Source organism: Streptomyces pseudogriseolus, from assembly GCA_002154585.1.
Classification (GTDB): Bacteria; Actinomycetota; Actinomycetes; order Streptomycetales; family Streptomycetaceae; genus Streptomyces; species Streptomyces pseudogriseolus.
Genome location: MUNG01000041.1, coordinates 1 through 57,671, shown reverse-complemented (window position 1 = coordinate 57,671; position 57,671 = coordinate 1). Strand labels below are relative to the sequence as shown.

Annotated in this window: 38 protein-coding genes and 1 tRNA gene (1 of these 39 running past the window's edge); 19 read left to right on the top strand and 20 right to left on the bottom strand. The window is 70.2% G+C overall.

The window, feature by feature from the left end:
* From CCN29_RS05700 to CCN29_RS05685, 4 genes are all read left to right on the top strand, one after another.
* Positions 1-502 carry the 3' end of a vWA domain-containing protein gene (locus CCN29_RS05700; RefSeq protein ID WP_086680347.1) on the top strand. 932 nt of this gene lie to the left of the window's left edge, so 502 of the gene's 1,434 nt are visible here — the last part of the coding sequence; its start codon lies beyond the left edge, outside the window; its stop codon occupies positions 500-502.
* Between the two features lie 84 nt (positions 503-586).
* Positions 587-1,711, top strand: coding sequence for an ATP-binding protein (locus CCN29_RS05695; RefSeq protein ID WP_086680345.1), 1,125 nt, complete (start codon positions 587-589; stop codon positions 1,709-1,711).
* A complete protein-coding gene (locus CCN29_RS05690) occupies positions 1,708-4,638 on the top strand; it encodes a DUF5682 family protein (RefSeq protein WP_086680343.1) in 2,931 nt (976 codons plus the stop codon). Before CCN29_RS05695 ends, CCN29_RS05690 begins: the two co-directional genes overlap by 4 nt.
* A gap of 187 nt (positions 4,639-4,825) precedes the next feature.
* Positions 4,826-5,020, top strand: coding sequence for a hypothetical protein (locus tag CCN29_RS05685; RefSeq protein ID WP_143661281.1), 195 nt, complete (start codon positions 4,826-4,828; stop codon positions 5,018-5,020).
* 205 nt (positions 5,021-5,225) lie between these two features.
* Here CCN29_RS05685 and CCN29_RS05680 read toward each other — a convergent pair whose 3' ends face one another.
* A complete protein-coding gene (locus tag CCN29_RS05680; RefSeq protein ID WP_006130661.1) occupies positions 5,226-6,086 on the bottom strand; it encodes a helix-turn-helix transcriptional regulator in 861 nt (286 codons plus the stop codon).
* An 86-nt stretch (positions 6,087-6,172) separates the two neighbouring features.
* Between CCN29_RS05680 and CCN29_RS05675 the strand changes: the two genes are divergently transcribed.
* Both CCN29_RS05675 and CCN29_RS05670 read left to right on the top strand, forming a co-directional pair.
* Positions 6,173-6,934: an SDR family oxidoreductase gene (locus CCN29_RS05675; protein ID WP_006130660.1), complete on the top strand. Its 762-nt coding sequence runs from the start codon at positions 6,173-6,175 to the stop codon at positions 6,932-6,934.
* 188 nt (positions 6,935-7,122) lie between these two features.
* Positions 7,123-7,332: a tautomerase family protein gene (locus tag CCN29_RS05670; RefSeq protein WP_006130659.1), complete on the top strand. Its 210-nt coding sequence runs from the start codon at positions 7,123-7,125 to the stop codon at positions 7,330-7,332.
* Positions 7,333-7,413: 81 nt separating this feature from the next.
* On the opposite strand, the gene CCN29_RS05665 is transcribed toward CCN29_RS05670, so the two are convergent.
* Genes CCN29_RS05665 through CCN29_RS05650 form a run of 4 tightly spaced genes read right to left on the bottom strand, consistent with a single transcriptional unit; the run spans position 7,414 to position 11,976 of the window.
* Entirely contained in the window at positions 7,414-8,772 is a 1,359-nt protein-coding gene (locus tag CCN29_RS05665; protein ID WP_086680340.1) for a GH1 family beta-glucosidase, read from the bottom strand.
* 26 nt (positions 8,773-8,798) lie between these two features.
* Positions 8,799-9,638, bottom strand: coding sequence for a carbohydrate ABC transporter permease (locus CCN29_RS05660; RefSeq protein WP_006130657.1), 840 nt, complete (start codon positions 9,636-9,638; stop codon positions 8,799-8,801).
* Positions 9,639-9,655: 17 nt separating this feature from the next.
* Positions 9,656-10,645: a carbohydrate ABC transporter permease gene (locus CCN29_RS05655; RefSeq protein ID WP_006130656.1), complete on the bottom strand. Its 990-nt coding sequence runs from the start codon at positions 10,643-10,645 to the stop codon at positions 9,656-9,658.
* A 14-nt stretch (positions 10,646-10,659) separates the two neighbouring features.
* Positions 10,660-11,976 carry an ABC transporter substrate-binding protein gene (locus CCN29_RS05650; RefSeq protein ID WP_086680337.1) on the bottom strand — a complete coding sequence of 439 codons (1,317 nt, stop codon included), beginning with the start codon at positions 11,974-11,976 and terminating at the stop codon, positions 10,660-10,662.
* Positions 11,977-12,235: 259 nt separating this feature from the next.
* Here CCN29_RS05650 and CCN29_RS05645 point away from each other — a divergent pair, with 259 nt between their 5' ends.
* Positions 12,236-14,029, top strand: coding sequence for a pectate lyase-like domain-containing protein (locus CCN29_RS05645; protein WP_086680335.1), 1,794 nt, complete (start codon positions 12,236-12,238; stop codon positions 14,027-14,029).
* 208 nt (positions 14,030-14,237) lie between these two features.
* Here CCN29_RS05645 and fusA read toward each other — a convergent pair whose 3' ends face one another.
* A complete protein-coding gene (fusA, locus tag CCN29_RS05640; RefSeq protein WP_086680333.1) occupies positions 14,238-16,346 on the bottom strand; it encodes an elongation factor G in 2,109 nt (702 codons plus the stop codon).
* 431 nt (positions 16,347-16,777) lie between these two features.
* Between fusA and CCN29_RS05635 the strand changes: the two genes are divergently transcribed.
* Entirely contained in the window at positions 16,778-18,187 is a 1,410-nt protein-coding gene (locus tag CCN29_RS05635) for an MFS transporter (RefSeq protein ID WP_086680331.1), read from the top strand.
* Positions 18,188-18,320: 133 nt separating this feature from the next.
* Here the strand turns inward: CCN29_RS05635 and CCN29_RS05630 are convergent, their stop codons facing one another.
* The 9 genes from CCN29_RS05630 to CCN29_RS05590 form a co-directional block, all read right to left on the bottom strand.
* Entirely contained in the window at positions 18,321-20,081 is a 1,761-nt protein-coding gene (locus CCN29_RS05630; RefSeq protein WP_086680329.1) for an Hsp70 family protein, read from the bottom strand.
* A complete protein-coding gene (locus CCN29_RS05625) occupies positions 20,078-20,884 on the bottom strand; it encodes a hypothetical protein (RefSeq protein WP_086680327.1) in 807 nt (268 codons plus the stop codon). The genes CCN29_RS05630 and CCN29_RS05625 overlap by 4 nt, the downstream gene beginning before the upstream one ends.
* Before the next feature lie 86 nt (positions 20,885-20,970).
* Positions 20,971-22,713, bottom strand: a complete 1,743-nt coding sequence (locus tag CCN29_RS05620) for a hypothetical protein (RefSeq protein WP_086680325.1) — start codon at positions 22,711-22,713, stop codon at positions 20,971-20,973.
* A complete protein-coding gene (locus CCN29_RS05615; RefSeq protein ID WP_242784128.1) occupies positions 22,713-28,181 on the bottom strand; it encodes a DEAD/DEAH box helicase in 5,469 nt (1,822 codons plus the stop codon). The genes CCN29_RS05620 and CCN29_RS05615 overlap by 1 nt, the downstream gene beginning before the upstream one ends.
* Positions 28,178-29,173, bottom strand: a complete 996-nt coding sequence (locus CCN29_RS05610; RefSeq protein WP_086680323.1) for a hypothetical protein — start codon at positions 29,171-29,173, stop codon at positions 28,178-28,180. The genes CCN29_RS05615 and CCN29_RS05610 overlap by 4 nt, the downstream gene beginning before the upstream one ends.
* Positions 29,170-31,230 (bottom strand): hypothetical protein, encoded by a 2,061-nt coding sequence (locus tag CCN29_RS05605; RefSeq protein ID WP_143661280.1) that lies wholly within the window; start codon positions 31,228-31,230, stop codon positions 29,170-29,172. The genes CCN29_RS05610 and CCN29_RS05605 overlap by 4 nt, the downstream gene beginning before the upstream one ends.
* Before the next feature lie 472 nt (positions 31,231-31,702).
* On the bottom strand, positions 31,703-32,980 hold the full coding sequence (locus CCN29_RS05600; RefSeq protein ID WP_086680319.1) for a ribonuclease HI: 1,278 nt from the start codon (positions 32,978-32,980) through the stop codon (positions 31,703-31,705).
* Between the two features lie 536 nt (positions 32,981-33,516).
* Positions 33,517-34,200, bottom strand: coding sequence for a DUF4352 domain-containing protein (locus CCN29_RS05595; RefSeq protein ID WP_086680317.1), 684 nt, complete (start codon positions 34,198-34,200; stop codon positions 33,517-33,519).
* 229 nt (positions 34,201-34,429) lie between these two features.
* Entirely contained in the window at positions 34,430-35,662 is a 1,233-nt protein-coding gene (locus tag CCN29_RS05590) for a DNA sulfur modification protein DndB (RefSeq protein ID WP_086680315.1), read from the bottom strand.
* Positions 35,663-35,987: 325 nt separating this feature from the next.
* Here CCN29_RS05590 and CCN29_RS05585 point away from each other — a divergent pair, with 325 nt between their 5' ends.
* The 4 genes from CCN29_RS05585 to CCN29_RS05575 all read left to right on the top strand — a co-directional run bounded on the left by CCN29_RS05585 (position 35,988) and on the right by CCN29_RS05575 (position 44,665).
* The gene (locus tag CCN29_RS05585; RefSeq protein ID WP_086680357.1) at positions 35,988-38,093 is read left to right on the top strand and encodes an N-6 DNA methylase; all 2,106 of its coding nucleotides are present in this window, start codon (positions 35,988-35,990) and stop codon (positions 38,091-38,093) included.
* Between the two features lie 106 nt (positions 38,094-38,199).
* On the top strand, positions 38,200-40,191 hold the full coding sequence (locus tag CCN29_RS05580; RefSeq protein ID WP_086680313.1) for a type I restriction-modification system subunit M: 1,992 nt from the start codon (positions 38,200-38,202) through the stop codon (positions 40,189-40,191).
* The gene (locus CCN29_RS34775) at positions 40,188-41,486 is read left to right on the top strand and encodes a restriction endonuclease subunit S (protein WP_107481674.1); all 1,299 of its coding nucleotides are present in this window, start codon (positions 40,188-40,190) and stop codon (positions 41,484-41,486) included. Before CCN29_RS05580 ends, CCN29_RS34775 begins: the two co-directional genes overlap by 4 nt.
* Positions 41,483-44,665, top strand: coding sequence for a type I restriction endonuclease subunit R (locus CCN29_RS05575; protein WP_086680311.1), 3,183 nt, complete (start codon positions 41,483-41,485; stop codon positions 44,663-44,665). The genes CCN29_RS34775 and CCN29_RS05575 overlap by 4 nt, the downstream gene beginning before the upstream one ends.
* Before the next feature lie 55 nt (positions 44,666-44,720).
* Here the strand turns inward: CCN29_RS05575 and CCN29_RS05570 are convergent, their stop codons facing one another.
* Together CCN29_RS05570 and CCN29_RS05565 are read right to left on the bottom strand one after the other, a co-directional pair.
* The gene (locus tag CCN29_RS05570) at positions 44,721-44,927 is read right to left on the bottom strand and encodes a DUF397 domain-containing protein (RefSeq protein WP_086680310.1); all 207 of its coding nucleotides are present in this window, start codon (positions 44,925-44,927) and stop codon (positions 44,721-44,723) included.
* The gene (locus CCN29_RS05565) at positions 44,924-45,793 is read right to left on the bottom strand and encodes a helix-turn-helix domain-containing protein (protein ID WP_086680308.1); all 870 of its coding nucleotides are present in this window, start codon (positions 45,791-45,793) and stop codon (positions 44,924-44,926) included. The genes CCN29_RS05570 and CCN29_RS05565 overlap by 4 nt, the downstream gene beginning before the upstream one ends.
* A 107-nt stretch (positions 45,794-45,900) precedes the next feature.
* On the opposite strand from CCN29_RS05565, the gene CCN29_RS05560 reads away from it, so the two are divergent.
* The 7 genes from CCN29_RS05560 to CCN29_RS05530 all read left to right on the top strand — a co-directional run bounded on the left by CCN29_RS05560 (position 45,901) and on the right by CCN29_RS05530 (position 54,968).
* Positions 45,901-46,443 carry an ATP-binding protein gene (locus CCN29_RS05560; RefSeq protein WP_086680306.1) on the top strand — a complete coding sequence of 181 codons (543 nt, stop codon included), beginning with the start codon at positions 45,901-45,903 and terminating at the stop codon, positions 46,441-46,443.
* 101 nt (positions 46,444-46,544) lie between these two features.
* Positions 46,545-48,137, top strand: coding sequence for a serine/threonine-protein kinase (locus tag CCN29_RS05555; RefSeq protein ID WP_086680304.1), 1,593 nt, complete (start codon positions 46,545-46,547; stop codon positions 48,135-48,137).
* Positions 48,138-48,221: 84 nt separating this feature from the next.
* The gene (locus tag CCN29_RS05550) at positions 48,222-50,363 is read left to right on the top strand and encodes a UvrD-helicase domain-containing protein (protein WP_086680302.1); all 2,142 of its coding nucleotides are present in this window, start codon (positions 48,222-48,224) and stop codon (positions 50,361-50,363) included.
* A gap of 189 nt (positions 50,364-50,552) precedes the next feature.
* On the top strand, positions 50,553-51,362 hold the full coding sequence (locus CCN29_RS05545) for an EcsC family protein (protein ID WP_086680300.1): 810 nt from the start codon (positions 50,553-50,555) through the stop codon (positions 51,360-51,362).
* 181 nt (positions 51,363-51,543) lie between these two features.
* Positions 51,544-52,650, top strand: a complete 1,107-nt coding sequence (locus CCN29_RS05540; RefSeq protein WP_006130651.1) for a vWA domain-containing protein — start codon at positions 51,544-51,546, stop codon at positions 52,648-52,650.
* A 36-nt stretch (positions 52,651-52,686) separates the two neighbouring features.
* Positions 52,687-54,057: an SMI1/KNR4 family protein gene (locus CCN29_RS05535; protein ID WP_086680298.1), complete on the top strand. Its 1,371-nt coding sequence runs from the start codon at positions 52,687-52,689 to the stop codon at positions 54,055-54,057.
* Between the two features lie 77 nt (positions 54,058-54,134).
* Positions 54,135-54,968, top strand: coding sequence for an SAM-dependent methyltransferase (locus CCN29_RS05530; RefSeq protein ID WP_086680296.1), 834 nt, complete (start codon positions 54,135-54,137; stop codon positions 54,966-54,968).
* Positions 54,969-55,057: 89 nt separating this feature from the next.
* Here the strand turns inward: CCN29_RS05530 and CCN29_RS05525 are convergent.
* The 3 genes from CCN29_RS05525 to sucD all read right to left on the bottom strand — a co-directional run.
* Positions 55,058-55,142: transfer RNA gene (locus CCN29_RS05525), tRNA-Leu, on the bottom strand.
* 128 nt (positions 55,143-55,270) lie between these two features.
* A complete protein-coding gene (locus tag CCN29_RS05520; protein WP_086680294.1) occupies positions 55,271-56,812 on the bottom strand; it encodes an aldehyde dehydrogenase family protein in 1,542 nt (513 codons plus the stop codon).
* A gap of 54 nt (positions 56,813-56,866) precedes the next feature.
* Positions 56,867-57,671: succinate--CoA ligase subunit alpha (sucD, locus tag CCN29_RS05515; RefSeq protein WP_086680292.1), on the bottom strand; the 805-nt coding region annotated here is incomplete at its 5' end.

Genomic DNA, 57,671 nt, shown 5'->3' with positions numbered 1-57,671 from the left:
CAAGACGACCCCGCAGCGGCTGATCGTCGTGGTGGACCAGTCGGGGTCCATGGTCGACTCGATGGTCAACTGCACCATCCTGGCGTCGATCTTCGCCGGCCTGCCGAAGGTCGACGTGCACCTGATCGCGTACGACACGCAGGCGCTGGACCTGACGCCCTGGGCGCACGACCCGTTCGAGACGCTGCTGCGCACCCAGCTCGGCGGCGGTACGGACGGCACGGTCGCCATGGCGCTGGCTCAGCCGAAGATCGCCGAGCCGCGCAACACCGTCGTGGTGTGGATCTCCGACTTCTACGAATGGCGCACGGACGAGCTGTTCGAGAGCATGGCCGCCATTCACCGTTCCGGGGCGAAGTTCATCCCGGTGGGGTCGGTGACCAGCTCAGGGCGTGGCAGCGTCAACCCGTGGTTCCGGGAGAAGTTCAAGGACCTCGGCACGCCGGTGATATCCGGGCACATCAAGAAGCTCGTGCACGAGCTCAAGTCGTTCCTGACGTGACCGTCGGCCCGACGGCTTACCGACCTCTTCTCACCCCGTCACTTTCGCGATCACGCGACCCTTATATCGAAAGGCTCATCCCTCATGTCCGAACTGCTGCGCGCCCCCGCCGAGATCAAGTACGCCGAGGAGCTCGACTGGCTGGAGTCGATCGACGACAACCCCAAGCCGTTCTCGTGGCGCCTGTCGCCCAAGATGGTGCGGTTGTTCATCCTCGGTTCGGAGCGGGCCGACGGACTGGACCGTGAGATCTCTCAGAAGTGGTTCGGCGACCGCAGCTTCGTGGAGCGGTCGATCGTCACCCTCGCCTCCGACCGCGGCCTGCTGCTCATCGGTGATCCCGGCACGGGCAAGAGCTGGCTCGCCGAGCTGCTGTCGGCGGCGATCTGCCGCAACTCCACGCTGGTGGTGCAGGGCACGGCCGGCACCACCGAGGACCACATCAAGTACTCGTGGAACGTGTCGATGGTGATCGCCAAAGGCCAGTCGCGTGAGTCGATGATCCCCTCGCCGATCATGACGGCGATGGAGGCCGGTTCCATCGGCCGCTTCGAGGAGCTGACCCGGTCCACCAGTGACGTGCAGGACGCGCTGATCTCGATCCTCTCCGAGAAGTACATCTCCGTTCCGGAGCTTGAAAGCGGTGGCGGCGACGACAACATCGTGTTCGCCAAGCCCGGTTTCTCCATCATCGCCACCGCCAACAGCCGCGACCGGGGCGTCAACGACCTGTCGTCCGCGCTGAAGCGCCGCTTCAACTTCGTGCGTATCCCGGTGGTGACGAACAAGAAGAGCGAGGCGGAGATCGTCCGCTTCCGCACGGAGGAGCTGCTGCGCCGGCACGCGATCGACCTGGACGTGCCGCCGACGCTGCTCGACGTGCTGCTCCAGAGCTTCGCCGACCTGCGGGCCTCCGCCGCGGCGGCCGGCAGCGACGACGAGAAGCTGGAGTCCGCGCTGTCGACGGCCGAGCAGATCGGTGTGCTGGAGGACGCCGTGCTGCACAGCAACTTCTTCGGTGAGCGCGCCGTGACCGCCCGCACCCTGGCGTCCTCGCTGGTCGGTTCGCTGACCCGGCGCGAGCCGGAGGACCTGGCGATACTCAACAAGTACCTGCACGGGGTCGTCGAGCCGCGCAGCAAGGAGCAGGGCGGGGCCTGGCCCGAGTTCCTCGAGGGCGGCCGCGACGCGATCGCCACCCTGTCGTGAGCGGGCCTCAGGAGAGCGGTGTGTTCACCGCGCTGCGTACGCAACTGCAAGGGGCGGCGTCCGAGTTCGCGGGCGGGCCGGACGCCCTGGAGGGCATCCTCCTGGGCATGGTGGACGACGTCGACCGGGCGGTGCGCGAGCCGCTGGAGATCTTCCCGGTCTGCCACCACTCCCCCGCCTCCGCGCTGGCGATGGCACGCCGGCTGCGGGAGAAGCAGCCCAAGGTGGTGTACCTGGAGCTGTGCGAGGACATGGCGCCGCTGCTGACCGAGCTGCGCAACTGCCGGCTCCCCGTCGCGGTGCAGGCGTTCGCGGGCGAGATCGACGGCTTCCCCCAGGAGTGGGCGCCGCTGTCGGTCGTCGCGCCGATCACGGAGGCGTCCGCCGAGTACCAGGCCATCGCCTACGCCCTGGACACGCCGGGCGTGGAGCTGGTCCTGGTCGACCGCTCCTCCGACCACGTCTTCCAGTGGGACCGGGCCAACACCTCGGAGGCCGCGGAGACCGACGGGTCCCCGGCCGAGGCGGAGGAGGCGCCGAAGTCCGAGGAGGCCGCGCTGCACGGTGAGGCGGTCGGTGTCGAGATCGGCGACCTGCGCCCGCGCTTCGCGGAACTGGAGGAGCATCTGCTGCGCCACGGCAAGGTGCGGCACTGGTCGGAGTGGTGGCACCAGTACGTGGAGGTGCCGCTCGGGGACAGCGACCACGACACCTACCGCCAGGTCATGTTCCTCATCGGCAGCCTGTTCCGGCGGCTCGCGCCGGGCGACGGCTCCCGGGTCCGGGTGGACGAGGACCGCGAGCGGTACATGTGGACCCGGATGCGTGAGCACCTGGAGGCGACAGGCACGGACCCGGAGGACTGCCTGTACGTGTGCGGGGCGTTCCACGCGGCCAGCCGGGTGGAGGAGTTCGGCGTGCACGGCCGCTCGGGCGCGTTCACGATCTCCCCGCGTACGGCGACCACCTGGCAGTACGGGCTGATCCCGTCGAGTCACGCGGCGATCGAGGCGCAGTTCGGGCTGGCGGCGGGGTCGGTGTCGATCGCGGCGACGACGTGGCAGAAGAGCCTGACCCGGACGCGGGTGCGGCCCTACCGGCTGGAGGGCCAGGCGGGCGCGCGGAAGTCCCGCGCGAAGAAGGCGCTGCCCGCCGGATCCGCCGCCCAGGCACCCGCCACGGACCGGCTGACCGGCTTCCTGCATCAGCCGCCCGTGCTGGACTCCGTGGACGAGGCGGAACTGCTGGGCTGGTCCGTGGACATCGTGCGGGCGGCCCGGCGCAACGGCTACCTCGCGTCGACCGCCGACGCCATCGCCGTGTTCGAGACGTCGATCCTGCTCGCGGGGATGCGGGACCGGGCGAAGCCGACCCCGTACGACTTCCAGGACGCGGCGGTCACCTGCATCGAGAAGGACAGCGTGCCGGGGCGCAGGGACGTGCGCCGGCTCGTCGAGATCATGATGGGCGGCGACCGGATCGGGCAGGTGGGCTACGAGGCGCTGCCGCCGCTCGCCCGGGACGTGTACGACCGGCTGGAGCCGCTCGGGATGAAGCTGCAACAGCGCGGTGTGCAGCGGGCGTTGCTGGACATCGCCGGGCGGCCGGAGCTGGAGGCGTGCTCGGACGTGCTGTGGATGCTGCGGCGGCTGATGCCGGCGGCCGCGGCCCGCCCGATCATGGGTGAGCGGCGGCTCGGTGAGCGGTCGATCCAGGAGTCCTGGGACCTGGCGCTCGGCACCCACCAGCGGGCGCTGATCGAGCTCGGCTACGAGGGCGTCAGCCTCGAGCAGGTCCTGGAGCAGCGGCTGCGGCGCGAGGCGTACGGGCCGCGGGCGACCACGGCGGGGGTGCTGGCAGCTATCGATGACACCTTGCTGTACCTGCGCAGCGGGCGCCTGGCGGACGAGCTGGGCACCCACGCGCTGAAGGTGCTGGCCGCGGAGCGCAGCGTCGACGGGGCGCCGGAGGTGCTGCGCCGGGCCCGGGCACTGCTGGCGTACTACCGCACGAGCCGGCCGGAGCTGCCGGCGTGGATCGAGTCCTTCGTGAAGACGGGGTACGCGCACTACTGCACGCTGCTGCCGACGGCGTTCCGGGACGAGGACGCGACGGTGGGGCAGGTCGCGGCGATGCTGGGTTTCCTGTTCAGCATGGAGAGCCTCGCCCTGTCGCTGGGCTGTGACCGTACGCAGCTGGAGCTGGCGGTCGCCCAGTCGCACCCGGACGACCCGTCCAAGACGGCGCTGCTGTGGGCGGCACAGGTCCAGCTCGGCACCCTGTCGCGCGCGGAGCTGCGGTCCCGGTGCGCGGAGTTGCTGGACAACCCCCTGGTAGTGCCCTCCTACCCGCGCTATCTGAACGGCTTCGTGCACGCGCTGGAGCCGGTGCCGGGGCTGGCGGACGTGGTGGTGGAGGCGGTGTCGAACGCGTTCGGGCGTCTGCCGGACGCGGTGCTGCTCCCGTGGCTGCCGCTCCTGATCACCACGCTGCGCAAGGGCGCGGCCGACCTCGCCCCGTTGCTGATCCGCGAGGCGGGCCGTATCTTCCCGGGCCGGCTGCCGGCCCTGGACGCGTGGATACCGCCGTGGCGGATGCCGCAGGAGGACCCCTTCGCGGCCTCGCGGGCACAGCGCACGGCCACGGCCCCGGTGGGCGCCGCACTGCTCGCAGCCCGTCCGGCGACGTGCGACGCGGTGGCGGAGCTGCTGGGCTGCGAGGACGGCTGGCAGCAGCACGACGCACCCGCCCGGCCGGGCGCGCCTCTGCTGTCGGCGCATCCGGCGACGTGCGACGCGGTGGCGGAGCTGCTCGGGTGCGACGGTGGCTGGGCAGCGGCGGGCGACACCGCGGTGGCGGGGGCAGCGCTGACGCTTCGCCATCCGGCCACGGCCGAGGCGCTGGAGCCGTTGCTCGCCGACAGGTGACGGCAGATGCCGGCCCCTCTTGGACCGGGGGGCCGGCATCGACGTCCCCTTCACGGGTAACGGCAGCGACACCGATTTCATCCGCGAACCCGCGGGCACGTGTCACTCCATCAGCGGCGATGTCCTCGTACGGGGAGGCTTGGCAGAAGGAAAGCACGTGGGCACTGGTGACGATCGAGGAAACGTGGTGGACCACGACGACGAGGCCGGACGAGCGGTGGCTGCTACTGGACTGTGGATCGCCCTGGTCGCTGGGATCGCCCTTGTGCTCATCGGTGCCTTCGGCATGGTGGCAGGCCTGAAGCCGGCCGTCTGGGTGACCGTGGTCGGTGTGGTCGTCTCGATCGGAGTGGCAGTGGCCATCCGCTCGCGCGACAAGTGAGACGGAGGGAGCCGACCGGCCGCCATGGCTCGAGGAAGAAGGGACCGCACATGTCCGGCGTGGGATGGCCGACGGAACAACGGGCGGCAGTGAAGCGGTGGATGCAGCCTGGATGACCACACCGGCGGAAGCCCGTCGGGCCGTGGGCCCGACGCAGGTCACGACGGCCGTGCCTGCCGGAGCACCCCCGGTCGCCAAAGGCTGCTCACGCCCCGGACTCGACCACGTCCTGCGTGCCGAGGACCGCGAGCAGGTCGAGGAGGTCCGCGCTGTCGGTGCCCAGGGCCGGGGTGAACCACAGCAGGCGCTGCCGGCCGTCCTCGCTGAACAGGTTCAGGCAGTTGACCTCCACGACCCCGAGGGCGGGGTGCCGGATCCGCTTGCGGTCGTCGCGGCGGAACGCCACGTCGTGCTCGGCCCAGAGGGCGGCGAACTCCGGGGAGGCCTGCAGCAGGGTGCGGATCATCGAGGCGGCCTCGGTGTCCTTGGCGTCCCTGCGGGCAGCGGCCGCGCGGAGGTCGGCGACGAACGCCCGCGACTGGGTCGCATGGTCGGCCTCCGGGTAGAGCAGGCGCGCTTCGGGCTCGGTGAACCACCGGTGGACGAAGCTCGCGCGCGGTCCGCGGAAGCCCGACTGGTCGCCGAGGAGCGCCACCGCGAGCCGGTTCTGCACGAGCGTGACGTGGAGGTCGGTAATGACCTGCGCGGGTGTGGACGGCATCCGCTGGATCAGGTCGAGCATGCCGGGGTGGACGTGCGCGGTCACCCCGCCCGGGGCGGGCACGGGGCGGTCCGCCAGCCGGTAGAGGTAGTCGCGCTCGTCGGCGGTCAGCCGCAGCGCCCGGGCCAGGGCTGCGATCATCTGATCCGACGGCTGGGAGCCGGCTCCGCGTTCGAGTTCGTTGTAGTAGTCCACCGACGCCCCGGCTAGCTGCGCGACCTCCTCCCGGCGCAGACCGGGCACCCGGCGCCGCGGCCCTGCGGGAAGACCCACGTCGGCCGGGCGGATGCGGTCCCGGCGCGACCTGAGGAACGCCCCGAGCTCGGTGTACTTCGCTGAACCCATGTGCTCCATTGTGTGCCCGGCCGGGGCGCCGACCCAGGGGATGGCGTCCCCTGGTTGCGCCGGCCGGGACCGCGCACCGTGGAGGCATGACTACGCATGACAGCCCTCACACCCCGGCTCCCGAACGGGTCGCCCTCGTCACCGGCGGTTCGCGCGGCATCGGCCGCGCGGTGTCGCTCCAGCTCGCCCGCGACGGTCTCGCGGTGGTGGTGAACTACACAAGGGACGCGTCCTCGGCCGAGGAGACCGTGAAGGCGATCACGGCGGACGGCGGGAAGGCGACCGCCGTGCGGGCGGACGTGGCGGACGAGCACGCGGTCGCCGCGCTGTTCGACCGGGCGGAGCAGGAGTTCGGCGGCGTGGACGTCGTGGTGAACGCCGCCGGCCGCATGGTCCTGTCGCCCGTCGCCGACCTCGATCTGGCCGCCCTCGACGCGATGCACCGCACCAACATCCGCGGTGCCTTCGTGGTGGCCCAGCAGGCCGCGCGGCGGCTGCGGTCCGGCGGCTCCTTCCTGGGCGTGTCGACCTCCGTGGTCGGGACGCAGTTCCCCGGTTACGGCGCGTATGTGGCGAGCAAGGCCGCCGTCGAGTCGATCACCCTGATCCTCGCCCGTGAGCTGCGCGGCCGGGACATCACGGTGAACACCGTCGCCCCCGGCCCCACGGCCACCGACCTGTTCCTCGACGGCAAGACGCCGGAGGAGATCGACCGGCTCGCGAAGACCCCGCCGCTGGAGCGGCTGGGCACCCCGGAGGACATCGCCCGGGTCGCCGCCTTCCTCACCAGCCCGGCGGGGCACTGGGTGAACGGCCAGGTCCTGCGGGCCAACGGCGGAATGGTGTGACCACCCGGCCGGCCACCGTGCCGGCCCCCCGGGACCCGCGGTCCGCCCAGGACCCGCGGTCCGCCCAGGACCCACCGGTCGCCCGAGACCCGCCGGTCGCCCGAGACCCGCCGGTCACCCCGGCGCACGTCCGTGCGACGCCCGTACCGCGTCCCCAGCCTCCCTCAGAGACACCAAGGAGTACCCCCATGCCTTTCGCCCACTTCAAGGTCCCCGCCGACACCCTCAGCGCCGACGACAAGAAGAAGATCGTCGAGCGCACCACCGATCTGTACGCCGAGATCTACGGTGAGCGCGCCCGCGCCACCACCGTGGTGCTCGTCGACGAGGTCGCCGACGGCGGCTGGGGCGTGGGCGGTCACGTCCTCACCGCCGCCCTGCTCAACGGCGACGCCTGACCCACGGCCGTCGGCGGGCGCGGGTAGGGCCCCGCGCCCACCGGCGCCGAACGGTACCCGCTCCCACCGGCACCGCCATGCTCACGCCGCCTTCCGCACCTGCTCCCCGTGCCCCCGGACGATGTCCGCGTACCGGTGGCCGGAGCCCTTGATCGTGCGGGTCTGGGTGGCGTAGTCGACGTGGACCAGGCCGAAGCGCTTGTCGTAGCCGTACGCCCACTCGAAGTTGTCCAGCAGGGACCAGGCGAAGTAGCCGGCCAGCGGGGCGCCCTTGCGGGCGGCGGAGGCGCAGGCGGCGATGTGTCGGGTGAGGTAGTCCTGGCGCTCGGGGTCGTCGACGGTGCCGTCGGGGCGGACCACGTCGGGGAACGCGGAGCCGTTCTCGGTGACGTAGATCCTGCGGGCGCCGTACTCGTCCGTGAGGCGCAGCAGGAGGTCCTCGATGCCGCTGGGGTCGATCTCCCAGTCCATGCCGGTGCGCTGCACGCCGTCCCGGCGGACGGTGGCGGCGTAGGGGGCGGGCCCGTCGGGGTCGGCGGTGACCACCTGCGGGAAGTAGTAGTTGAGGCCGATCCAGTCGAGCGGGACGGCGATGGTCTCGAGGTCGCCGGGCCGTTCGGGGAGGTCGACGGCGTAGACCTCGCGCATGTCCTCGGGGAAGCCCCGGCCGTGGACCGGGTCGAGCCACCAGCGGTTGGTGTGGCCGTCCATGCGGAGGGCGGCGGCGCGGTCCTCAGGGCTGTCGCTCGCCGGGTGGATGGTGGAGAGGTTGTTGACGATGCCGACCTGCGCGCCGGAGGCGGCGGCGCGGATGGCGCGGGCGGCAAGGCCGTGGCCGAGGAGCAGGTGGTAGGAGGCGCGGACGGCCGCCGTGAGGTCGGTCCAGCCGGGCGCCATCTTGCCCTCGAGGTGGCCGATCCAGGCCGAGCACAAGGGCTCGTTGAGGGTGGCCCAGTGGTGGACGCGGTCGCCGAGGCGTTCGGCGACCGCGGAGGCGTACGCGGCGAAGTGTTCGGCGGTGTCGCGCTCGGGCCAGCCGCCGCGGTCCTGGAGGGCCTGGGGCAGGTCCCAGTGGTAGAGGGTGACCGACGGGGTGATGCCGACCTCGAGGAGCCCGTCGACCAACTGGTCGTAGAAGGCGAGGCCCTTGGCGTTGACCGGGCCGTCGCCGCCGGGCATCACCCGCGGCCAGGCGACGGACAGGCGGTAGGCGTTGGCGCCGAGGCGGCGCATCAGGCCGATGTCCTCGCGCCAGCGGTGGTAGTGGTCGCAGGCGACGTCGCCGTGGTCGTCGTTGTCGATCCGGCCGGGGGTGTGCGAGAAGGTGTCCCAGATCGACGGAGAACGGCCGTCCTCCGCCACGGCGCCCTCGATCTGGTAGGCCGAGGTGGCCGTGCCCCACAGGAAGTCGTCGGGGAGGGCGGCGTAGTCGATGGTCACGGAGGTCCTTTCGGGGCGGGGGGTGGTCACTTGACGGCGCCTGCCGTCAGGCCGGCGACGAGGTAGCGCTGGAGGAGCAGGAACCCGGCGACCACGGGGACGCTCACCACGAGGGAGGCGGCCATGATCTGGTTCCAGTACACGTCGTTGAGGGTGGAGTAGCCCTGGAGGCCGACCGCCAGGGTGCGGGTGGTGTCGTTGGTCATCACGGACGCGAAGAGGACTTCGCCCCAGGCGGTCATGAAGGCGTAGACCGCGACGGCGACGATGCCGGGCACGGCGGCCGGGACGACGACGCGGAACAGCGCGCCGAGCGGGCCGCAGCCGTCGACGAGTGCCGCCTCGTCCAGGTCGCGCGGCACGGAGTCGAAGTAGCCGATGAGCATCCAGATGGAGAACGGCAGCGAGAAAGTCAGATAGGTGAGGATCAGGCCGCCGCGGGAGCCGAACAGGGCGATGCCGGTGGCGTTGCCGATGTTGACGTAGATGAGGAACAGCGGCAGGAGGAACAGGATGCCGGGGAACATCTGCGTCGACAGGACCGTCACCGTGAAGACACGCTTGCCGCGGAACGAGTAGCGGCTGACCGCGTACGCGGAGAACACGGCGATGACGACCGAGCAGACGGTGGCCGCGCCCGCCACGATCAGCGAGTTCACGAAGTAGCGGCCGAGCGGGACGGTGGACCAGATGTCGATGTACGGGCGGATCGTCAGCTCGGTCGGCAGCCAGCGGAACGTGCCGGTGACGTCGGCGAGCGGCTTCAGCGAGCTGGACAGCATGACGTACACCGGGATCAGCACGAACCCGGTGAGGAGCGTCAGGAAGACGCGCCGCGTCCACAGGAACGAGCGGGGCGGGGCCATCGGGGACCGGGGCGTGCTCATGAGGCGGTCCTCCGTCCGCGTGAGGTGAGGGCGAGGTAGACGCCGGTGACGACGAGCAGGAACAGCAGGAGCAGCACCGACATCGCGGAGCCCGTGCCGAAGTTCCAGGTGACGAAGGACGCCTGGTAGATGTGCACGGAGATCAGGTCGGCGGCCTCGGGCGCGCTCTTGCCGAACAGGACGTACGGGGTGTTGAAGTCGTTGAACGTCCACAGGAACAGGACGAGGATCAGCACCTGGTTGACCGGGCGGAGCGACGGCAGGGTGATGCGGCGGAGCTGCTGGATCATGCCGGCGCCGTCGAGGGCGGCGGCCTCGTACAGCTCGCGGGGGATGTTCTGGAGGCCGGCCATGACGATGAGGAAGGCGAACGGCCAGCCCTTCCACACCGACACGGTGAGCAGGGCGATGAAGCTGTTGTCGCCGATCAGCCAGAACGACGGCTTGTCGGTGAGACCGAGCTGGTCGTGCAGGACGTGGTTCACCAGGCCGTTGTCGTGCTGGAACATGAACACCCAGGTGATGACGGCCGCGTAGACGGGCAGCGCGTACGGCACCAGGAACAGGGCGCGCAGCAGGCCGCGGCCGCGGAAGGTGTCCTGCATGAACACCGCGGCGGCGGTGCCGATCAGCCAGCACAGGCCGACGGACAGCAGGGTGAAGGCGACGGTGACGAGGAAGGAGTGGAACAGAGCCTTGCCGACGGGGGCGTCGAAGTCCACCGACACCGAGTAGTTGTCGAAGCCGGCCCAGGGGGCGGTGCCCCAGTCGCGGATGTAGAACTGGGTGAGTTCCTTGAAGCTCATCACGATACCGATGACCATCGGCACCAGGTGGACGAGGAGTTCGAGAAGCAGCGCGGGCAGAAGCAGCAGGTAGGGCAGTCCGATGCGGCGGATCCGCCCGGTGCGGCGGCGGGGGCCGCGCGCCGCACCGGGGGAGCTCTTCCGCACGGTGGCCTCCGCTGCGGGGGCGGTGGCGGTCATGGCGGTGGGGTGACTCACTTCGTGGGCATCTGCTGCTGCGCCTTGGTGAGCGCGGCCTTGACCGATGCGGTGGTGACCGGGCGTCCGGCGGCGGCGTCGGCGAACAGTTCCTTGACGGCGGTGCCGACGGCGGTCTCGAACTGGGACTCGTCGGGCACCTGCGGCAGGGCGACGGCGCTCTTGGCGAGGGTGTCCTTCAGCACGGCGTTGGCGGGGGTGTTGAAGGCGGCGTCCTGCTGTGCGGCCTTGACCGGCGGGATGGAGCTGTAGGCGGTGTTGAGGATCTTCTGCTCGGCGTCGCTGGTCATGAACTTCACGAACTCGGTTGCGCCGTCGAGGTTGTCGGTGTTCTTGAAGACGGCGAGGTTGATGCCGGCGACCATGGAGTTGACCTGCTTGCCGGCGCCGGGGGTGCCGGACTGCACGGGCACGGGGGCGATGCCGTAGGCGTCCTCGCTCATGCCCTGGGACTTGAGGTTGGCGGAGGCGGACTGCCACAGCAGCATGCCGGTCTTGCCCTTGGCGAAGTCGCTGACCGACTGGTTCTGGGCGTACTCGGCGTTGCCCGGGGCGATGATCTTGTCCTTGGCCATGAGGTCGACGTACTGCTTGACCGCGGTGACGACGCCGTCGTTGGTGAAGTCGGGCTTGCCGTCGGGGGTGAAGAAGTCGGCGCCGTGCTGCTTGGCGAAGACGTAGGCGTGGTGGATGTTCTCGGAGGGGTTGGAGCCCTCCATGGCGATGCCCCAGTTGCCGTCCTTGGACAGCTTCTTGCCGGCGGCCACCAGCTCGTCCCAGGTGGCGGGCGGGGCGTCGATGCCGGCCTCGGCGAACTTCTGCTTGTTGTAGTAGAGGGCGTAGGCCATGGAGTACAGCGGCACGGCGGCCGGGTCCTGGCCCTCGGTGCCGGTGGAGCCGAGCGCGGAGTCGACGAAGCGGTCCTTGCCGCCGATCTTGTCGAACTGCGCCTTGTCCCAGGGCAGGAGACCGCCGGTGGCCTGGAGCGAGGCGGACCAGGTGTTGCCGATGTTCAGCACGTCCGGGCCCTGGCCGGAGGTGGTGGCGGTGAGGATGCGGTTGAGCAGGTCGGACCAGGGCACGACCTCCAGCTTGACCTTGATGCCGGTCTGCTTCTCGAACTTGTCGAGTTCGGGCTGGAGGACCTTCTTGTCGACCTCGATGCTGGCGCCCTGGTTGGAGGCCCAGTAGGTGAGTTCCTTCGGCGAGTCGTTGGACCCGCCCCCGTTGCTCGAACCGCCCCCGCAGGCCGAGGCGGCGAGTGCGAGAGACAGCATGACGGCGCCTGTGGCCGCGGCTCGGATTCTGCGCATGGCTCCTGGTGTCCCTTTCCGGGAAGTGCAGACAGGCAGTGCAAAAGGGGTGCGCACAGGGCGCGCCGGAGCAACGCCTCATGGCTTAATTTAGGACGTGAGTTAAACCCTGCGGCGGCGGTACGTCAAGGGTTTCGACGGAGTCACCCAACTCCCGCCGCACCTCTTGACTCATGTGTTCCAGGGATGAACCATTCAGCGGCGAGAGAGCGCTCCCCGCACCCCACGCCGTTCATTTCCCGAACCAGGAGAGCCGCCCATGACGTCCGACTCCCCGTCGTCCCCCCGACCGTCCGTCCTCGGCCGCCGCGCCGTTCTCGGCGCCGCCGCGGCCGCCCCCGTTCTGGCCGGACTGCCCTCGGTGGCCTCCGCCGCGCCCGCGGCCCGGCGCAAGAAGCCGCGCCGGCTGAAGGCCGGCGGCGATCTCGGCCCCAACGTGATCGTCTTCGACCCGTCCACCCCCGGCATCCAGGCCCGCCTCGACGAGGTCTTCCGGCAGCAGGAGCGCGCCCAGTTCGGCACCGGCCGCTATCAACTCCTCTTCAAGCCGGGCACGTACCACGGGCTCAACGCCCAGATCGGCTTCTACACCTCCATCTCCGGGCTCGGCCTCTCCCCCGACGACACCACCATCAACGGTGACGTGACGGTCGACGCCGGCTGGTTCGACGGCAACGCCACCCAGAACTTCTGGCGTTCGGCGGAGAACCTGGCGCTCGTCCCGGTCAACGGCACCAACCGGTGGGCGGTCGCGCAGGCCGCGCCGTTCCGGCGGATGCACGTACGCGGCGGCCTCAACCTCGCCCCGTCCGGCTACGGCTGGGCGAGCGGCGGCTACATCGCCGACAGCCGCGTCGACGGCACCGTCGGCCCGTACTCGCAGCAGCAGTGGTACACCCGGGACAGCTCGGTCGGCGGCTGGACCAACGCCGTGTGGAACATGGTGTTCTCCGGCGTCGAGGGCGCCCCCGCGCAGAGCTTCCCCGAGCCGCCGTACACCACGCTGGACACCACGCCGGTCTCCCGCGAGAAGCCCTTCCTGTACCTCGACGGCGACCGGTACCGCGTCTTCCTGCCCGCCCTGCGGACCAACGCGCGCGGCGTCACCTGGGGCAACGGCACCCCGCGCGGCACCTCCCTGCCGCTGGAGCGCTTCTACGTCGCCAAGCCCGGCGACTCGGCCGCCACCCTCAACCAGGCGCTCGCCCAGGGCCTCAACCTGCTGCTCACCCCGGGCATCTACCACGTGGACCAGCCCGTCCGGGTCACCCGCGCCGGCACGGTCGTGCTGGGCCTCGGCTACGCCACCCTGATCCCCGACAACGGCGTCACCGCCCTGAAGGTCGACGACGTCGACGGCGTGCGGCTGGCGGGCTTCCTGATCGACGCGGGACCGGTCAACTCGCCCGTCCTGCTCGAGGTCGGCCCGCGGGGCGCCTCCCGGGACCACTCCGCCGACCCCATCACCGTGCAGGACGTCTTCATCCGCATCGGCGGCGCGGGCCCCGGCAAGGCGACCACCAGCATGGTGATCAACGCCCGGCACACCATCGTCGACCACACCTGGGTCTGGCGCGCCGACCACGGCGACGGCGTGGGCTGGGAGACCAACCGCTGCGACTACGGCGTCGTCGTCAACGGCCACGACGTCCTCGCCACCGGTCTGTTCGTCGAACACTTCAACAAGTACGACGTGCAGTGGAACGGCGAACGCGGCCGCACGATCTTCTTCCAGAACGAGAAGGCGTACGACGCCCCCGACCAGGCCGCCATCCAGAACGGCTCGATCAAGGGCTACGCGGCGTACAAGGTCGGCGACCATGTCACCACCCACGAGGGCTGGGGCATGGGCAGTTACTGCTACTACAACGTCAACCCGAGCATCGTCCAGCACCACGGCTTCGCCGCGCCGAACCGTCCGGGCGTGCGCTTCCACGACCTGCTGGTCGTCTCGCTGAGCGGCCACGGCCAGTACGAGTGCGTCATCAACGACACCGGCGCCCCCACCTCGGGCACCGACACGGTGCCGTCCAAGGTGGTGTCGTACCCCTGACCCCGGCGCCGGGGGGCACGCCTTGGCCGACGCCGACGGCCGGGCGCGCCCCCTCGGCACCGGTGGCGGCCCCTCCCGGCTCCGGGAGCGGGAGGGGCCGCCGTTCAGGGCCCGCGGCACGGGGCGCCGTACGGCCGTCGCACGGCCTGCCGTACGAGCCGTCGCACGGCGTGCCGTACGGGCTACCGCGCTGGGTTACGGCACCGGGCTACCGTGCCGGCACGGACGCCGAGGCCGGGGCGTACCCGGTGGGCCGGCTGGTGAACGTGCCGCGGCCCTGGGTGCGGCTGCGCAACCGGGTCGCGTAGCCGAAGAGTTCGGCCAGCGGCACGGTCGCCGTGACGACCGCTGCGCCCGCCCGCGTGGCAGAGCCGCTCACCCGGCCGCGCCGCGCGGCCAGGTCACCGAGCACGGACCCCACCGCGTCCTGCGGCACGGTCACCGTGACCTCGGCGACCGGCTCCAGCAGCACCATCGCGCACGCCCGCAGGGCGTCCCGCAGTCCGAGCCGGCCCGCGGTGCGGAAGGCGGTGTCGGAGGAGTCCTTGACGTGCGTCGAACCGTCGGTGAGCGTCACCCGAAGACCCGTCACCGGGTGCCCGCCGAGGGGACCCTCGGCGAGCGCGTCCCGGCAGCCCGCCTCGACGGCACGGACGTACTCCTGCGGCACCCGGCCGCCGACGACCGTCGACCGGAACGCGAAGCCCTCCTCCGCGGAGCCGCTCTCCGCGGAGCCGCTCTCCGCCGAGCCGCTCTCCGCCGAGCCGCTCTCCGCGTCGCCGAGCGGTTCGACGTCGAGCACCACGTGCGCGAACTGCCCGGCTCCGCCGTCCTGTTTGACGTGCCGGTACACGAACCCGGACACGCCGCGCCCCACGGTCTCCCGGTGGCTGACGCGGGGCCGGCCGACGGCGACGCCCAGCCCGTGCTCGCGCCGGATCCGCTCCACCGCGACCTCCAGGTGCAGTTCGCCCATGCCGGACAGCACCGTCTGCCCCGTCTCCGGGTCGGTGCGCACGACCAGCGAGGGGTCCTCCTCGGCGAGCCGGGCCAGCGCCGACGCCAGCCGCCCGGTGTCCGTGCCGCGCAGCGCCTCGACGGCGACCGAGACGACGGGTTCGGCGGTGCCGGGCGGCTCCAGCATCAGCGGGGCGTCCGGCGCGCACAGCGTGGCGCCCGCGCGGGCGGTCTTCAGCCCGACCACGGCCACGATGTCGCCGGCGACCGCGCGGTCAAGGCGCGTGTGCCGGTCGGCGTGGAGCCGCAGGATGCGCCCGACGCGCTCGGCGCGGCCGGCGGTGGCGTCCCGCACGGTGTCCCCCTGTTCGATCGTTCCGGAATAGACGCGCAGACAGGTGAGGCGTCCGGTGGCGGTGGCGGTCACCTTGAACGCCAGGGCGGCGAGCGGCGCCGCCGGGTCGGCGGGCCGCTCCTGCTCGGCGCCGTCGTGCGTGCCGCGCACCGGCGGCACGTCCAGCGGCGACGGCAGGTAGGCGAGGACGGCGTCCAGCAGCGGCTCGATCCCGCGGTTGCGGTAGGCGGAGCCGCACAGCACGACCACGGCCTCACCGCGCGCGGTCAGCTCCCGCAGGGCGGCCGTGAGCGTCCCCGTGCGGAGCGCGCCCGTGTCGCAGAACTCCTCCAGCGCGGCCGGATGCAGTTCCGCGACGGCCTCCTCCAGCAGCCGACGCCGACGGAGCGCCTCCTCGCGCAGGGCCTCCGGCACGGGTGCCGGCTCGCGGGCCTCGCCGTCGTCGCTCCAGGTCAGGGCGCGCAGGCCGAGCAGGTCGACGACGCCGGTGAAGGCGTCCTCGGCCCCGACCGGCAGCTGCACAGCCAGCGGCGCCGGGTGCAGCCGCTCCCTGATGGAGGCGACGGCGGCGTCGAGGTCGGCGCCGGCCCGGTCCATCTTGTTGACGAACGCGATGCGCGGGACGCCGTGCCGGTCGGCCTGCCGCCACACCGACTCGCTCTGCGGCTCCACCCCGGCGACCGCGTCGAACACGGCGACCGCCCCGTCGAGGACGCGCAGGGAACGCTCGACCTCGTCGGCGAAGTCGACGTGGCCCGGGGTGTCGATCAGGTTGATCCGGTGACCGTTCCAGGAGCAGGACACGGCGGCGGAGAAGATGGTGATGCCCCGGTCGCGCTCCTGCGGGTCGAAGTCGGTGACGGTGGTGCCGTCGTGCACCTCGCCGCGCTTGTGGGTGGTGCCGGTGGCGTAGAGGATCCGCTCGGTGACGGTGGTCTTGCCGGCGTCGACGTGGGCGAGGATGCCGAGGTTGCGGACGACGGCGAGGGGGTCGGTGGTGCGCATGGCCCGTGGCCTTTCGGAGGAAACAGGAAAAGGGCAGCGCGATTTCCCCGGCGCACGGCGCCGGGCACTCCCGGTGGCACGAGAGGGTCGGACGTGCGTCAGGGCATCCGGTGCCGGCCGCGCAGCGGGCACCGGACGGCCGAGGACACCAGGATCACCACGGACCGGCGGGACCGGGAACGGGGAGCGACGGCGACAGCGGTGTGGACACGCACGGCCGGACTCCCTTCCAGGTCGGATCGTGAGCGCGCGCACCGCCGACAGGTGGCGGTGGGCGCCTGCTCGGCGAGTGTAGGGAGACGAGCGATCGCAGTGCCACGCAATTTCCGCCGCAGGTCACACGAAAGTCGTCTCACATGATGGAACAATGTTCCTGAGAAGTGAGACCTTCTGAGAATGTGGAGTGATCGTCCCCGTGGAAAGACCGTGAAATGCCCGCACCAACCACCAGTCCGGCCCCGACCCCCGTCAACTCGCGGTCGCGCGTGCTCATCGCCAGCCTCATCGGCACGACGATCGAGTTCTACGACTTCTACATCTACGCGACCGCCGCCGTACTGGTCTTCCCCACGCTGTTCTTCCCCAGCAGCGACCCCACCACGGCGCTGCTCTCGTCGTTCGCGGTGTTCGGCGCCGCGATGGTCGCCCGGCCGATCGGCGCGGTGGTCTTCGGCCACCTCGGCGACCGCCTCGGCCGCAAGGGAACGCTCGTGGCCTCCCTGCTCACCATGGGCATCGCCACGTTCCTCATCGGCGTACTGCCCACCTACGCGCAGGCCGGCTGGGTGGCGACCGCGCTGCTGGTACTCATGCGGCTGGCGCAGGGCTTCGCGCTCGGCGGTGAGTGGAGCGGCGCGGCCCTGGTCGCGACCGAGAACGCACCCAAGGGCAAGCGCGCCCTGTACGGCACGTTCCCGCAGCTGGGCGCACCGCTCGGCTTCATCATCGGCAACGGCCTGTTCCTGATCATCGGCGCGCTGCTGCCGTCCGCGGCCGGCGCCGACCCCTCCCAGCCGTCGGACGCCTTCCTCAACTGGGGGTGGCGCATCCCGTTCCTGTTCTCCGCGGTGATGGTCGCGATCGGCCTGTGGGTGCGGATGCGCCTGGTCGAGGCGCCGGTGTTCGCGAAGACGCGGGAGGCGGGCCTGGTGCGGAAGCTGCCGCTGGCCACGGTCTTCCGCAGCCACTGGAAGCAGCTGGTCCTCGGCACGTTCTTCATGCTGGCGACGTACGTGCTCTTCTACCTGATGACCACGTTCTCGCTGAGCTACGGCCGCACGGCGAAGGACGCCGCCGTGCCGGGACTGGGCTACGAGTACACGACGTTCGTGCTGATGATGATCTTCGGTGTGCTGTTCTTCGCGGCGTTCACCCTGATCTCCGGCCCGCTCGCGGACCGCTACGGCCGGCGCGCCACCCTGATCGCGGTCACGGCCGGAATCCTGGTCTTCGGCCTGGTCTGGGTGCCGCTGATCGGCCTGGGCACGGTCGGAGTGGTGCTGTGGCTGGTGTTCGGCTTCACACTGATGGGCATGACGTTCGGCCCGATGGGCGCGCTGCTGCCGGAACTGTTCCCGACGAGCGTGCGGTACACGGGCTCCGGCATCTCCTACAACGTCAGCTCGATCCTCGGCGCGGCCGTGGCCCCCTTCATAGCGGTGGCCCTGTGGGAGGCCGGCGACGGCTCCCCGTGGCTGGTCGGCGTCTACCTGTCCTCGATGGCGCTGCTGACGCTGGTGGCGCTGCTGCTGGGGCGGGAGACGAAGGATGTGGGGCTGGAGGAGGGCGAGGCCGCGGAGGCGCCAGGCGCCGAGAAGACTACGGTCGGGGCGGCTTCCTGAGGCCCTGTGAGGCGGCTCGAACCGCTGAGGCCCTCCGCGTCCGTGGATCGGACGCGGAGGGCCTTTCGCGTGCCGCCGCCACTTGCGCAATCAGTACCCGGGGCGCGCGTGCTGCGATCGGAATGCGATGGGATCAGAGCCCTCTGGTCACGACTCCCTGCGGCTCACCGTTGACCGTGACCGCGGGGTCGGCCTCCACCACGCGGACGGACATGTCGATCGGTGCGGGGCGGGCGTTGGCCACTTCCGCGGCCGAGAGGTGCCGGACGTTGGAGGAAGCGTCGGCGAAGGGACGGACGGTGTGCGCCAGCAGGCGGGTCAGCTCGTCGTCCAAGCCGTGCTGCAAGGGGGTGCCGTCGGGGCCGAAGGAGTCGATCTCACGCTCGGCGAGCACCACCCCGTTCTCCGCATGTGTCGCGGTGAAGCGCAGGATGCCGCTCTCGTTGTAGCGGAACTTGATCTCGATCCTGTTCCGGCGGATGTCCTGCTCGCGGGTCGGGAGCTTCACCTCGATGTTGGCCAGAGGGAACGCGCGGTCGCTGTTCGCCGGGTAACCGACTTCGCCCTCGATCACCGGTACGCGCACGAAGGAAGCGCCCGGCGTGTCCGGGTAGAAGTTGGCCGATCCCTCCGCGGGCAGGGTGGCGTTGCGTCGGATGATGGCGCGGAAGCCCCTCTGTTCGCCCGCGCTCACAGCGGTTCCCAGGTCGTAGCTGGTCACCAGGGAGAAGTCGCTGTCGTCACCGAGTTCACCGTCGAGAGATGCGGCGTAGATGGCCGCACCCCGGGCGACGGCCGTCATGGGCCGGCACAGACCGCTGTCGACGATGCGGTCATGTCCGAGTAGCTCACCCAGCGCGTGACGCACCTGCGGAATTTGTGACGTGCCGCCGATCATCAGGACCGAGTCGATGTCGTCCGGGACGATACCCAGATCCTCCAGCGCCTGCTGAACCGGCTCCAGAGCGCGAGTGATGAGCGGCGTGATTGCCTCGGTGTACTCGGCCGCGGTGATCCGGACCTCTCGCCGCGAGACCGAAGGGGCCAGGCCTACCGGCAGGTCGAAAAAGAGCGCGCCGTCCATGGGGACCGACGACAGGGCGATCTTGGTCAGCTCGACCGACCGACGCCACCGACGCCTCTCCGCCTTGGTGAGCTGCTCAGGGAACAGCCCGATCTTCTGCTGGATCAGCTGAGCCAGAGCGTTGTCGAACTCCAGTCCTCCGAGGGAGGTGATGCCTCGGGAGGTCTGCTCCTCGAAGAGGCCCTCGTCGTACTCCAGCACAGTGACGTCGATGGTGCCGCCGCCCCAGTCGAAGACGAGGAAGCGGCCGGGGAGCGGCACGTCGTGCACGTACGAGATGGCGGCCGCGGTGGGCTCGTTGAGCAGGGCTCGCACCCTGACCCCGCCGAGCGCTGCCGCGGCGCGGGTGCGGTAGCGGGCGCCGCCCGTTGCCTTGGCGGGGACGGTGACGACCGCGTCGGAGAGGTCGAGCAGCTGGGCGGAGACGCCCTCCTTCATCCGGCTGAAGAGGGCGGCAGCGGCGACCGTGCTGTGATACTTCTCCGAGCCGACCCAGGCGTGGTGTTCCTCGAGTTGTGCCGCGACCTCGGGCCCTTCGATGCCGCCGTCCTGCTCGGCGCCGGAGCGGGTGCCCAGCATGCGCTTCACGGCGTCGAGCGGCTCACTGGTGCCCGTCTTCGCCTCCCAGCCGAAACAGAGGGTGCGCTGAAGATCGCGCACGGACAACACAGAGGGGAAGAGCTGCTCGAACTCCGACATCCGCCACTGGGCGGGCACGTTGTCGCCGTCGACCGGCAGCACTTCGGTGGTATGCCCGTTCCAGTGGGCCACCACGGAGTTGCTGGTGCCGAAATCAATACCGAAGGTCATCGCGCTCCCCCTCGCCTCTTCGGGCTGTCACCCTTGCCTCCACTGCGGGGACGAGCCTCGCCGGTTGGCTGTTCGTCGTACGCGTTCCGTCTTCTTTCGGGGTCCTGGCCCCGGTGAGGCTTCCTATTCCTCTGCACAGCAGCCTTTTTCTCCGGCTGTTTCTTCTCCGCCTGAGCATGCGTTGCCCTACGCCTCTGCCCGGGGGTCAATTCCCCGGGAGGCACCTTAGCGACGGCACGCAACCAGCCGCGTTCCACGAGCTTCCCGGACTCTTTGTCGACGTAGGCGGGCGCGACGAGTTCAAAAGTGACCGGACCCCGCTTCATGACGCCGGGCTGCTCCTCCACGACGTTGAACAGCGACTGGTCACCGGTGTCGCCGACGATCTGCAGGCCCGCCTTTGCCGTCTCGTCCTCCAGGCGGGTCAGCACCACTTTCAGAGTTTTGGCATCAAGCGCCTGCCGATGCAGAACGGCCAACTGGGCCAAGTGCATCTGACGCGTGCGGATGCTTTCCAGTACACCTTTGCGCACTGCCTCGGTGAACTGGGGAAGCACTCGGCGCATCAACTCGGCCCGAAGGACGGCGACAAGATCGGCTTCGGTCTCCTTGTCCGCCAGCACTGCGCCCAGTTTTGCCGTCGCTTCCTCCAACTCCTGCTGCACCAGCGGGAGGAGCGCGTCGTTGACCGATTTCAGGAGGGCGGCGGCGTCCAGGGCTCCGGGGGTGAACTCGGGCAGTTGGCTCTTGGCGTACCTCCAGGGGGCAGCCTCGGCCGCCCTGAGCTCCCCGCGCTTTCGCACACTGCCGCGGTTCGGCCCACGTCCCCCGTTCTGCGGGAATCGGTCACGGGCGCCAGAACCACTTTTACCTTTGCCGGCTGCTTTGCTCACGATGTGCTGCTCTCTGGATCTTCAAGGGCTGCGGTGTTTTCGGCAGCCGGGGAAAGGCGTGCTGTCGCCCTGGTGATTATTTCTCGGGCCGCCTCAGTGCGGGACCACGCGCGGTCGCTGTCCGTAGGCGGCTCGGTGAGCCTCTGCAGGGGCTCGGGCGGGAGTTCCAGTCGATGGCTCGTGCCGACAGGGTCACTCCAACGCTGTGGAGCGAGCGGGACCGCGAACCGGAGTACTTCCTTCTGTTCCCGCTCAGCCTTCTCGATCATGTCCTTGGCGCGGTTGATCCGGACGCGGCCGCCGTCGTCGAGCTGCTTCCTCAGGGCCCGCCAGGCCTTCTTCCAGTCGCCGTCCCCGTCGGCCACGCCGAGCACCAGGTAGGGGTTGAGCGGCTGGTCGCGCTCTCCGTGGGGCCGGCCGTCCAAGAAGCTCCGGTTCTTACGCAGCGTGGCCATGGCGCCTCCCCCGAGCTGTTCCTGCACCGGGGGCCGGCCTTCGGCGTCTTGCTCCAACAGCCTGAGTGACTCGGCCGCTTCCTGGCCTGCGCGCAGGTAGGCGTGGACGTTCTGCGCCTCCCAGCGCACCGGCTGTGAGTGGTGCCGCAGCCTCGCGGCCACCGCCAGCGCAGTTCTCCTCCGTTGCTCCGCCGTCTCGACGTCCCCGTGGAGGAGGGCGCGGTGCATCTGCCGCACGGCGCGGAGCAGGGCCCGCACGCCGATCCAGCCGTTGAACTTCCTGTTGCTCCTGCTGCGTACGCCGGGAACGAGTCGCTCCAGGAGGACCCACAGGCGCTCGTCGGTGACGAGGTCGTCCGGGACCTCTCCGGTCTGTCGCACCTCGCGCAGGGCATCCAGGAGCTTCCGCGTCAGCGGCAGGAGTTCGGGCCATTCCTCGGCGACGGCTTTGGCGTCGCCGGCCTGCAACCTCACCAGCAGGCGCCAGTCCTGCGGCCAGTCACGGCCCGGTTCCGTTCCCGGTCCGGCCTCCCGGCGTTCCCGTTCCAGGGGCCAGACCAGCAGGTCGATCTCCTCGTCGGTGAGGGACGCCGGGTCCAGGCGGGCGCGGAAGTAGGCGGCGCGGGAGGTGCCGTCGCGTTCGGGGACCGCGCCGATCCACTCCTCGTCGATGTAGTCGTCGAGGAGCGGCCGGGGCAGTTTCGCCAGGAGTGCCCTTTGCCGAGGGGTCGGCAGGTCGGTCTCCATCAGGCGACGTTCGTCCTGGTAGATCTGCCACATGCTGCCCGGCTCCCCCAGGAGCGGAAGCGGCTTGTCCGCCAGCAGCGCGCGGGCCCGGTCGTCGAGCCGGTCGTTGAAGACGTCCAGCCCGTGATCCTGTGCCATGACGAGCAGAGAGACCCCGGTGACCGGGTCGTCCTGCCGGGACGCCATGTCGGCCGCGGCCTGGGCCAGCTCCCGCGCTGAAAGCGTACCGGTCTTCGTCCTGAACGCGTCGGGCAGCATGATCTCGGCGAAGGAGCGGGCTCGCTCCCATGCTCCCCGGTCGGCGAATCCTTCGGGCACCGGCTGGGACACGACCGGTTCGGGCTCCAGCTGCTTCTGCTGCGGAACGACCGGAGCCGGGTAGCCGACCGCTCCCGTAACCTGCGGAATACCCTTGCCGGCCTGACGGTCGGCGCGGGCCTGACGGAGTGCCAGGCGGCGGGCGATCTCTCGTTGCCGCACTTCCTCCAGGCGGGCCTGCTCGTCCTGACCCGCTCTCGGCGAGTTCCCTGCCGTCATCAGAGTTCCTCCGCGAAGGTGTGCACCTGCTCGATCACCGCGGCGGGGGTCCGGTCCAGGCTGTAGGAGTCGGCGAAGGCGATCCTGTCGGCGAGTCCTCCGGTACGGACCTCGTGCCGCAGGGCTTGAAGCCGTTCGTTGCCGCACTCCTCGGTGACGGATTCCAGCGGGTGCTTCACAGCGACTGCCACAGGTTCGCCGGTGAAGTCCGAGGTGAAGAGCGCCACGGGCCCGGCGGCCGTCTCCTTGAGCATGACGTTGGGCTCCTCGTCCGCCCAGCCCCTCAGCAGGACTCCGTGCTCCTCCGGGTCGATGCGCAGTTTCCGGCCGCGCAGGACGTCCGTCAGGTCGCGGGCGAGCCGCCAGTCGTACAGCGGGTGGAGGCGCATGTTGGAGTAGTCACGCAGGCACGCGTAGCAGGAGCTGCGGCAGTTGAGCGCGTGGTGCTCGGCCTCCAGGTCCTGCACGTAGTGGTCGACCGCCTTGAGGAACTCTTCGATGTGTCCCTCCGAACCGAGGTGCGTGCTGAACCCCGCACCGTTGTCGAGGCTGTCCGCCAGGTACGCCATGACGGGGGCGGCCACCGGGGCGTCCGAGCCGTGGATGCCGCTGAGGAGTTCCTCCGGCTGCACGTCCAGGTGCGGGGCGGCGGCGCGCCGCAGCAGGGCCGCCAGCGAGTACCAGGCGGCACGTCGACCGTGGTACGCCTCGGGAAAGCCGTCGATCTGCCGGGATTTCGAGATGTCGAAGCGCAGTCCGCGGCGCGTGTCCAGGGCTCCCTTGGCCCCGACGAAGAGCATGTCGGTGTGTTGGGTGGCGCCGAGGGCGATCTCCAGGTCGGCTTCCGCCTTGGGGTTGTCGAGGGCGAGGTAACCGCGCCACGGACCGCTGTTCTTCACGAACCGGAACAGCTTTCCGGCGTTCGTGTTGACGATGTAGCGGTCGCCGCTGCCGGTGTGGACGACCAGCCAGTCGTCGGCGGCGCGGTGGATGCGCGGGGCGGTCTTCTCGAGGTCGGTGGCGGTCCGTGCGCTGGTCGCGTTGGACCCCATCTCGCGGTAGCCGTCGTAGTCCCGCGCTTCGCGTGCCGCCCGGAAGCCTGCCGGCTCCCGGAAGGGGACGGCCTTGTAGTACTTGCTCTCCGCATCGCAGGCGGGGCACGCGCCGACGCTTCCGGTGTCCGGATCGACGACGGCCTGCGGGTCCACGTGGGAGCAGATCCGGCACATGGCGACCAGCTGCTCCGGGCCGAAGGGATCGTCCGCAGCCTTCACTCCACGTCCGCTGGGGACGAGGGAGACGACTCCGCTGGACCGGAGCAGACGGCCGTCCTGCGGGGTCTCGCTGCCCGGTGCGAACTTGCTGAGGGCCACGGCCAGGTCGCGGTTGACGGAGTCGGCGGGCGGCCAGGGGAAGGTCTTCTGCGGAATGCTCCGGTAGAGCAGACGGGAGCGGGTCGGGAAACCGAACATGGGCAGGAGACCTGCCTCCGCGAGGCGCTGGCTGAGTTCGGGGTGACCGACTGCCGCGCCGGCCACCTCGTCGACCTGGTCGAGAAGTTCGTCGACCGCGGCCACCGGGTCGATGGCGGCGATGCTTTCCGAGGTCACAGCCTGGAGGGCGCGGCCCGCTGCTCTGATGCGATCGGGGTGCTCGGAGATCCAGCGGCGCACGGCTCCCCGGTGCACCGGCCAGTCGGCGGCGAGCCCGAACTGTCCGTGGACGTTGCTCGTCATGTCGGGTCCTTTCCGCCGGTCCCTCGGCTGCAAGGGCTCGAAGGCCTGGCGCAGGGCTTCTCCGAGCAGGACGCGCCGGAAGACGGAGATCATGCCGAGGACGAGGTAGGGCGGCGGGGTCGGGTCGTTGGTGATGGCCTCCGGACGGGCGAAGTAGTGCTCGTCGTGGCTGCGGCCACGGCAGACCGTGAGGGCCAGCGCGACCGGGCTGTTGCGTCGGCCCGCGCGGCCCACCCGCTGCTGATAGTTGAAGCGGGTGGGCGGCATGTTGGCCATGATCACGGTGTTGAGGGGGCCGATGTCGACGCCGGCCTCCATCGTCGTGGTCACGGAGAGGAGTTCCAGGCCGTCCGCCTCGGGGACGTCGTTGTCACCGAGGAAGACGTCCTGGAAAAGGCTCTGTCGGCGCTGAGCCTCCAACCGGTCCGTCTGGCCGGTCAGTTCCGCGGCTCGCAGGGCGAAGTCACCCGTGCGGTGGGCGGCCTTCCAGGCGTAGTAGTCGTCCTCCAGGACTCCGCTGTACTGCTGAGGTTCGGCGGGCAGCGGGGTGAGGCACTTGGTGCACACTCCCGCGCCCGGGTGGAGGTGGGGTCGGTGACAGGAGGGACACGTCCACGTCTTGTTCCCGCCGGGGCGAAGCGCCACCTTCTCCGGCTTGACGACGTAGTCGACCACGGCGTCCTTCCACACGCCGAGCACCCTGTCCTCGATCTCGCGTACATCGGTGCCCTGGCGTTCCGCGATCTGCGTCCAGAAGCGCTTCAGGGGGGCGGGAGGCCGTTGCAGCGAGCCACGGATGCGGGTGAATCTGCGCATCAGTCCGAGGATCCGCAGACTGGCGCGGGCCACGGCCTGGTCGCTGTCCGTGCCGGTCTCGAGGGGCGAGCGGTCGTCGCGCAGACACAGCCAGCCCAGTCCGAGCGACTCGAAGTCGCGTCCGCCGCCGGAGAAGAGACTGCCCATGGTCTCGAGGCGGAGGCGGGCGCGAATCCGTTCGAGCAGTTCCTGCTGCGCCTGGGTCTCGACCCGTGCTTCCCGGTCCTGTGCCCAGTTGTAGAGCGCGGTCCAGGGTTGTCCGGCCGAGGTCTGCTGGAGTGAGGCGGCGGGACCGGCGGGGTTGGTGCCGTATGCAAGCAGCATGCTCTCGAGGTCGGAGGCGAGGTCGTCCAGGGAGGGCAGTTCGGAGAACTTCCGCTCCAGGTCCGGCTGCAGTTCCGGTTCGGCGTCGAGGTCGTCGGTGAGGATCGCCTTCAGACGTCCCCAGTCCGCCGGGTCACGGTCTCGCAGGCGCGCCATGGCGGCACGCGCGTCCGCACGGTCGACGGTCTTTCCGGCGTAGTGGTCCTTCACCAGCTGAAGGTCCGCGAACGGGTCGCCCTGGTTCTCGACGGCCTGGGCGCTGAGCAGACGGAGAAGGTCCTGATAGTGACGCAACGCGAGACCGCTGGCGAGTTCGGAGGCGTCGTCACGGCTGTCCGAGAACGCGATCGCCTTGCGCTGACCGTCGGGAAGGTGGCCCAGGGCCTCCGTCACCAGGACTTGGTTGATCTTGTAGAAGCCGGTGCGCATCCGCCGGACCGGGGCGTTGCGCAGCCGGTCGGGGGATTCGAGCGGGATGAAACGGCCGTCCCTGTCGTGCTTGATTTCCCAGTCGTCCCCGCAGGCGGGGCAGCTGGTGGGGAAGGCTTGCAGCCGGGCGGGGTCGAAGGCCGGCTTCTTGCCCTCCTTGTCCATGGGCACCGAGATGTGGAACGACCAGCCGGTGTGCTGGACGTCCCGGTTCTGCAGACGGCCGGTGGCGGGCTGGTAGGCGCTGCGGCGGAACTCGAACCGGACCAACGGCCCACCGTCGGACAGACCCGCGTTCCATCCGGGCTCGTCGAGACCGAGACTCTTGGTTCGCGGCCAGTACACGACGTAGTTCGCCGCGGTGGGTACGCCGCCGGCCTCGTCGGGGAGCAGGTCCAGGTCCGGGAAGTCGGTGTGGAGGGCGCCGGTGAACGTGCGCCGTTGGGTGTCCTTGGGGCTGGCGTATCCGCCGAGCATGAGGTCGCCGCAGGCCTGGCAGGACAGGAGTTCCAAGACGCGGGCGCCGCACGTGCAGCGGGAGGTGGGTTCGGCGAAGAGGCGGCCGACTCGGCGTTCGGGGCCGTGCTCCACGGGGATGTGGGGACACTTCGGGTCGGAGCAGGCCCAGATGCCCTCGATGTTGCGGAAGAAGAAGTGGGCACGTAGCTGGGGAAGTTCGGGATCCTGCGCAGAGCCGAGCACACGCAGCACGCAGTGCAGAGCGTCCCGGCTCTCATCCCTGGGGACGTCCGGGAAGAGGCTCTTCGCCAGCTCCGGCGCAGGCAGGGCCCGGGGCCTGCCGCCAGGCGTGAGCGCGCGCTGGAGGGCCGGGCCGAGGCCGATCTCACGGGCCAGGGCGGCGGCTTCGGGTTGGGTGACCGAGGTCTTAGCGGCCTGGGCCAGGCGCGCACTGTGGGCAGCCAGGTCGCCCTCGCCGTGGATCTCCTTCGCCTTTCCAGGGATGATCACGCGCCGGGAGCTGGGCAGGGCGAAGAACCCGTCGAGGAATTCGTCGTCCCGGCCGGCTTCGAGGGAGGCGGAGGCGGCCAGCACGCGCAGCTTGTCGGGGTTCTTGTCGAGGCCGAGACGGTGGCGGAGGTTGCGCAGCAGGTAGGCCACCTCGGTTCCGGCCGTGCCGCGGTACATGTGGAGTTCGTCGAGGATCAGGGTGAAGCGCGCGCCGGGGGCCTCCTCCAGCCACTTCCTCGTGGCGCTGAAGATGTGCTCCTCCTGCTTGCGGAGCAGCATGATGTTCAGCATCGAGTAGTTGGTGACCATGATGTCCGGCGGTGCGGCCTGCATGTCCCAGCGGGCGTGCATCTCCGCTCCGCCGAGGCGCGGAATGAAGGGCCGCAGCTCCTCGCGGAGCTTCTCGTCGGCCTTGCGCTGCCGTTCCTGGACCTCCCGCAGGTACTGCCGGAGCCGGAAGGTGGCCGGCTCGGAATCACGGCTGCCGGACACGGGGGTGGCTCCGGTGTAGCGGCCGAAGTAGAAGCGGTGTCCGTTGCGCTTCCGGTCCAGCCAGTCGTGTGCTTCGCGGCTGTCCAGCGACTTCCGGAGCCGGACGAGCTGATCGTCGGCGAGGGCGTTGGTGGGATAGAGGATCAGCACGCGCACAGCGGCGGGGTGCCCGTTTTCGCCCAGGCGGCTGGGCACATGGTCGCCGTCCTGCTGCTGCCACCATTCCCGCTGCACCGCACGGGTGCCCTGCCACTGGGCGGACTCGGCGACCAGGTCGGCGAGGACCGGCAGCAGGAAGGACTCGGTCTTGCCGGAACCGGTGCCCGCGGTGACCACGAAGTCCTTGCCTCCACAGGCGGCGACCAGCGCGTCGTGCTGATGCTGGTAGAGGCTGGTCACACCGTCGGGGAGGGTGAAGCGGGCGAACTCGGCCGCGTCAGGGTGCGCCCCTGCCTCGGCGAAGGACTGCGCGACGCTGACACCTCGGGAGGCGTACTGCTGGCGCAACTCGATCAGGGGGTCGCGCCAGGCCCCGTTGTCCCGGTCCAGGAGATTGCGCCGTTCCTCCATCACGGAACGGTCGTCGACGCTGAACGGGGTGTCGTAGTAGCGGAAGAGCGCGCTGCGCAAGTCGTCGAACGTGCCCATGACGTCCTGGGCGTCGGTGCCCGTGACGGGCGCCGTCTGCTGTTCGATGGTCACTCGGTCCTCCCCCCGACGGCCGTCACCGGACGCGCCATGGTTTCCAGGTTCTGAAGCAGCGAGGCCGCGAGCGCCTCGGCGAGCGCCCTCGGCACGTTGTCGTAGGCACGGGTCTGGGCGTGCTTCCCCACGACCGGCGGGAAGCCGCTGCACAGAACGGCCGCACGCTCGTGCAGGGCGGGCAGGGGCGCGTACCGGTCGACGAAGAGCCGGCCGATCCCGGCTCGTCCCGCGCCTGCCTCCGGCCGCCAGCGCATCACGCCGGTGCGGTGGCGGGCGAGTTCCAGGTAGACACCCGTTTCGCGGTCCACCGTGTGGAACACACCGTTGCGGCGGACGCGGGTGAGGCGTGCGTAGTCGGCTCCGCGCCACCGGTACAGACCGTCCTCGTCGTCCCTCGCCACGGGGACGAAGCGCTGGAGGCGCGGATCGTACTTCTCCAGCGTGGCGGCGCCGCTCCCGCCGGGCGGTGCGGACTCGGGGCCCGGTACCGCACGCGGAAGCATTTCCATCAGGCCGAGGGCGGCGCAGGGCACGTAACGGGCTCCCAGGAACTCCGCCGTGTCGGGCAGGGTCCGTGGGTCCTCGTACTGGAGCAGCAGGGTGTCGGGCAGCGGCGCCTCACCTGGTTCGGGGCGATGCGGAACGGTGATCAGTTCCATCCACTCCGTGGCCGCCGCCTCCACTCGCGCGCTGATCCGTGCGGTGCGGGCGCCCGTCAGGAGGGCCAGGCCGTCCCCGTGGGGCAGCCGGGTCAGGACCGGCGGGGCGGCCGACCAGCGGTCGGCGCGCAGGTCCACGTCGATGAAGCCGAGGGCGGTGGCTTTGCGCATCCAGTTCCAGTCGGCGTACTGACTCAGCTCCAGGCCCCATGCGGTGGCGTGGCCGCGGATGCCGTCGCGCAGTGCGGAGGCCTTGCCGCTACGGCTCTCGCTCAGCCAGCGCAGGAGGGTGCCGCCGAACGCGGCGGCGCCGTTGGTCGTTCCCTTCATCGGTTCAGCTCCTTCGCTGCCTGGACGTAAGCGGCCCACGAGGGCTCGCCGGACGCCTGCTGGGCGTTGAGGACGGCCTGGGCCCACGCCCGCGGATTGCCGGTGTTCCTGGGCTTCGGCGTTCCGGGGTTCACCGGGCGGCCCTTCCAGCGTCCGTTCCGCCGTTCCAGGAGCCAGCCGCCGATGCCGTGGAAGCCGGCCTCGAAGCGGAGCGGCGCGGGGGTGTCGGGCAGACGTTCGGTCCACCAGTCCGGCTGATCCGGTGCCCGCAGCGTCCACAGTCGTCCGTCGGCCGCCGCGAAGAGCACCTCGTCGGCGTCCCGACGGCACAGATCCATGGCGGTTTCCGCGTCACGAGACGTGGCGCCGGTGCAGTCGGCGCCGGTGACGCCGGCAGGCAGGGCGCCCTCGTCGAGTACGCAAGGTGTCGCCGAAGCCGCGCCGTCCACGACGGTGAATCCGCAGACCGTGTCGGCCTTCGGCTCGACGAGAGCCTGGTCCGCGGTGGCGAATTCGATCGTCGCACCGGCGTAGCTCACCGTGTGGCGGCCCGGCTCCAGTCGGAGCACGGCCAGCGGGGCCGGACGGCCCGCGGCGACGGCCTTTCTGAGCTCGGGGCGCTCCTTGCTGTCCACCAAGAGGACGCCCGTGCCCTCCGCGGTGTCCGGAAGGACCACCTGGGGCTCGCCTCCCCGCAGGTACAGGCTGCGGTCGAGCGAGGGCGCGAGCCTCAGTCCGCCTTCGAGACGCAGTTTGAACTGGACCGGAGGTTCCAGGAGACCTACCGCGCCCTGAACCTCCTTCAGCGCCGCACGCAGTGTCACCGTGTCGTTGAACACGACGGGCTTGTGCAGCGACCAGCCCTGCGGCACCCAGGCCAGTTTGCCGGTGTCGGCACTCCGGCCGCTGGTCGCGGCCCTGTCCAGCAGGCGCTGCACGTCCCGGCGCGCGGCGGGCGCGGCGAGCACCACGTGGGCCTCTCCCGGGCGGAAGCCGTCGGTGCCGGCCCAGACGCCGAGCACGTCGTCCCGTGCGAGCACCAGGACGGAGGCCGCGGGACGGCTGAGCACCAGGCCGTCCCCGTTACGGCGGATGCCTTTGCTGAGTGTGTTCGCATCCGGGGCGGGCAGGCCGGTGACCTCGTAGTAGGCGGTGTCGCCGAGCCGCTCGAGGACGACGCCGCCCGCGAGGTCGATGCGCTCCGGCTGCTCCGCGGAGCGCAGGCGCGCCACCCAGCTGAGCCGGCCCGCGTCCAGGCGCACCACGAGTTCGGCACGGGTGACACCGGTGGGCACCAGCTCGTCCGAACCGTCCCAGGATGCCGCGTAGTTGCCGATCAGCTTGGCGAGGAGGGGACGGAAGTCTTTCTCCGCCAGGGCGTTGCGGAAGTTCTTGGAGAGGTGCTGCTCCATGCCCCGGATCTCGATCTGGGCCAGCAGCGCGTCCCCCGGCAGGGGCCATGTCGTGCCGTGTTCCCGCAGGGAACGGAAGAGTCTCGGCAAGAAGGAGCGATCAGCGCCGCTGAGGAGCGCCTGGGACTGCGCGAACCCGATCATGCTGCGGTTGGACGGCAGGTCTGCGGGGGCGGGGAGGGTGCACAGGCCTCGCGCGCCCCTCTGGCTGTGCTGCCAGGACGCCAGCACCTGCCACATGCGGGATATGGGTTCGTAGTTCTGGCTGCCCAGCTGCTTGTCGTCGCCGGTCAGCAGCTCGGAGAAACGGGCGTGGTAGGTCGTGGCCCGGTGGTTGAGGTCGTTCACCATCCGTGACGCGGCGATCACCGAGCAGGCCAGGAGCGGCAGGAAGGCGGGCACACCCTGCTTGTCCTGCTTCCACTGGCGCCAGCGGTACTCGTCGAGTGCGCTGTACGGATCGGCGGTGCCCAGCCTGAGGAACCTGCTCACGCAGGAGGGCAAGGGTTCCTCCAGGCCGTATCCGTGCCTGAGATCCCGCTCCACGTCGTCGTCGACGTAGAACAGCGTCGGGTGGCCCGCGTGCTGCCGTCCGAAGAATTCCTCGGCCAGCACGTCCTGCCACGCCTGATAAGAATGGTCCACTCTGTCCCCAAAAAGCGATGTCCCGATGCCCTCACGCTCGACGGCACGAAACGGTCTTCCACACTGCTCGACCCGCCACTCAACGGGTCGCTGCTGAACGCCGCCTCTGGGCCGGACTCTCCACCGGAGTCAGGCAGGCGATCCGGCGACAGACCCCACCCCTCGCAACTTCACCCAAAACCTAGGACGCATCCATCAATACGACCTGAAGGAGAAGATTATCCCTACAAGTAGGGATCACAGCAGGGCCCCCACCTCGTCTTCACCCGAGAGCACGCCAGCGTGGGTGGTTCCCCTGCCCGAATGGAGACCTGTGGGCGAACCGCTTGGTTGTACGGAAGTCCGGCGCCGGCTTCCTATGAAGTTCCGGGAGTTCGAGCCGCCGCCCATCTGAGTGCTCTCCTTCTTTCGAATTCGCCTACGGACTAGACAAGTTGCGACCAGCCCATGCGCACGAAAGCGAAACCCTTGCTCATGCCGCGACCGAGAGGGGGCCGGGTTCCCGGCCCAGCGAGCGGAGGATCCGCGTTTCCTCCCGTCGAACCGCACCGGAAGGTATGCGGCCGGTCACACGGCGGAGTGCGAAGCGTGCCAAGGCGTCCGCGGCTTCGTTGAGTTCGTGCCCGACGTGTCCTTTCAACCAGCGCACCTGGACACGGTGACGATGGCGTACCAGGCGGTGCATCAGCTCGCGGCTCTCGGGGAAGACGCAAACGCGACGAGCGGTTTCGGCGTCGCCCGCGCCCAGGGCGGCGTCGACCGCCTTGACCGCCTGGACGCTGTCGCACAAAACGACGACGGGCGCGTCCTTGTAATGATCGAGGAGGCTGAGGGCTGCGGCACAGATGCCGATCACCTCGGCCTCACCGCTGCTCGAGGCCAGGGAGTAGCCGTGTCCGGTGGCCCCGTCCTCGGCGGCCCAGCCAAAACCGCACAGTGCGGAGTCGTCCCCGGCCGCGGCGTCGGCAACGGCCACGACGGCGGAGTCGGGGAGGTCGGTGAGCAAGGCGTAGCGGTCCCCGTAGGTGACGTCCACGTCCTCCTCCGGGCGCCCCGCGTCGTCGTCCTCGTCCGTGCCGTCGTGCAGGGAGTCGGCGAGCACAGCGGCAAGAGCGCGGTGGCAGTGCGGGCAGCCCTCGGTCTGCTCCGGGCATTCCGCCCGGTGCCGTGTGGTCACTTCGCGTACGCGGTGCCACGCCTCGGGCTGGGCTTCCGCGAAACGCGCCAGAGCCGCGGCGCGGCACTCGCCGACGAGTTGCCCTCCGGGTCCTGCCGCCAGAGCGGCCTGCATGCGGTCGTGGAGGGCCGTCGCCCGTAGCTGCGCCTCGCGGCAGCGGGCGGCGAGAACGGCCGCGTCCTGGTAGGCGTCGTCAAGTGCCTCGAGTGGAGCGCGCCGTACGGCGGGAGCGCACGCGGCAGCCTCTCGTTCGGCCTGACCGATCGCGTAGCGGCCCCAGGCCAGGGCCGTGCGGGTGTGACGAGCCCACCGCTCGACCACGGCCTCGTGCTGGAGGTGCGGGTTCTCCTCCTCGCGCGCGTCGAGGAGGAGGGCGCCGACGAAGGCCTCGTCGTCGCAGTCACACAGCTCACGCACCCGCGCCGGAAACTGACGGACTCCCGTCTCCCGCTCCCAGGCCCAGCGCGCCAGGTCACCCTCCGGCGCCTGAGGTGTCCCGTCCGGCAACCCCCTCCCCTGGAGTTCCTGCCGCAGGCTCTCGTCGTACGCCTGCCTGAAGGCGGCCCGCGCCACGCGGAGCTCCAGCGGGTCCGCCGGCCGGTCTGAAGGGCCCGCTCCTCCTTGTACCGGGCCTCGGCCTGGGACCGGGCTCGTCGCACCCTGCGTGCGTGCGCTCGGAGACGCCGCAGCCGGTCGGGCGGCTGTGACGACAGCTCCGCCTGCCGGACAGCTCCGCGGGCGAGTACGTCGGCGTGAGCGAGAACGACGGTGACGGGACCGACGAGGGCTTCGTCCTGGAGAGCTGTGGCGATCTCCGGGGCGCACACGCCGTTCATGTCGGCGAGGACGGCATCCTGAAGGGCGGTGAAGTCGTCGGCGAGACGACGGATCAGCTCGGTGTGCGGTGTGATCGTCACGGTGGTCCTCCCAAGGCAGGTCGCGGCCGGTGCGAGCGGAGGCCGCACGGGGTGTGCGTTCGGGTGGGGGGTGAGCGAGCCCGGCGGTCCGGTCGTCGGGACGGCCGCCGCCGGGGTGCCGTCGCCGGACGGAGGCAGCGACGGCACGGTGCGGGACAGGGCGGTGCGGGACAGGGCGGGCCACGGCCCTGGCTACTTCACCTGGCCGGTGAAGATGGCCGTGCGGTACCAGCCGGAGGCGGAGGTGTCGGACGGCGTGACCTCGATCTGCGCGTCCTTGGCCGACTTGGGGAAGACGCAGGCGACCTTCCAGGTCTGCGACTTGCCCGGCAGCAGGTGCGTGCTCGGCGTGCCGTCGAAACCCGCGTCCGTGTCGAAGACTTCCTCGGCGCCGTCCGTGCAGGACAGGCTCAGCATGCTCAGGTCGAGCGTGGATTTGGAGTCGTTCTGCACGGTGACGGAGAACGCCAGGTAGTCCTCGCCCGACGGAAACGCGAACTCGCCCGACGTGCCCCGGGCGAACCCGCTCAGGTGCGCCTTGACGCCGTTCCTCCACGTGGCGGTCTTGTCGAGGGCGACGGTCATGGTGTCGCTGTCGGAGTCGTCCACGGGGGTGTCCGCCACGTCATCGGCGCTCGGCGCGTCCTGCGAGGCGCTGACCGTGGCGGCCGGCACGGCGTTGTCGGCCTCGTTGCCGCTGCTCGCGGAACAGGCGGTGAGGGAACAGCCGACGACAGCCGCGGCCACGACCAGGACGGTCCGGCACAGGCTGGTCGCGGGGGCCAGGATCGGCGCGCGGAGCGTCGTGGTGGCGTCGGCGAGCCGCGCCGCCTGTCGGGAGGAGGGCGTGCGGGAGGTGTGCGAGTGGTGGTTCATGGGGTGCTTCCTTGTGTGGGTGGAGATGCGGTCGGCGGTGGCCAGGGGCATCGCCGGAGGGATGGGGAGCCGTTGCGTCATCGGCAGGGCGGGAGATCGGGCGGGCCGAGGCCGTCCCCGGTCCCGGATGCGAGGTCTCGGCTACGCGAGGGGTGTGGCCGTACCCGGACGCGTACCTCGGCGCGGGCCCGGGGGCGCAACGTCAACGGGTCGTGTCACTCGCGCGTGTTCAGCCGCGCACGCCGCGGACCTTGCGGCCCAGTTCGCTGTGCGGGTCGAGGAGCGCGCCCGCGACACGGCCGGCGGAGTCCTTCACACCTCCGCTGAAGTTGAGACGCCCGGTGGCGCCGACGCTGGCGCAGACGCCGTCCCAGTAGACGGGCTCGCGCTCCCAGCGGACGTCGGCCAGCAGGCGCTCCACCCTGTCGTAGCTCATCGCGTCGTGAGGGGCGCACCACGGGGTCGCGCGATGCAGCAGGACACCCAGGCCCGCCATCACGGCCGGCGCCGTGATCGCGCTGCGCCGGGCGAAGTCCGGGAAACGGTCCTCGATCAGCCGGGACACGAGACGGACGACCACCGTCGTCACCTCGTCGGCGTCGGTGTGGGAGGGCAGGTCCCCCTCGTTGACGTTGGCCGCCGAATACTGCACACCCTTGGCGCGGAAGACGGTGGTGACGATCAGCGCCCGCAGCGCGGACAGCGTCACCACCTCCTTGTCGGTCTTGGTGAGCTGCCGCTTGCCCGCGTTGACCAGCCTGGCGAGCGGCATCCGCTGCCCGTCGGACTCGACCTCGAGCTTCTCGCCGACCGTGTAGGCGAGGCGGGTGGCCAGGTCGCGCTGGTCCATGGACATGGCCAGGTTCTTGGCGACGTCGACGCCCTTGACGTTGCGGTCGTAGAAGATCTGGCGGGCGTCGGCCGGGGAGATGCCGATGTAGAGCTCGAAGGGGATGCGGACCCGTCGGGCGAGCTCGGTGTAGGTGAGGTCAAACGACTCCGGGTCCCGGTAGATGTCGTGCCAGGCGGTGGTCTGGGTCTCACCGTCGATGGCGATCACCATGGCGTCCGGGGCGACGGTCAGGGTCCGCAGGCCTGAACCGGCGACCAGCTCGTCGCTCATCGCGGCGACCTCGCCCGCGTGCCAGAGCGTGATCGGCGGCGTGGACCACGCGGAGCCGTGCTTGCCGAGAACGCCGGCGGCGATGTAGTCGGCGTAGTCCGGGATGTTCTTGCCCTTCTGGGACTTCAGCGTCCGCTGCACGGTGGCGCGCAGTTCGGCGCGACGCCGGTCGTGCCCGGACGCGGTCTTCAGGGCGCGCGGGTCCTCCTCCTGACGCGGCGACGGCACGAGCCGCACCAGCGCCGCGAGGGACATGGTGCCGATGACCGCGTCCTCGCGGAACGTCATGACGGTGAGCGGGATTCCTTCCGGCGTACCGGTCGGCATGGTCAGACGCATGGTCCCCCCTGAGTTGGTCGCTGGGCCGTCGCCCCCGCCTCGACCCCTCGTTGGTCCCGGCCACCCGCCGGACGGCGCGGGACGGGCGGATGAGGGCTGTGAGTGCTCCGAGTGTTCGGAGCACGTTGAGGCATGGCTGTGGCCATGGAACTGTCGCCCCACGCCGTAGAGTGCTGCCAACCGACGGAAGCAGGACCATGTAAGCACACACGTGAAAGCACTGTCCAACAGCTTGCATGGGTTGACGCCTGCTGTATGGTGTGACCACGCCGACCATCGGAGCCAGGACCCACTCATGCCGCAGCCCTCCGCACCATCCGCCCAGGTGACAGCCGCCGAGATCTCCCGCATCGCGGGCGTCACGCGTGCCACCGTCAGCAACTGGCGCCGTCGGCATGACGACTTCCCCGTCCCTTCGGGCGGCACGGACAGCAGTCCGCTCTACGATTTGGAGGAGGTCCGCGCCTGGCTCGCCTCGCGCGGACAGCACACGGCTGCCACACCCAGCGGGGAGCTGCGCACGACCCTGCGTCTGCGAGAACAGGGAGGTGCGGGTGTGTCCGACCTGCTCGTACTGGTTCTCGCAGCGGCCCGCCGTCCCGCCGACGACCTCGCCGGTCTGCTCGCACTGCCCGACGACGACCTGGTGAAGCAGGCGAACGACGCGGCGGCCGGGGTGGCGGACGTGGTGCCGGACACCGAGCCCGTCCGGTTCACGCCCTCCGACACCACCGTCCTGCGCGCCCTGCTGCTCTGCGTCCGTGACGAGGGCGCGCAGACGACGCTGGGTGTCCTGGCGGAGCGGGAGCTGGAGGACAGCGCCGCGAGCGGCGCGTACCGCACCCCGGCCCCGCTCGCCGACCTGCTGGCCCGCCTGGTCCCGGGCTCCCCGGCCCGCGTCCTCGACCCCGCCTGCGGCAGCGGCACCCTGCTGACGGCCGCAGCGGCGCGCGGCGCACGTGAGCTGTACGGGCAGGACAGCCTGCCCGTCCAGGCACGGCGTGCCGCGGTCGACCTGCTCCTGACGGCCGGGGAGGGCGCGGGCGTGACCGTGCGCACGGGTGACAGCCTGCGCGCCGACGCCTTCCCCGACCTCACCGTCGACGCCGTGGTGTGCAACCCGCCCTACGGCGACCGGGACTGGGGCCACGACGACCTGGCCTACGACTCCCGCTGGGCGTACGGATTCCCACCCCGGGCCGAGTCCGAACTAGCCTGGGTGCAGCACGCTTTGGCGCACCTCGAACCGGGTGGCCACGCCGTGCTGCTCCTCCCGCCGGCGACGGCGTCCCGTTCCTCCGGCCGCCGCATCCGCGCCGAGCTGATCCGCAGCGGCGCACTGCGCGCGGTGGCGGCCCTGCCGCCGGGAGCGGCGATCCCGCTCCACATCGGCCTCCAGGTGTGGATACTGCAGCGCCCGGAGCCGACGCGGCCCGCGTACCAGACGATCCTCTTCGTCGACACCGTCGACGAGTCGTCGACGTCAGGACGCAGCGGTACCCGTTCGAGTTCAGTGGACTGGGCGCGGGTGACGGAGCAGATTCTCACCGCGTGGACGGCGTACGCCGAGGACCCGGACGGGTTCGAGACGCAGGCCGGTGTGGCGCGGGCGGTGAGCGTGGTCGACCTGCTCGACGAGGTGGTCGACGTGACACCCGCGCGTCAGGTCCGGGCCTCCCAGGCCGACATCGACCCGCAGGAACTGGCCCGCGAGGCCACGTCGGCCCGCGAAGGTCTGGCGGCGGCGGTGCGGACGGTGGCCGAGCTGGCCGGCACGGCGGCGTGGGACGCGGCGGGGGCTTCGGCCCGCGACTGGCGCACGGCCACGGTGTCGGACCTGGCCCGAGGCGGGGCGCTGAAGGTGCTGCGCGCGGTTCCGGTCTCGCCGCGGGCAGCGGGCGCCGAGGCGGGGCACACGGAGGCGGGAGCCGACGGTGAGGAGCGCCGCCCTGTTCTGACGGGCGGTGACCTCGCCGGCGGGACCGGACCGACAGGGCAGGCCTCCGATGCGCGCGCGGAACAGATGCCCGAAATTGCCGAGGGCGACGTTCTGGTCCGCAACCTGGTCGGTGGCACGGGTCCTGTGGCCCGGGTCGCGGGCGAGGCGGAGGCAGGCGCCCTGCTGGGGGCGGGTGTGCACCTGTTCCGCCCGGACCCGGCACGCCTCGACCCCTGGTTCCTCCTCGGCTTCCTCAGCGCCGAGGCCAACCTGGCCGGTGCCTCAACCGGCAGTTCCACACTTCACCTCACGCCCGGCCGACTGCGCGTACCGTTGCTGCCCCTGGAGGAGCAACGCCGGTACGGCGAGGCCTTCCGGCACGTGGAGGCGTTGCGTGAACAGGCGCGGCGCACGAGGGACTTGGCCGAGGAGACGGCACGGCTCGTGAGCGGGGGGCTCACGGGCGGGCAACTGGTGCCGCGGCCGACCTAGGCTCCGGCACCACCCCCACACCAGATGCGGACGGACGAGGACACACCATCCCCTCCCCGCACGCACAGTCATCCGTATGAGCCCCGGAAGGGAAACGGAAGAAGTCTTGAACAGCAGCAAGCACACGGAGTTGGCGAACCACGCGTGGTCCGTCGCCGACCTCCTGCGGGGGGACTACAAGCAGTCCGACTACGGCAAGGTCATCCTGCCGTTCACGGTGCTGCGGCGACTGGAGTGTGTGCTGGAACCGACCCGCGAGAAGGTCGCCGAGATCGCGGCGCAGTACAAGGACGGCGACATCGACCCGGACCGCTTCCTGCGCCGGGCCTCGGGCCACTCCTTCTACAACCGGTCGAACCTGACCCTGAAGAAGATCGCGGCGGACCCGCAGAACGCGGCGAAGAACCTCGCCGTGTACGTCGGCGCGTTCTCCGACAACGCCCGCGGTGTCCTCGACCGCTTCGAGTTCGCCCAGCAGATCAAGCGGCTGGACAGCGCGGGGCTGCTCTACCAGGTCATCGGCAAGTTCACCGACCTGGACCTGCGTCCCGAGGTCGTGCCCAACCACAACATGGGCTACATCTTCGAGGAGCTGATCCGCCGCTTCGCGGAGCAGTCCAACGAGACGGCCGGTGAGCACTTCACCCCGCGTGAGGTCATCCAGCTCATGGTGCGGCTGCTCGTCGCCCCGGACGGCGACGCGCTCCAGCTTCCGGGCGCGGTGCGCACGGTCCTCGACCCGGCCTGCGGCACGGGCGGCATGCTCTCCGCGATGGACGACCTGATCACGGAGCTGAACCCGGACGCCACGGTGGAGGTGTACGGGCAGGAGCTCAACCCCGAGTCGTGGGCGATCTGCCGGTCCGACCTCATGATCAAGGGCCAGGACCCGGAGAACATCCGCTTCGGCAACTCATTCTCGGATGACGGCCACGCCCGTAAGACTTTCGACTACATGCTGGCGAATCCGCCGTTCGGCGTGGAGTGGAAGAAGGTCAAGGACGAGGTCGAGGCCGAGCACAAGCAGCTCGGTGACGCGGGTCGCTTCGGCGCGGGCCTGCCGCGTATCAACGACGGCTCGCTGCTGTTCCTCCAGCACATGATCTCCAAGATGAAGCCGGTCGACGTGGACGGCGGGGGCGGCTCGCGCCTGGCGATCGTCTTCAACGGCTCGCCGCTGTTCACCGGTGCGGCCGGCTCGGGTGAGTCGGAGATCCGCCGCTGGATCCTGGAGAACGACTGGCTGGAGGGCATCGTCGCCCTGCCGGACCAGCTCTTCTACAACACCGGCATCTCCACGTACTTCTGGATCCTGACGAACCGGAAGAGCCCGGACCACAAGGGCAAGGTCGTGCTGTTGGATGCCCGCGACCAGTGGCAGAAGATGCGGAAGTCGCTTGGCGATAAGCGCAAGCAGCTGGGCAAGGAGCACATCGCCACGGTGGTCAAGCTGTACGGCGAGGCGCTGGCGGTGGCGGGCGACGCCGAGCACCCGCTGCACGGCAAGGTGAAGGTCTTCCGTAACGAGGACTTCGGCTACCAACGGATCACGGTGGAGCGTCCGCTGAAGCTGCGGTTCGAGATCACGGAGGAGACGCTGGCGGCGCTGGAGGCGTCCAAGGCGATCCAGAAGCTGCCGCAGGCTTCTGTCCTGGCGGATGCGTTCAAGTCCCTTATGGGGACGAGTTGGGGTACGAAGCAGGAGGCTTGGCTCGCGCTGAAGGACGCGGTGGTGCAGGCCGGCGGGACGTGGCCCACGGGGGCGCCGTTCAACAAGGCGCTGCGGGAGGTCGTCGGGGTACGGGACCCTGAGGGCGAGGTGCAGCTCGTCAAGGGGCAACCTGAGCCGGACGCTGAGCTGCGGGACTACGAGAACGTGCCGCTGGGCGAGGACGTCGAGGAGTACCTGGAACGGGAGGTCCACCCACACGTGCCGGATGCGTGGATCGATCACGGCAAGACGAAGGTAGGGTACGAGATTCCGTTCACGCGGCATTTCTATGTGTACGAGCCGCCGCGGCCGTTGGCAGAAATCGATGCGGAGCTGAAGGCGCTGGAAGCTGAGATCCAGGGGCTGCTGGGGAAGGTGACGGAATGAGTCCCGCCGGATCTATTGCGGAGCACGGCAATCCTAGAGACTGGCCGATTATCCCGTTTAGGGCCGTGCTGTCGCAGTCAAAGGTCGACAACTGCACAGACCTCCCACTGCTCGGCGTCAACTTGCACCAGGGTGTTACCCGCCGGTCCGTCGACGATGGGCGTCCTGCTGCCAGCGAAGACCTCAGTGCTTATAAGGTCGTCCAACCTGGCAACGTGGTAATGAACCGTCTGGGCAAGCCTCATGGGTCGGTGGGAGTATCTCCATGGGCCGGCATCACTAGTCCTGCGTACTGGGTAATGCCCGTCAACCCAAGCCTTGGTGAGCCTAGATTCTTCCATCACTTGCTGAGGTCGCGTCATCTAATTGCCGAGTATGAAAGACTCGGGAAGAATCAGCCACCGAACCAGTTCGACATCTCGTGGGATTCGTTTCGGGCAATTGAGCTGCCCTTGCCCCCCTTGGAGGAGCAGCGTCGCATCGCCGACTTCCTCGACGCCGAGACCGCCCGCATCGACAAGATGCGCACCACCGTACGTCGACTGAAGGTGGTGCTTCATGAAAGAAGTGACGCACAGCGGTCACTTATACTGCGCGGTGCAAAAAAGCCTGGCCCACGCACATTGCATCCGATGCTGGGAGACCTGCCCGTTTCTTGGCGAGTCGTTCCGTTGAAGCACCTCGTGCCACGCATTGGCGTGGGTGTCGTAGTAGACCCCTCCTCGTATTTTACGGAAGAGGGTGTTCCCTTCCTGAGAGGGTCGAATATTACGGAAACGGGAATTGATCTGACTGGAGTGCGGTTCATGTCCGAAGCCGACAGCCGGACTCTCTGGCGCTCGCGCTTGAACAGCGGCGACGTAGTAGTAATTAGAGCAGGATACCCAGGACGGGCAGCCGTAGTCCCTGACAGTCTCGACGGCGCCAACTGTGCGTCACTTCTCGTCATCAAGAAGGGGAAAAATCTCCTGCCGAAGTACTTGGAGGCGTACTTCAATAGTCCGCTCGGTGCGGCCTATGTAAATTCAGTGCGTTATGGTGCAGCACAAGAGCAGATCAATGTCTCGCACGTTGTCGACTTCATAGTGCCCGTCCCGGCGCTCCATGAGCAAGAAGTCATTGTTCGAGGGCTTGAGCTGTCAGAAAACCCTATCCAGGCGCTCAAAGAAAAGCTGTCCCGCCAAGAGGTTCTTCTCGAGGAACGCCGCCAAGCCCTCATCACCGCCGCCGTAACCGGCCAGTTCGACGTCTCCACCGCCAGCGGACGCAACGTAACCGAAGGAGTCAGCGCATGAGCCCCGTGCACGACGAGTCGACCTTCGGTTCCGCCATCATCGCCGCCCTCTGCGAACGAGGCTGGCGAGAGGCGAACCCGGAGGACTACCAGGCCGACCTCGGTCTGGACACCAACGAGCTGTTCACCTTCATCGGGGCCACGCAGCCCGACGAGTGGGACGAGCTCCTCACCGTCTACGGCGGCAACCCCAACGAAGCGCAGCGCGGTTTCGCGCAGCGCCTCGACCGGGCCATCGCCGATGACGGGCTGCTCCACGTCCTCCGCAACGGCGTGAAGGACCGCGGGGTTCGGCTCCGCGTCGCCTACTTCAAGCCCAACCTCATCTCCGCGGACTCCGTCCTCGACGGCTACCGGGCCAACCGTCTCACCGTCGTCCGTGAACTCCCCTACGCCACCAAGCAGGCCGACTGGGGCCACCGCCTCGACCTGACCCTGTTCCTCAACGGCATTCCCGTCGCCACGGCCGAGCTGAAGAACCCGCTCACCGGGCAGGGCGTCGAGCAGGCCAAGGAGCAGTACCGAACGGACCGCGACCCCACCGAGCTGATCTTCACGCGCCGCGCCATCGCCAACTTCGCGGTTGACCCGGACCTGGTCTTCATCACCACGCAGCTCCGCGGCAAGAGCACCCGCTTCCTGCCGTTCAACACGGGTTCCAACGGCCCCGGTCAGCCCGGCGGCTCCGGCAACCCGGCCCCGACCGCGCACGGCAAGTACGCCACGTCGTACCTCTGGGAAGAGGTCTGGCAGCGGGACAACTGGCTCGACCTCCTCCAGCGGTTCGTGCACCAGCAGAAGGAGAAGACGCCCGGCGGCGGCACCACCAAGACGACGATCTTCCCCCGCTTCCACCAGTGGGACGTCGTCCGCAAGCTCACGGCGCACGCGTCCGTCCACGGCGCCGGCCAGAACTACCTGATCATGGCCTCCGCCGGGTCCGGCAAGTCGAACACCATCGGCTGGCTGGCCCACCGCCTCAGCGACCTGCACGCCCGCCAGGACCCCGCCGTCCTGCGACCCGACGCCCTCGCCGAGGGCCGTATCAAGCCCGGCGAGCCCGTCTTCGACAAGGTCATCGTCATCACCGACCGCCGCGCGCTGGACGCCCAGCTCTCGGCGACCGTGGGCAGCTTCTCGCAGACCGACGGCCTGGTCGTGAAGATCGACGAGAAGCACGGGGCGAAGAGCGAGCAGCTGGCCCGTGCCCTCTCCCGGGACACCGGCAAGATCGTCACCGTCACCCTGCACTCGTTCCCGGCGCTGCTGGACTTCATCAAGCGCAACCCCACCGAGATCAAGGGCACCCGTTTCGCGATCATCGTCGACGAGGCGCACTCCTCCCAGTCCGGCGACGCGGCCACCGCCGTGAAGTCGGCCCTGCGGGACCTCGGCCTGGACGCCGACTCGGACGACGAGGGCGCGACCACGGTCGCCGTGGAGGACAAGCTCAAGGCGAAGGCGGTCGAGCGCTCGCACGCCGCCAACCTCTCCTACTTCGCCTTCACCGCCACTCCTAAGGCCAAGACCCTCGAACTCTTCGGCACGGAAGCGGTGGAGAACGGCAGGACCGTCTACCGCCCCTTCCACACCTACTCCATGCGTCAGGCGATCGAGGAAGGTTTCATCCTCGACCCCCTGCGTAACTACGTTACGTACAACACCTACTGGAAGCTCGCGAACCTCAACCGCGACGAGAAGGAAGTCGACCCCTCCAAGGCGAACAGCCTCCTCGCACGGTTCGCGCTCATGCACGAGCACACGGTGTCCCAGCACGCCCAGGTGATCGTCGAGCACTTCGTCGCCCACACCCGCGGCCGGCTCGGCGGCCGGGCCAAGGCCATGGTAGTCACGGCATCCCGTCACTCAGCCGTACAGATGGCACGCGCCATCAAGAGCTACATTGCCGACCGCGAGTACGACACCAAGTACCCGGACCTCGGCGTTCTGGTCGCCTTCTCCGGCTCCCTCACCATCGACGACGAGGAGACCACCGAGAGCAAGGAGAACGGCGGTCTGCCGGAGAGCGCGCTGCCGAAGGCGTTCGCCTACACCCGCGCCGACGACAAGGCCGCGAAGGCAGGCGGCCGGGGCCAGCAGGAGTACCGGCTTCTCGTCGTCGCCGAGAAGTACCAGACCGGCTTCGACCAGCCGCTCCTGACGACGATGTACGTCAACAAGACGCTGACGGGCATCGCCGCCGTGCAGACGCTGTCGCGCCTCAACCGCACCGCTGACCGCAAGTCGCAGGCCGACCTGGCCGTTCTGGACTTCGTCAACGAGGCCGAGGACATTCAAGACGCGTTCCGCCCGTACTTCGAGGAGGCGCACACCCTGCCCTCCGACCCGAACCTTCTCTACACGGCCCAGAGCCGCGTCATGTCCGCGCCGATCATCTCGGAGCAGGACATGGACGCGTTCGTCGCCGCGTACTTCGAGGCTCAGGAGAAGGCCGGCGGCTCCCAGGCCAAGTGGGAGAAGCTGCACGCCGAGCTGTACCGGCTCCTCTCCCCCGCCGTCACTCGCTTCAGCACCCTCCTGGAGAGCGAGGAGGAGGACGACGTCGAGACAGCCGAGGAGTTCCGGACGAACCTCAACGACTACGTCCGCAAGTACGGCTTCCTCGCGCAGATCGTCCCCTACCAGGACGCCGATCTGGAGCGGCTGTACCTGTACGGGCGTTACCTGCTCAACCGACTCCCCCGCCTCGCGGACGGTGGTGTCGACATAGGCGAGGTCGATCTCAGCCACCTGCGCGTCGAGAAGACCGGTGAGCACGACAAGTCCCTCGTGCCGGACGGCCCCGCCGAACTCAAGGGGTTCGGCGACGGGGTCGGCGGCGGTAAGGACGCGGAGAAGTCACTGCTGTCCGAACTGATCGAGAAGTTCAACGCGAAGTTCGGCACAGAGTTCACCGAGGAGGACGTCCTCCCGGCCTTCATCGCCACGAAGAAGGACCCGAAGGTGCGAGCCGCCGCCCTCGTCAACGACGAGGAGAACTTCGGCGTCGTCTTCGACAAGAAGTTCGAGGAGAACATGATGGATCATGTCTCCACGATCGACACGCTCGGCAAGCGGTACTTCGGGACGGACCGGGACTTCAAGTCCAACCTCGACCGCAGCGCCCGCCGCGCGGCCTGGCGGATGATCCGCCGGGAGGAAGGGCTGGACGACTTCTGACAGCACCTGGGGCACCGGCACCCACCCGGTGCCGGTGCCCCAGGACGCGTCTGCCTCAGCCGCGCGCGGCCCTCTGCACGAACTCGGCCCACGCCTTCGGCCCGAGCGACAGGACGGGCCCGGCGGAATGCTTGGAGTCCCGTACGAGCACAGCGTCAGCAACGGCAGCGACCTCGACGCATTCACCGCCGTTCCCCGTGCTGTAGCTGCTCTTGATCCATCCGACATCGCCGACAGACAGCTCGGTCCGCTGGGCGCTCATGTCTCTCCCATCAGTTGCACAATGAACGCTGCCGACTCGCTCGGGGTCAGCGCCTGTGACCGGAGGATGCCATAACGCGCTTCCAGCGTACGCACATACTTGGTGTCCGTATGGAGACGGCTGTGATCCTGCACCTCGGCGTACGCGATCCGTTGATCGTCGTCGGTGTCGATCAGGGTGAAGGGACCGCCGAGTGCACCGTGGTCGGTACGTCCGGTCGGCATGACCTGGATCTCTACGTTCCGGGACTGCCCCAGTAGCAGGATGTGCTCCAAAGCCTCCCTCAGGACTTCCGCCCCACCCAGTGGCCTTCTGAGTACCGCTTCCTCGATAACAAAGCTCATCAGGGGGGCCGGCCGACGGCTGAAGATCTGCTGTCGCAGCAGGCGTGCTCCAAGTCCCTCCTCGATCACCTCGTCACTGAGGAGGGGGCGTTCCATATGGAAGACAGCCCGGGCGTAGGACTCGGTCTGCAGCAAGCCAGGTACGGCGTAGACGGCGTACACGTTGAGCGCGGAGGCCTTTGCCTCAAGCCTGGCAGCATCCTGGAAGAAGACGGGATATCGTGCCCGACCGACCTCCTCCTTCATGGCAACCAACACCCCGCCCGCGCCCAGCACCTCGTCCGCCTGATCGATGAACCGAGGCTGTGGCACCCGCCGTCCCTGCTCGTACGAGGCGATCGTGTCCGCCGAATACCCGACCCGCTTGCCGAGTTCGGTCCGCTCCATCCCCGCCCGAAGCCGCAGCAGCTTCAACTGCCGTCCGAACGCCCCGATGACCCCCCGCGCAGGTTCCTCCTCCGCCTGCCGCTGCTCCGGCACCTCACCCTCACCCGTCACCGCACACCCCACTTCCGCCGTCACGCGGCCGGCCGTACCGTCCCGTACACGGTGCGCGCCCGCGGGTACTCCCCGTCGCGTCAGCGCGTCACCCCTGGTCACCGTATGCCACACCCGGCAACGCTGCGTGCATGAACCGAACGGAACAACCCGCACCGGCGACCCCCGTCCACTCCTGCTTCACGCTCCGCTTCAGCTCCACGCCTCGAGGCGCGCGCCTGGCCCGCCGGCTCTGCGGGGAACGGCTGGACGCCTGGGGCATCCTCTACGGCAGCGACGCCCACGACGTGCTGAGCCTCCTCGTCTCCGAGCTCGCCACCAACGCCGTCATCCACGGCCACGTGACCGGCCGTGACTTCCGTGTCCACCTCCTCGCCCTCTCCGCGCCCGCCGATGCCGCGACGCTCACCATCCGCGTGGAGGTCACCGACACCCGGGGTGACAGGCTCCCGGAGCCCTCTGCCACCCCCGCAGCCCACGCCGCCCAACCGGCCGCCGACTCCGCCCGTACCGGCGGACGCGGCCTCTTCCTCGTCGAGGCCCTCGCCGACCGCTGGGGCTGCGTACCGCGTCCGGATGGTCCCGGCAAGACGGTCTGGGTCGAGTACACGGCGACCACCGTGACCACCCCGGCCACGGTGGCCCGATCCGGCCCCTCCGCCGCGCCCTCGTAGGACGCGGCTGGACGCACAGATCGTTTTCCGGAGAAACTGACCGCGTACCGATGGGCTCGGGGGACGGGCGAGCGCGAGTGCAGGACGCGGGGCGGGGACAGGTGCCGGACAGACCGATCGCGGGCCGCTACGAGCTGCTGGAGCGGCTCGGTAACGGCGGTATGGGTGACGTGTGGCGGGGTTACGACGCGGTGCTGGACCGGCCCGTCGCCGTGAAGCGGATCCGGCCGCAGGCCGTCGCCGCCACGCCGCAGCTGGCCGAGGAGCTGGAGCGGCGCTTCCGCCGCGAGGCGCGGATCACGGCCCGCATCCAGCACCCGGGCGTGCCGCAGGTGTACGACGCGGTCCTCGACAGCACCCACGAGCACCTGTTCCTCGTCATGGAGCTGGTGGAGGGCGTCACCCTCACCCGGTACGTGCACGAGGAGCGGCCCCTGCCGGTCAGCTGGGCGGTGGCGGTGGCGGCGCAGGTCGCCACCGTGCTGTCGTACGCGCACGACGTACCGGTGGTGCACCGCGACCTCAAGCCGTCGAACATCCTGGTGGCGCGGGACGGCACGGTGAAGGTCCTCGACTTCGGTGTCGCGGCGATGCTTCAGACCGACGTCACCCGGCTGACGGCCTCCGGCCGGCCGATCGGCACGCACCAGTACATGGCGCCCGAGCAGGTGCGCGGCACCCGGGTCACCCCGCGCACCGACCTCTACGCCCTCGGCTGCGTCCTCCACGAGCTCCTCTGCGGCAGGGCACTGTTCAGCGCGCCCAGTGACTTCGAGCTGATGGACCGGCACGTCCGGGCCGCGCCCACCCCGCTGCGGCGGCTGCGGGCGGACGTGCCGGAGGAGCTGGAGGCGCTGGTGCTGCATCTGCTGCGCAAGACGCCGGAGAGCCGGCCGGTGGACGTGCAGGAGGTGTACGAGCGGCTGATGCCGTTCCTGCCCGCACCCGGTGAGTCCTCCGCCCTCGGGGAGGCCGGGCCGCCCGGTGCGCCGGACCCGACCGGGCTCTACCGCCGCCCCTACGCGCCCCGGGCCCGGGCCGAGAGCCGGCCCCGGGTCGCCCTGAACGCGGCGGCCCCCGGCCAGGTCGCCGAGCATGTGGTGTCGCCTCCGGAACGGGAGTTGCTGCGGGCGCGATTGCGGGAGGTCGACGAGCACTACATCGCCCTCATGGAGGAGGAGCGCTACACGCAGGCCGCCGAGGTCGCGGGCGAGATGATCGAGCCGCTGGCGCGCGCCCTGGGCTCCGAGAACAAGGCCGTTCTGCGGCTGCGGCGACGCCGTGCGTACAGCAGGCAGCTGGCCGGTGACCACCGGGCGGCCCTGCCCGAGTTCGAGACGCTCGCCGAGGCGTACGGGCGGATCAACGGGCCGACCGACGAGGCAGCCCGCGACTGCCGCGCCCAGGCCGCCCGTTGCCGCGGCGAACTCGGCCAGGCGACGGAGGCGCTTGCGGAGCTGCGGGCGGTCCTGGAGGTGGAGCGGGCCGTGGAGAGCGACGTCAGCGACGCGGCCGTGGAGTTGCGCCGTGACATCGGCATGCTGCTGCTGAGCCAGGGCGATCCGCTCGAAGCCCGGGCCTGCCTTGAGGCGCTGTACGAGGACGTCGTGCTCGTCCACGGCCCGCACCACGAGGTGGCCGCCGAGGTCGCCGAGGTGCTGACCATGCTCCGCCGGGAGCTGGACGGCGGGTGACCGGAACCGCTCCGGCCGGCCAGCCGGCGGCCAACGTACCGCCGAACTGCACGCGGCAACGCCGTGAAAGCCTAAAATTCCGTCATGCCGCACCTCGCCCTCGACAAGGCCTTCTGCCAGCAGCTGGAGAAGTTGGAAAAGCATGTCAGGAACGGCGTGTTCGACGCCTGGGAGAAGTTCGAGCGGCTGACCCTCGACCAGCTCTTCAAGGATCCGGGCCTGAAGCTGGAAGCGCTCAAGGGCGCCAGGGACCGGCAGATCCGGACCATCCGGATCACGCAGGGGTACCGGGGTGTGGTTCTGGCGCCCGAGACCGGTGACACCTTCGTGCTGCTGCGGGTCGGCCCGCACGACGAGGCCACCGAGTGGGCCGTGCGGCAGAAGGCGACCATCAACGCGGTCACCGGCGCTGTTGAGCTCCGTGAGATCACGACCCTGGAGGAACTGGCCCCGGCGTACGAGCGCATCGCGCCCGCCGAGGAGCAGCGGCTCTTCGCGAAGGTGTCCGACGGGCAGATGGCCGCACTCGGCATCGACGCGGCCACGCTCGCGCAGGCCCGCGTGCTGACCAGCCTGGAACAGCTCGACGTCTTCGGGCGGTTCTTCCCGCCGGACCAGTACAAGGTGCTGGAGCACCTGGCGCTCGGCGCGAGCGTGGAGGAGACGTGGCAGGAGGTCGTGGTGCCGGCGCTGGCGGACGCGGCCTCGACGGAGCCCGTGGACACCTCCGACTACGCGACCGCCATCGCGCACACCCGTACCCGGATCGCCGTCGTCACGGACGCGGACGAACTGCGTGACATCCTCGACAAGCCGTTCGCGGCCTGGCGGATCTTCCTGCACCCGGCTCAGCACAAGGTCGCCTACCGGCCGTCGTACTCCGGGCCCGCGCAGGTGAGCGGCGGCCCCGGCACCGGGAAGTCCGTCGTCGCCCTCCACCGGGTGCGGCACCTGCTGCGGCATCTGCGCGACGGCGACCGCATTCTCCTCACCACGTTCACCAACGCCCTCGTGGACTCCCTCGGCGAAGGGCTCGCGCTGCTCGTCGACGACCCCGACCTGCGCGACCGGGTCGACGTCATGACGGTCGACGCCTTCGCCGGGCGGGTGGTCAACACCTCGCGCCGGCCGATCAGCGGGTACGAGGAGACCGCCCGGTGGGAGCAGGCCGCGGAGGCCACCGGTTTCACGGGCACCCCGCAGTTCCTCGCCCAGGAGTACAAGCACGTCGTCCTCGCCCAGGACATCCGCAGCCGGGAGGAGTACGAGCGCTGCGAGCGGCGGGGCCGCGGCAGCGCGCTGCCGGTCTCCGCCCGGCCCCTGGTGTGGCGGACGACCGAGGAGTTCACCCGGCGGCTGGCCGAGGACGGGCTGCGCACCTATCTCGGCACCTGTGTGGAGGCCGCCGGCCTCCTGACCGAGCAGGGGCCCGCCTACCGGCACGTCGTCGTCGACGAGGCCCAGGACCTCCACCCGGCCCAGTGGCGGATGCTGCGGGCGGCCGCGCCGCGGCGCCCCGACGACCTGTTCATCGCGGGCGACCCGCACCAGCGGATCTACGACAACCGGGTGTCGCTGAAGTCCCTCGGCATCCATGTCGCCGGCCGCTCGACCAAGCTGCGTCAGAACTACCGCTCGACCCAGGAGATCCTCAGCTGGGCGACGGGGCTCCTGCTCGGCCGCCCGTACGCCGAACTGGCCGACAGCGGGCGGCACGACACCCTCGTCGGCTACAGCTCCGCCCTGCACGGCTCCGGGCCGCGCGTCCACGCCGCGGAGTCGGAGGAGGCCGAACTCGACGCACTGGTCGAGCAGGTGGGTGAATGGGTGCGCGGTGGCGCCGCGTACGGGGAGATCGGAATCTGTGCACGGTTCAACAAGACCTGCGAGAAGGTCACCCACCGCCTGACCAAGGCGCGGATACCGGCCGGCCGGGTCCGCGCTGGAGCCGCCCGCAGCGACGACGCGGTGAACGTCGGCACCATGCACACCTTCAAGGGGCTCGAGTACCGCTACACCGCCGTCGTCGGCGTCAACGACGCCGCACTGCCCAACCCTTCCGCGATCACTCCCGAAGACGTCGACCGGCTCCAGCACGAAGCCGACCTCGCGGCGGAGCGATGCCTGCTGTTCGTCGCCTGCACGCGGGCCCGGGACGGCCTCTACGTCTCGTGGACCGGGCGCCCCAGCCCCTTCCTGGTGGAGGCCGGCTGCGGCGTGGACTAGCCCTCGGCCCCTTACGTCGGCCGAGCGCCCGTACGCCAACTCGCATGGTTTGACGGCGCTTTCAACGCATGAGAGGGTGTAGTCGCTTCAGCTTGTGAAGGGCGGTTCGGCTAGGGGAGTCGTGCCGTCAAGGGGAGGGCGGGCAGTAGCAGAGGGGGGCTCCAGCCGACCGCGGCGCGTGCTGCGGGAATGGCGGACCTGCACGTGCTACGACCCGCGGTGTCGCGGACGTCCTCAGCGGAGGCGCTCGCGGAAGGGGTGGTGGTGATGGCCGACGAGAAGACTCCGGACGAGGGAGCGGCCGAGAAGGCGGGGAAGTGGGTCGCGGAGCTCGCCGAGAAGGTGATGCTGAACGGCGTGGGCCCGGTCTCCCCGTCGGCGACCTGGGCCGAGGACCGCCTCGCACGCCGGCAGGGCGACGCCTACAGAGCGCCGGACGACGAGGAGCGCCGCTCCCCCGACGCCATGAAGGACGACATCGACGCCGTTGTCGCCCGCATCATCAAGGAGTCCGTGGCCGCCGCCGGAACACAGGGATTCGTCACCGGTCTCGGAGGCCTGATCACCGCGGGCATCACCATCCCCGCGAACGTCGCCGCCTCGTTCGCCGTCAACATGCGGATGGCGGGCGCCATCGCGTACCTCCGGGGATGGGACATCCGGGACCCGCACGTACGGACCGTCGTCACGATGCTCGCAATCGGGATGAGCGCGCAGAACGTCCTGGCGGCCTTCGGGGTGAAGATCGGCCAGAAGATCGGCGAGCAGATGATCAAAAAGATCCCGATCGCCGTGATCCGGAAGATCAACAACAAGGTCGGCTTCTTCCTCATCGCCAAATACGGCACCAGGCGTGCCGCGATCACCCTGGCCAAGGGGATCCCGATCCTCGGCGGCATCGTCGGAGGCGCCGTGGACGCGAGCGCCACTGCGATCATCGGGCGGGCCACGGACAGGGCCCTGCGCAACGGCGACCTCGAGGCGCAGGAAGCGAAGTAGCTCGGCGCACCCGGCGCCGATCGGTCCCCTGCCGAGGGCCCCGTTGTCAGTCCCCCTCCCTAAGGTGAAGCCATCATCTGGACGGACCAGAGTCCACCCCGGCGTTCACGCCGTGGGTGGACTCGTCCGGCTGCGGAAACGGGCGTTGGGGAGGGTCCCCCGGCGGCCGACGGGGAAAGGGATGGACGCGATGAGCGCCACGGTGAAGGACCGGCTGAAGAAGCACTTCGTGAACCACGTCGCTCTCGTCATCGACAAGTCCGGTTCGATGCAGGGCCACTCGGAGCAACTCGTGCGCGTCGTCGACGAGTTCGTGAAGGGCCTCGCGGAGGAGTCGGACCGGCTCGGGCACGAGACCCGGATCAGCCTCTACGCCTTCGACCACCTCGTCGAGAACCTGGTGTGGGACATGGACGTGAAGCATCTGCCGTCCATGCGGGGCCTGTACACCGTGGAGAACGGCGCGACCGCGCTGATCCAGGCGTCGGTGAAGGCGCTCGACGACCTCGGGCACATCTGGGAGGAGTACGGCGAGCACAGCTTCCTCCAGGTCGTCGTCACCGACGGCGAGGAGAACGCCTCCGGCGCCGACACGACGGGTTCGCGGCACGACCTCATGCCCGACGGGCGTGCCGTGCTCGACGAGTGGCGGAGCCGGATCGCCGACAAGATGAACACCCTGCCCGGCCACTGGACGTCGGCCATCATGGTGCCGAACTCCCTGGCCAAGCGCACCGCCCAGCAGTACGGCTTCCCGACGGGCAACATCTCGATCTGGGACGCCGACTCCGACCAGGGCGTCGAGGAGGCGATCGGTGCCGTCAAGACGGCCGCCACCCGGTTCCTGCGCGACCGCGAGCACGGCGTGCGCGGCACCCGGAACCTCTTCGCGATGGGCCAGGACCTGAGCGCGGCGGACGTGACGTCCAACCTCCAGGCCCTGAACGCCGGCAAGTACGTGCTCATCCCCGTCGACCAGCCCACGTCGATCCGCGACTTCGTCACCGGCGCCGGGCATCCGTACAAGACCGGGTGCGCCTTCTACGAGCTGTCCAAGCGCGAGAAGGTGCAGGCCAACAAGCAGATAGCCGTGGCGGAGAAGGACCCGGCCACCGGCCGCACGACCGGCAAGGTGTTCACCGGTCCCGCCGCCCGCCGGCTCCTGGGCCTGCCGGCGACGGAGGTCACGGTGGCGCCGGGGAGCAACGACGCCTACACGGTGTTCGTCCAGTCGACGTCGGTCAACCGGAAGCTGGTGCCGGGGACCAGGCTGCTGGTCCTGCTCTAGCCTCGTCCAGCGGTCACACCCCTCGGAGGTCCTCCCGTGCCCTCGCTCCATGACGTCACCACCTGGCAGCCCCTGCTGCGCCTCTTGCACGCCGCGCACGCGGACACGCTCTCCGCGCCCGGTGGGCACGTGGCGGGGCAGATCGGTACCGGCGGGTGGAGCGTTCCCCTGCCGTACCGGCCGCCGCAGCCCGGGCGTGCCGCGCTGATCTCGGACAACCAGGAGGAGTTCGACGCCATCGGCCTGATCGTAGAGGCGCTCAAGGAGGAGGGGAGCGACGGCATCTCCTTCGTCGTCGAGGCCGCCTCCGCGCCCGGCCGCGTCCGGCTGCACCTGATCGAACCGAGCCCTTCCGTCGAGCCGGGCGTCGCGACCGCGCACCCCGGCACGCTCCTCCTCGCGGACGGGGCGCTGCCCGAACCGGTGCGCCGCCTGCCCGAGCCGGTGCCGGGCGCGGCGCCGGCCGCGTCCGCCGACGTGGACCTGCTGCGGCGCACTCTGCGTGAACGGCTCCCGGACGCGCTGGGCGCCTCCGAGGAGGAGCTCGCGGCGGCCGAGGCACGTCTCGGGGTGACGCTGCCGCCCGAGCTGAGGGCGCTGTACGAGGTCGTCCGGAGCCGGTACGAGGACTGGGACGACTTCCGGGAGCCGTACGACGTCATCGGCTGCGATCTGTTCCCGCTCAGCGAGGTGTACGTCGCGGACGCGGCGTCCCGGCAGGTGCTGTGGCAGTTCGGCGCCATGGACGCGGTCGAGACGGGTCCCGAGCACGCCGTGCAGCAGCTCGTCGGCTCGCCGGGCTGGATCGTCTTCGGTGACAACGGCGGCGGTGACCGTATCGCCGTCGACCTCACACCGGGCCCGGACGGGCACGTCGGACAGGTGATCATCATCGGTCACGAGGGGAACATCGGCGCCGGACTGGTCGCCGACTCCCTCACCGACATGGTCGTCCACCGTCACTTCGACGGCCGGCCGGTCCGGAAGGTCGAACAGCCCCCGCTGGTCGCCTACGTCAACCGCGCCTCCCTGCCCAGCGTCGAGGCCGCCTCCCACCCCGGACTTGAGGTCCTCAGCATCGGGGTGTGGGAGAAGGAACCCGTCAGCCTCGCCCCCGTCTTCGACCTGCCGCGCCTGCGGACCTTGAGCGTGTATTCGGGTACGCTCGCCGACCCGTGCGAGATAGCCCGGCTCACCCGCCTCGAGTACCTGGAACTCCCGCCCGCGGAATGGCGCGTCCTGCTCGACGCGGGGGCCGTGCCCAAGGGACTCCTGGCAGCGGGCATCGACGCCCACAGGCAACGGGACAACCCGCTGCACATCATCGCCCTCGCCAACGAGATCCTCACCCTGTACGGCCGGCCGCCGATATCCGGGATCACGGTGCTGGAGGGGGCGGCCTCCTGAGGAGGGCGGCCTCGGAATCCGTCCGCACGGACGGGGATTCCTGAACACCAGGTGGGCGGGGGGCGGTGCAGGGGAGGATGGTCGTCATGACGGCAGAAGGTCCCTCCATCGATCCCACCAGGCCCAGCATCGCCCGCGTCTACGACTATCTGCTGGGCGGCAAGGACAACTACGCCGTGGACCGGGAGGTCGGCGACGTGTTCTTCCGGGACCTTCCGGGGTCGGTGGCCATCGCCTTCGCCAACCGCGCGGCCCTGACGCGGGCGATCGCGCAGATCGTGACGACCACCGGCATACGGCAGTTCATCGACCTGGGCAGTGGTCTGCCGACCGCCGACAACGTCCACCAGGTCGCGCAGCGGCACGCCCCGGAGTCCCGGGTCGTGTACGTCGACAACGACCCCCAGGTGCTGGTCCACGGCTGTGCGCTGCTGGAGCAGAACGACCGGACCCGGGTCGTCCGGGCCGACGTACGCGACCCCGAGAGCGTCCGTACCCACCCGGACACCCTGGAGCTCATCGACTTCGACCGCCCCGTCGCCGTCGTCTTCAGCGCGATCCTTCACCACGTCAACGACGAGGAGGACCCGGCCGGGATCGTCCGCCACTGGCGCGAGCACGTGCCCTCCGGGAGCCACTTCTTCGTCAGCCACTTCCGGTCCGGCGACAACCCGGAGACCACGGAGGCCGAGCGGGTCCTCCAGCGGACCTTCGGCCGTGGCCGGTGGCGCACCGACGAGGAGATCGCCGCCCTGCTGGACGGGCTGGAGCTCCTCGACCCTGGGATCGTCCCCGCGCCCCGGTGGCGTCCCGACCCGGTCGGCGCCACCCCGTGGGGCACCGGAGGCGGGGAACGGGAGCTCAGCGTCTGGGAGCGTCTCATCGTCGCCGGGCTGGCCCGGAAGGCGTAGCCGTCCGCAGCGGAGTGTGGGATCACTGTCGGTCCGTGACAACGCTTCGAGGGCCCCGACCGGATGGTCGGGGCCCTCGAAGGAGCACGTGTCCGAGGGGGGACTTGAACCCCCACGCCCGATAAAGGGCACTAGCACCTCAAGCTAGCGCGTCTGCCATTCCGCCACCCGGACAAGGTGTCTGCCGCGTTCGGGGGTGTTCCCCGGCGGCGACATGGACAACCATACCAAGGTTTCGGAGTGCCTTTCACCTGCGTTTCCGTCGTCCCGGGGAGGTGCCGCACCCGGCCCGGGTGGACGGCTCAGGGGGTCAGCCGGTGGTCCGGGAAGTTCCCCGGCAGCCTCTCCCCCGCCGGGCCCCGGGTCACCGCGCGCACGAGGAGGTGGCCGCCGACGAAGGCGCCGCGCCAGGACGCGCCGAAGCCGCCGAACAGCTCGTCCCGGTCTCCGCGTGAGCGCGGCACCCCGTGGCCGATCTTGAAGGCGCGGATGTGCGGGGCAAGCCGGTCGAAGGTGGCGCGTTCGTCGGTGGAGAGGGTGGCCACCAGGGCGCCGTTGGACGCGTTCATGGCGGCCAGCAGTTCCGCCTCCGTGTCGACCAGGACGATCGTGTCGACCGGGCCGAACGGTTCCGCGTGGTGCAGCGGGGAGGACCGGGGCGGGTTGAGCAGCGTGACCGGCTGGACGTACGCCGAGGTGTCCTGGCCGGGCAGGAAGCGGGCGTCGGCCGGGGTGCCGCGGTGCAGCGGGACGGCGCCGCGGTCGATCGCCTCGGCGACCTGGTCGTGCAGTTCCTTCGCCTTGGCCGTGTTGATCACCGGGCCGAAGTCGAGCGCCGGGTACGGGTCGTCCGGGTGTTCGACGGCGAGGGGGTGGCCGGTCCGCAAGGTGCGCACGGCGGGGAGGTAGGCGGCGAGGAACGCGTCGAACAGGCTGCGCTGGACGACGAAGCGCGGGTAGGCCGTGCAGCGCTGCTTGCCGTAGTCGAAGAGTTTCGGGACCGTCGCGCTCAGGGTGTCCCAGTCGGAGTAGTTCCACACGCCCCAGGTGTTCAGGCCCTCCTGTTCGAGGATGTGCCGTTTGCCCAGGTCGGCGACGGCGGTGGCGACCGCGGCGCCGGTGTCGCGGCCCCCGACGAAGGAGACGCAGCCGATCTCCGGCGCCCGCACCAGCGCCTCCGACAGTTCGCCCCCGCTGCCGCTCACGAGGGTGACCGGGATGCCCTCGCGGGCGGCGAGCGCCGTGGCCAGGGTGAGGCAGGCGACGCCGCCGTCGGTCGGGGTCTTGGCGACGACGGCGTTGCCGGCCAGCGCCTGCACCAGCAGGGCGTGGACCAGCACGCTCATCGGGTAGTTCCAGCTGGCGATGTTGGAGACGGGTCCGTCGAGCGGGGCGCGGCCGTCGAGCATGGCGTCGATGCCGTCGACGTACCAGCGCACGCCGTCCACGGCCCGGTCGACGTCGGCGCGGGCGAGCCGCCAGGGCTTGCCGATCTCCCAGACCAGCAGGAGGGCGAGCAGGTCGCGGTGCTCGGCGAGGGCGTCGAGGGTGGCGGCCACGCGGGCCCGGCGTTCCGGCAGCGGGACGTGGCGCCAGGCGCGGTGCTGGTCCAGGGCGGCGCGTACGGCCTGACGGGCGGTGGCCCGGTCCAGGCGGGGCGGGCCGGCGACGGGGGTGCCGTCGACGGGGCTCACGGCGGGCAGGGCGCGGCCGTCGGCCTGCCAGGCGGCGTTCCAGAGGTTGAGGACGCGGTCGTCGCGGAAGGCCTCGGGGGCAACGGTCAGGCAACGCTGCCAGGCGTCGGCCCAGGCGGTGCCGGACTTGAGGGTGAGGGTGGGTGGCATACGGTTCCTCCGCTCTCGGTGCACGGTCGAGAGGTCGAGGTGCTCGGGAAGGGGTCAGGCGTCGAGCACGGCCAGGACCTGCCGTGCCGTCTCCGTGGGGGTGCGGCCGACCCGCACGCCGGCCGCCTCCAGGGCCTGCTGCTTGGCGCGGGCCGTACCGGAGGAGCCGGAGACGATGGCGCCGGCGTGGCCCATGGTGCGGCCTTCGGGGGCGGTGAAGCCGGCGATGTAGCCGACGACGGGCTTGGTGACGTGGTCGCGGACGTAGGCGGCCGCGCGTTCTTCCGCGTCGCCGCCGATCTCGCCGATGAGGACGATCAGGTCGGTGTCGGGGTCGTCCTGGAAGGCGGCCAGGCAGTCGATGTGGGTGGTGCCGACGACGGGGTCGCCGCCGATGCCGACGCAGGTGGAGAAGCCGATGTCGCGCAGCTCGTACATCAGCTGGTAGGTGAGGGTGCCGGACTTGGAGACCAGGCCGATCCTGCCGGGTTTGGTGATGTCGGCGGGGATGATGCCCGCGTTCGACTGTCCGGGGCTGATCAGGCCGGGGCAGTTGGGGCCGATGACGCGGGTGCCGCGGCGGCGGGCGTGGTCGAGGAAGGCGACGGAGTCGTGGACGGGGACGCCTTCGGTGATGACGACGGCGAGCCCGATGCCGGCGTCGGCGGCCTCGGTCACCGCGGCCTTGGTGAAGGCGGGCGGTACGAAGACGACGGTGACGTCGGCGCCCGTCGCGTCCATGCCCTCGGCGACGGAGCCGAAGACGGGGACCGGCCGGCCTGCGAAGTCGACGGTGCGGCCCGCCTTGCGCGGGTTGACGCCGCCGACGACGTTGGTGCCGGCGGCGAGCATCCGCCGG

Coding starts and splice junctions, on each gene's coding strand:
- CCN29_RS05660 (WP_006130657.1), bottom strand. CDS start 9,638: ATGGCCCCGCCCCGCTCGTTCCTGTGGACGCGGCGCGTCTTCCTGACG.
- CCN29_RS05675 (WP_006130660.1), top strand. CDS start 6,173: ATGACTACGCATGACAGCCCTCACACCCCGGCTCCCGAACGGGTCGCC.
- CCN29_RS05540 (WP_006130651.1), top strand. CDS start 51,544: ATGGACGCGATGAGCGCCACGGTGAAGGACCGGCTGAAGAAGCACTTC.
- CCN29_RS05620 (WP_086680325.1), bottom strand. CDS start 22,713: ATGACGGCAGGGAACTCGCCGAGAGCGGGTCAGGACGAGCAGGCCCGC.
- CCN29_RS05630 (WP_086680329.1), bottom strand. CDS start 20,081: ATGACCTTCGGTATTGATTTCGGCACCAGCAACTCCGTGGTGGCCCAC.
- CCN29_RS05695 (WP_086680345.1), top strand. CDS start 587: ATGTCCGAACTGCTGCGCGCCCCCGCCGAGATCAAGTACGCCGAGGAG.
- CCN29_RS34775 (WP_107481674.1), top strand. CDS start 40,188: ATGAGTCCCGCCGGATCTATTGCGGAGCACGGCAATCCTAGAGACTGG.
- CCN29_RS05520 (WP_086680294.1), bottom strand. CDS start 56,812: ATGCCACCCACCCTCACCCTCAAGTCCGGCACCGCCTGGGCCGACGCC.
- CCN29_RS05560 (WP_086680306.1), top strand. CDS start 45,901: ATGAACCGAACGGAACAACCCGCACCGGCGACCCCCGTCCACTCCTGC.
- CCN29_RS05650 (WP_086680337.1), bottom strand. CDS start 11,976: ATGCGCAGAATCCGAGCCGCGGCCACAGGCGCCGTCATGCTGTCTCTC.
- fusA (WP_086680333.1), bottom strand. CDS start 16,346: ATGCGCACCACCGACCCCCTCGCCGTCGTCCGCAACCTCGGCATCCTC.
- CCN29_RS05590 (WP_086680315.1), bottom strand. CDS start 35,662: ATGCGTCTGACCATGCCGACCGGTACGCCGGAAGGAATCCCGCTCACC.
- CCN29_RS05680 (WP_006130661.1), bottom strand. CDS start 6,086: ATGGGTTCAGCGAAGTACACCGAGCTCGGGGCGTTCCTCAGGTCGCGC.
- CCN29_RS05545 (WP_086680300.1), top strand. CDS start 50,553: ATGGCGGACCTGCACGTGCTACGACCCGCGGTGTCGCGGACGTCCTCA.
- CCN29_RS05595 (WP_086680317.1), bottom strand. CDS start 34,200: ATGAACCACCACTCGCACACCTCCCGCACGCCCTCCTCCCGACAGGCG.
- CCN29_RS05570 (WP_086680310.1), bottom strand. CDS start 44,927: ATGAGCGCCCAGCGGACCGAGCTGTCTGTCGGCGATGTCGGATGGATC.
- CCN29_RS05655 (WP_006130656.1), bottom strand. CDS start 10,645: ATGACCGCCACCGCCCCCGCAGCGGAGGCCACCGTGCGGAAGAGCTCC.
- CCN29_RS05670 (WP_006130659.1), top strand. CDS start 7,123: ATGCCTTTCGCCCACTTCAAGGTCCCCGCCGACACCCTCAGCGCCGAC.
- CCN29_RS05530 (WP_086680296.1), top strand. CDS start 54,135: ATGGTCGTCATGACGGCAGAAGGTCCCTCCATCGATCCCACCAGGCCC.
- CCN29_RS05610 (WP_086680323.1), bottom strand. CDS start 29,173: ATGAAGGGAACGACCAACGGCGCCGCCGCGTTCGGCGGCACCCTCCTG.
- CCN29_RS05645 (WP_086680335.1), top strand. CDS start 12,236: ATGACGTCCGACTCCCCGTCGTCCCCCCGACCGTCCGTCCTCGGCCGC.
- CCN29_RS05550 (WP_086680302.1), top strand. CDS start 48,222: ATGCCGCACCTCGCCCTCGACAAGGCCTTCTGCCAGCAGCTGGAGAAG.
- CCN29_RS05575 (WP_086680311.1), top strand. CDS start 41,483: ATGAGCCCCGTGCACGACGAGTCGACCTTCGGTTCCGCCATCATCGCC.
- CCN29_RS05635 (WP_086680331.1), top strand. CDS start 16,778: ATGCCCGCACCAACCACCAGTCCGGCCCCGACCCCCGTCAACTCGCGG.